The sequence below is a fragment of the Bradyrhizobium sp. SEMIA genome, assembly GCF_014844175.1.
Taxonomy (GTDB): Bacteria; Pseudomonadota; Alphaproteobacteria; order Rhizobiales; family Xanthobacteraceae; genus Bradyrhizobium; species Bradyrhizobium arachidis.
Genome location: NZ_CP046601.1, coordinates 7,040,809 through 7,098,263, shown reverse-complemented (window position 1 = coordinate 7,098,263; position 57,455 = coordinate 7,040,809). Strand labels below are relative to the sequence as shown.

Below are 57,455 nucleotides of genomic sequence, written 5' to 3'. Positions count from 1 at the left end.
ACGCTCTCTTGTGCCGGCTTCAGCTGGCCGAGCAACTGGTCCAGCGCAGCAGCGCTGATGGCGGCCCCCTCGTGATCCTCGACTGCGATTTCGTCGTCGAGCGAGAGCGCACTGTAGCGCGATGCATCGCGGACACGATCGACCCATTTGTAGCGGGCAATAGCCGTAACCCAGGCGCCAAAGGGCTTCGACGGCGCGAAGGTGTGGCGCTTGGCATGAACGGCCAGAAGTACCTCCTGCCGCGCATCGTCGGCGGCCGGATATGGAAGCCGGCGCGCGTAGTAGGCACGAAGCCACAGATCCAGCTCGCGAAGCAATTGCTCATATGCGGCACCATCCCCTCCGCGCGCCGCAAGCATGAGCCGGCCCCATCGCTCTGAGCAATCGTTCCATCTCTGCCAGCGAGCCGTTTTCCCGCGATCGGGTCGCGGCGGAGCCTCATCCTCCCGGGATCGCGGACGCCGCAATTCGTCTCCGCCCGAGGATTGCGTAGCGATGGAGGACGTGATGTCGTCATCCGCGAGCGCTTTCATCGTCGAAGGCTCCTGTCGAGACACTCAAGCAGCGCACTTGGTTCGAACGGCTTCCTGAGAAGGCAGAATGCGCCGATCGATGCCGCCTCCGCGTCCAGCTGCCTGTGCGGAAGCGCGGTAATGAGAATCACCGGCGCTCTGACTTTCTGCTCATGGAGCTTGCGAACGAGGTTGAGCCCGCCCATTCCGGGCATGTGAACGTCGGCGATGATGCAGTCGAAGCTGGACCGATCAGCGTAGCTCAGCAGCGCTTCGGCTCTGTCAAACGGCTCGGAGCGATAGCCGATCGATCGCATCAGATCCACCAAAGACAGGCACAGGGCCTCGTCGTCATCGACGACTCCTACGAAAGGAACCTTCACCTGACTTACCCTCGCAAGGCGCAACCATCATCGAAACGCGATCGCAACGAGGTCGACCGGCGCGCAGGCCGCACGCCGTCCGACGAAGCGACCGCTGTCGTAACGCTCCATGCTTTTTCGCGAGAGTCGCATGTTCGGTCTCCCCAACTGAGGAAAGTCCAGTAGCTGCGCCAGGATCGGTTGCGCAGATGAGCCCGGAGCATGCGTTCGGCGGGTGTCCCCCACAATCTCACGATTGTGATGCACAAACCCATACTTTGGTATGGGTTTGCGGCGGCAACACGAGCCACCGGGACGCGCAGCAGCAAGACTGCCCTTCGTCTCACGACGTCATTCGCAGATGCCAGAACGCGAGCGAGGTCAGGCCATGCAGATGCCCGGTCGTCTGCGGCCGAACAGCGCAATTTTGAGAAACGCGCGATAACCCACGCATAGCGTGCCCTTCGAAGCTTGGCTACCGTTCGGATGACGACACACGTCGACGCCACTCTTGACGGCAATCTGCGACCTCCATGATGAGACGACATCGGATGGACCATCTCATAAAGAAACTGTCCGAACTCGATCTGGTCAGAGGCGATTTTGACTACCACGCCACGCGTGTGGCGATGATCGTCGTCTTCTTCGTCTTCAGCTGCCAGAAATGGTTCGACTACGAAGCGCATGCGTTGATTCCGTTCATCAGCCACGGGCCTCTGATCTTCTGGCTGTATCCGGCGTTTGGCGTGCGCGGGGCGGCTTACTTCCTGGGTTCCGCGGAATTGTTGTTTGGATTGCTTCTTCTGCTCGGTTTCTGGAGCCGAAGACTGGCGATCCTGGGATCACTGGGTTCATGCGCAACCTATGTCGCTACCGTGACGATCATTCCGTTTTTCCCCGATGCCTGGGCTGCGCCAGCCGGCGGCTTTCCCGCGGCCACGTTGCCGTTTCTCTTCCTCATGAAGGACGTGGTGCTGCTTGCGGCTTCGGTCTATCTGCTCAAGCAGGACATCCTCCGGGCAGCGGCCGAAGTGTCCCCGACCCTGAACGGGATTGTCCGACAGGAAGCGATGCGGTAGCGCCGGTTGGCGCTGCAAGAAGATCATCGTCGTCCTGCGTGACGGGCGATGAGCTGCTCGACCACATCGGCGAGGTGATCTGCGGCTGGGGACCAACTCCAAGGATGTCGTTTCCGGACCGCTTGATCAACGCAGCTTCGCAACCGGCCGCCACGGCGCCGAGCGTATCCCAGGCTTGGCAGGCGATCATGCAGAGCTGCGACGGACGGGCTCCCAGTTCATTCTCGACGTGAGCGTAGGTCTGCGGCGAGGGCTTATAGACCTTGACGCTATCCGCGCTGAACGACCTTTCGAAGAATTTCCCAATTCCACCGCTTTCGCGCTGGCGGGCCTGAACTTCAGCCAGGTTGTTTGTCACTCAGAGTTCCCGATCAAATTCAAATCTGCCTGTAACGCTTGTGGCAGCCTCCACGAATATTGGAAACCAGAGGAGCGACCAGCGTGAAGCTGGCAGGTTCGCTCTGATGGTTGCCGTTGTGGGTGACTTTTCCGGGGAGTAGGGTGATGAGGGGGCGATTGGACGCTTGGCGGGCCTTCACCACGAGGCGGCCGGCCGGCTCCGGAGTCCGGCAGATGAATGTGTCCTCGCCAATCCCCACGCACGGCGATGCCGGTCTCGAACTTCTGTGGGACGACGGGGAGCGCGTCTTTTGCCGCGAATTGCGCCGGGACGCCGATGGCAACGTCAGCAGTGTCCTGATCGTAAGGGCCGCTTCGGAGCATCCGCCGGCCGCGGTCCTCGACCGGCTCGCCCATGAATACGCCTTGCGCGACGAGCTCGATCGGACCTGGGCCGTACGGCCGCTGGACCTGATCCGCGACGGCGGTCGGACCTTGCTGATATTGGAAGATCCCGGCAGCGAGCCGCTCGAGCGGCAGCTAGGCACGCCGATGACGCTGGACCGCTTTTTGCGATTGGCTCTCGCCATCAGCACCACCGTCGACCAGCTCCATCGGCGAGGTCTGATCCACAAGGACGTGAAGCCCGCAAATCTCTTGGTGACCGGAGCGGACGAGATCAGGATCACTGGATTCGGCCTCGCAACTCGCCTGCCGCGCGAGCGACAACAGCTCGAACCACCAGAGACCATCGCGGGCACGCTGGCCTATATGGCGCCCGAGCAGACCGGCCGCATGAACCGGTCCATCGATTCCCGCAGCGATCTGTACGCAATCGGCGTGACGCTCTACCGGATGCTCACGGGCGCATTGCCGTTCACCGCGGCCAATCCGATGGAATGGGTACACAGCCATATTGCGAGACGGGCCATTCCGCCCGCCGAACGGCGCAGTGACGTGCCCGACGCCGTGTCGGCGATCATCATGAAGCTCCTCGCCAAGACCACCGAGGACCGCTACCAGACCGCAGCCGGCCTCAAGAGCGACCTCGCGCACTGCCTTGCTGAATGGCAGGCGCGAGGGCGGATCGACGGCTTCACGCCCGGCGAAGCGGACCGACCGGACCGCCTCATGATTCCCGAGCGGCTATACGGCAGGGAACACGAGATCGAGGCCTTGCTCGCCTCGTTCGACCGCGTCGCCCGGAGCGGAACGCCCGAGCTCGTCTTGATCTCGGGCTATGCCGGTATCGGCAAGTCCGCCGTTGTCCACGAATTGCACAGAGCCTTGGTCCCGCTTGGCGGCCTCTTCGCCTCGGGCAAGTTCGATCAGTACAAGCGCGACATCCCCTATGCGACACTCGCGCAGGCCTTTCAAAACATCGTCCGTCGTCTCCTTGCGAAGGACGAGGCCGAACTCGCAGCGTGGCGCGATACCATCTGCGAAGCATTGACGCCCAACAGCCAGCTGGTTGTCGATCTGGTGCCGGAATTGAAACTGGTCATCGGCCATCAACCGCCGGTCCCAGAGGCATCGCCGCAAGACGCCCGGCGACGATTCCAACTCGTCCTGCAGCGCTTCATCGGCGTCTTCGCGCGACCGGACCGGCCGCTTGTGCTCTTCCTCGACGATTTGCAGTGGCTGGACGCTGCGACGCTCGATCTGCTTGAAGAGCTGCTGACCCGATCGGACCTGCAACATGTCTTGCTGATCGGCGCCTATCGCAGCAATGAGATCGATGCCGACCATCCGCTGAGGCGCAAGCTCGCCGCAATTCACGATTCGGGCGCGCTCGTCCGGACACTCAGCCTGGCCTCCCTCAATGGCGCCGACGCCGAACATTTCATCGTGGATGCGCTTCGCTCCGAGACGGCGCGCGCCGCGCCATTGGCGCAGCTGGTTCATGAGAAGACTGGCGGCAATCCATTCTTCCTGATCCAGTTCCTGCACGCACTCTCGGAAGAAGGGTTGTTGGCCTTCGATCACGAGATGAGCCAATGGCAGTGGGACCTGGAGCGCATCCACGCCAAAGGCTATACCGAAAACGTCGTCGACTTGATGATCCGCAAGCTGAGCCGCCTGCCCGACGAAACGCGGATGGCCTTGCAGACGCTTGCATGCCTCGGCAGCAGCGCCGAGATCCCGACTCTGTCATTGATGCTGGGCAGGTCGGAACAGCAGGTCCAGCTGGATCTCATCGACGCGGTGCGTCTCGAGCTTGTCGAGCTTCAGGGCCGGCACTGCAGGTTCGTGCACGACCGGGTGCAAGAAGCCGCCTACGCACTTATTCCCGAGTCCGAGAGGCCTGCGTCGCACTTGCGAATCGGCCGGCTCCTGGTGGCACGCACGCCACCCGAGCAGCGCGAGACGGCGATCTTCGATATCGTCAACCAGCTCAACCGCGGCCTTCCCCTCGTCGGCTCTCCAGGCGACCGCGAGCAAATCGCCGAGCTCAACTTGATTGCTGGCCAGCGCGCCAAGGCATCCTCGGCCTACAGCTCGGCACTTGCCTATCTTGCCACCGGAAGCGGGCTCTTGAGCGCCGATTGCTGGGCGCGGCGGCACGAGCTTGCCTTCACGCTGGAAATGAATCGGGCCACATGCGAGTTCCTGACCGGCGAACCAGCCGTCGCGGACGATCGCCTGGCTGCACTGGCGACGCGCGCGGCCAATTCGCTCGAACAGGCCGCCGTCGCGTGCCTGCGCATGGATGTCTATACGACGCTCGGCCAGTCCAGCCGGGCCGTCGATGTTGGCCTGGGGTACCTGCGGCGGCTAGGCGTGCACTGGTCTCCCAACCCGACGGAAGCGCAGGCGCGCCGCGAGTATGATCTTATCTGGTCGGGCATTGGGGAGCGCAGCATCGAAGACCTCGTCAAGCTGCCATTGATGAGCGACCCGGCCTCTCTTGCGACCATGGATGTTCTGACCAAACTCCTGCCGCCTGCCCTCTTCACTGATATGAACCTCCTTTCCCTCACGATCTGCCGGGCCGTCAATCTCGGCCTCGAATGGGGTCACAGCGACGGGTCGTGCGTTGCTTATGTGCAGCTCGGAATGGTGGCCGGCCTGCAATTCGGCGACTACAAGTCCGGCTTTCGCTTCGGAGAACTCGGCTATGAATTGGTCGAGCAGCGCGGAATGTCTCGCTTCCAGGCTGCAACCTATCTGATATTTGGCGCACACGTCGTGCCGTGGACGAGACACTTCAGGGCCGCGCGCGATCTCCTTCGCCGCGCTTTCGAAAGTGCGCACAGGAGCGGCGATCTAACATATGCGGCCTACAGTTGCAGCAACCTGAATGGCAATTTGTTCCAGGCAGGCGATCCACTGGTCGAGGTTCTGAGCGAGGCCGAGACTGGCCTCGCCTTCGCCCGGAAGATGGGGTTCGGGTTCATCGAGGACATCATCGCCGCGCAACTTGGACTGTTCCGGACCCTGCGCGGGTTGACGCCGAGATTCGGCTCCTTCGACGAGGAGCAGTTCGACGAGCTTCGGATCGAAGAACACTTCGCCGCCAACCCGAATTTGTGGCGCGCGGAGTGCATTTACTGGATCCTCAAGCTTCGGGCGCGCTTCCTTGCTGGCGACCGCGCATCAGCGGTCGACATCCTGTCAAAGCTGCAGCGGCGACGATGGACCCCACTGACTCCCGCGGAGGCCGCTTCGTATCATTTCTATGCTGCGCTTTCTCTGGCTGCACTTCCGGAAACGATCGCCGCCGGCCACCGGCGCATCGACACCATAGCCGCGCATCACCGGCAACTCCGAACCTGGGCGGAGAATTGCCCTGACAATTTCGAGCATTGTGCGGCGCTGGTCGGTGCCGAAATCGCCCGGCTGGAGGGCCGCGACTCCGATGCGATGCGCCTCTACGAACACGCGGTTCGCTCCGCCCGCACAAACGGGCTCGCTGCGGAAGAGGGCCTCGCCTACGAGCTCGCTGCGAACTTCTATGCGGCTCGCGATTATGACGCGTTCGCCAATATATACCGTTGGAGCGCGCGCGACGCCTATGCCCGATGGGGAGCCGATGGCAAGGTACGGCAGATCGACGACGTGTATCCGCACCTTGCGGAGAACGCACCCGTCCTGACCGCGACCGATACGATCGGTGCACCGATCGGACATCTGGACCTCGTAGCGGCCCTGAAAGTCTCGGAGGCTGTTTCCGGAGAGATCGTCCTCGAGAAGCTGATCGACATTTTGATGCGCACGACCATCGAGCACGCCGGTGCTGAACGAGGACTGCTGATCTTGCAACGGGACGCGGAGCTGCGGATCCGCGCGGAAGCGTCGACCCGGGGAGTTCAGATCAATGTCGATCTGTGCGATCGACCGATTTCCCAGGTGGAGATCCCGGAGTCGCTCGTCCTGTACGCGGCCCGCACGCATGAGAGCGCTATTCTCGACGATGCTGCGGAAAGTGGAGCCTTCAGAGCGGATCGCTACATCCAGCTCAAGAGCGCCCGGTCGATTCTGGTCATTCCGCTCACGAAGCAAGGCAGCCTGGTCGCTCTGCTGTATCTCGAGAACAATCTTGCCAAGGCTGTATTTACGCCGGCAAGGGTCGCTCTTCTCAAATTTCTCGCGTCCGAGGCCGCGACGTCGCTCGACAATGCGCGTCTGTACCGGGAGCTTCAGGAGCGTGAGCAGCGTTACCGCGAGGCCCAGATGGAACTCGCCCACGCCAACCGTGTCGCGGTGATGGGCCAGCTGACGGCGTCGATCGCCCACGAGGTCAATCAGCCGAACACCGCGATTATCGCCAGCGCGCAGGCGGCATTGAGCTGGCTCGATCACCGCCCGCCGGCGCTGGAGCAGGCGCGCAGGGCACTGACGCGCACCATCGAGAACGGTATCCGCTCCAGTGAGGTCATTGGACGTATCCGCGACCTCATCAAAAAGTCACCGCCCAAGCGGGATTCCCTGGCGATCAACAACGTGATCGGTCACGTCATCGAGCTCACGCAGGCTGAAGCGGCGCGGAACGGTGTCTCGATCCAGATGGCCTTCGCCGATCGTCTGCCCAAGGTCATCGGCGATCGCGTTGAACTGCAGCAGGTGACACTCAACCTGATCCTGAACGCCATCGAAGCGATCAGCGGAACCACGGAGGGCAAGCGCGAGCTATTGATCCAGACCGCTAGAGCAGATGCCGACAGCATACTCGTATCGATCGCGGATTCAGGCCCGGGCTTGTCTGCAGAGGGTCACGCACGGCTGTTCGAACCCTTCTATACGACCAAGTCGGGCGGCCTGGGTGTCGGACTGTCGATATGCCATTCGATCATCGTTGCGCATGGCGGCAGACTATGGGCGGCTGCAAACGAACCGCGCGGAGCCGTATTTCAGTTCACCGTACCAATCGATGACGACTTTGCAGATGGCTGAGCCACGCTCCGACATCCGCGACCAGGCGGCGAAGATACATCATCCGTGGTTGAGCGGAATTGTCGATCAGATCGCATCGGAACAACCCTTGAAGATACCGGTCGGGGCTGGACTCGACCAGTCTGGTCCGAACGGAATGCGGCTCATGTCATGGCTCCGATCCCGGCGATTGTCGGGGACTGGTGTTGGGAGTACGTTCTCGAACGGGATAAGCAAACACCTATCCAGCGTTTTCAACCGAGTGGCCGGCTAGTTCCGGAGTCCGGCAGATGCACGTATCCTCGCGGATTCCCACCTACGGCGATGCCGGTCTCAACGCCTCTTGGGACGACGGCGAGCGCATCTTTTGCCGCGAACGGCGCCGGGGCGCCGACGGCAACGTCAAGAATGTCCTGATCGTTAGGGCCGCCGCGGAATACCCGCCTGCCGCGATCCTCGACCGGCTTGCCCATGAATACGCATTGCGCGACGAGCTCGATGGGACTTGCGCCGTACGGCCGCTGGAGCTGATCCGCGACGGCGGCCGAACCCTGCTGATATTGCAGGATCCCGGCGGCGAGCCGCTCGAGCAGCAACTGCTCGGCGCGCCGATGCCGCTGGACCGCACTTTGCGATTGGCTCTCGCCATGACCATCGCCGTCGACCAGCTCCATCGGCGGGGACTGATCCACAAGGATCTGAAGCCGGCAAATATTCTGGTGACTGGAGCGGACGAAGTCAGGATTACCGGCTTCGGCCTGGCATCTCGCTTGCCGCGCGAGCGACAACGGCTCGAACCGCCCGAGACCATCGCGGGCACGCTGGCCTACATGGCACCCGAGCAGACAGGCCGCATGAACCGGTCGGTCGATTCCCGCAGCGATCTGTATGCACTCGGCGTGACGTTCTACCGAATGCTCACTGGCGCACTGCCGTTCACCGCCGCCAATCCGATGGAATGGGTGCACAGCCATGTCGCGAGACGAGCCGTTCCGCCTGCCGAACGGGTCAATGGCGTTCCACGCGTCGTGTCGGCGATCATCATGAAGCTTCTCGCCAAGACGGCCGAGGATCGCTACCAGACCGCCGTCGGCCTCAAGAACGACCTCGAACGGTCAGTCGTCGAATGGGAAGCGCAGGGACGGATCGACGATTTCGTTCTGGCTCAAACCGATACATCCGACCGCCTGCTGATTCCCGAACGGCTATACGGTAGGGCACACGAGATCGAGGCGTTGCTTACCTCATACGATCGCGTCGCCCGGATCGGCACGCCCGAGTTGATCCTGGTGTCCGGCCCCTCGGGTATCGGCAAGTCTGCTCTCGTCGACGAAATGCACAAGGCCTTGATCCCCTTGGGAGGGTTCTTCGCGTCGGGCAAATTCGATCAGCACAGGCGCGATATGCCTTACGCGACCCTCGCGCATGCTCTTCAGGGCCTCATCCGGGGCCTTCTCGCCAAGAATGATGCCCAGCTGGCACCTTGGCGTCGCGCACTGCGCGACGCGCTGGGTCATCTCGGTCAACTGATGGTCGATCTCGTACCGGAGCTGCGGCTAGTGATCGGGGATCAACCGCCGGTCCCGGAGACCTCCCCGCAAGATGCACAACGGCGCTTCCAACTCGTCGTTCGACGCTTCGTTGCCATTTTCGCCAAACCTCACCAGCCCCTTGTGCTCTTCCTCGACGACCTGCAGTGGCTCGACGTAGCCACATTGGAACTGATAGAGGATCTTCTAAACAGATCCGACTTGCGGAATCTGCTTCTCGTCGCCGCGTATCGACCCAACGATGTCGACGCCAAACATCTGCTGGCACAATGGCTCCTGGAAATTCGCGCGTCCCGTAAACGCGTTCGAGAAGTCGACCTCGCCCCCCTCACTCGCGATGCGGTCTGGGAGTTCACCGCGGATGCACTTCGCTGCGAGCCTGCATACGCCATGCCGATGGCCGAGCTGGTATACGAGAAGACGGGAGGCAATCCGTTCTTTCTCACGCAGTTCCTGCAGGCGCTGGCCGAAGAAAAGCTACTGATCTTCGATCATGACAAAAGGCAATGGCACTGGGAACTCGAACGCATCAAGGACAAGAGCTACGCCGAAAACGTCGCAGATCTCATGGTCGGCAAGCTGAGCGGCTTGCGCGACAAGACACGTCAGGCCCTGCTCGAGCTCGCCTGTTTGGGCAGCAGCGCCGAGGTCGCAATGCTCTGCCTTGTGCACGGAGGATCGGAGCAGACGCTTCACGCGGATATGCGAGACGCGACGCGTCTCGAGCTGGTTCGACGCCTCAAGAACTCCTATGCGTTCGTGCACGATCGCGTGCAAGAGGCCGCTTATGCGCTTGAACCGGACCAGGACAGGCGAACGGCCTTGCACCTTCGGATCGGCATGGCCTTGGCGGCACAGCTCACGCCTGACGAGACCAACGAGCGCGTCTATATCGTTGCCAACCAACTCAACCGTGGCATCGCCGCTTTGGCAGGGGACGCCGAACGCAATCAGGTCATTGCCATCAATCTTGACGCGGGTCGGCGTGCGCGAAATGCAACGGCTTACCATGCGGCAACAACCTACCTTGAAACCGCCCGCGCGCTGCTCGGAGAGGAAGGACATCCGCGGTGCAGCCAGGACGCCTTCGCGATTGGCCTGCTGCACGCCGAATGCAAGTTTCTGCTTGGAGACTTGACCACATCCAAAGCGGAATTGGCGATCCTGTCACAGAGCCGATCGGACATTCAGGCAAGCGCTGCGGTCGCCAGACTTCAGGCGCAGTTGTACACCGCTGCGGGGCAGCTCGAGCCGGCGGTCGACGTCTGCCTTGCATTCTTGCACAAGGTCGGCATCGACTGGCTCCCTCATCCGGAGCGAAGCGAGGTGGATGAAGATCGGCGACGCCTGCGGAGTTTGGCCGAAAGGCTGTCCGACGGCGAGCTTCATGCTCTGCCGCCGATGACCGATCCAAATCATCGCGCAACGATGTGCGTCTTGGCCGATCTCCTCACACCTGCGTTTCTCACCGATCGCAACCTGTCCGACATCATGCTCGTAGAGGCCACTCGGCTGACGATCGAGCACGGGATCAGCCCCGAAGCGTGCTATCCGCTGACCGCGATATTCGGCGTGCTCGCGAGTAGCTCAACCGATGCCGAATTGGGATTCCGCCTGTCGCAATTTGGCGCAGCCCTTGCCGACAGGCACCCGCAATTGGGATTGAGCGGCCGTGCGCTCTTGGTATTCGGCCTCCACGTAACCCCGTGGATTCGCCCGATCCGGTCGGGAAGGCCATTCATTCAGCGGGCTCTCGCAATCTGTTTGACGACTGGAGAGCTGGCCTTCGCGGCGTACTCACATCGCGGACTGATATCGGTGGATCTCTTCTGCGGCGATTCGCTCATGGAAATCTGCTCGAGCGCCGAGCGGGCCTTGTCATTCGCAGAGGGGTTGGGTGTCCGACTGGCAGCGGAGGGTCTGGTCAGGCAAAGAGACCTGGCGCGGAGCCTTGCGGGGCGCGATGGCAATCATCGCTTCGAGAGCCCGGCGGCGCTTCAGCCTCCGGATGCGAGCGAGCCACTAAGCGCCTTCTTCCACTACGCGACGCAAATTCAGATCGAGGTCCTTGCAGGACGTGACGATGTCGCGATTGACCTCGCCACACGCGCCGAAGAGCTCTCCTGGTGCGCCCGCGCCTATTCGGACTTTGCCGAATACCGGTTCTACACGGCGCTCGCTCATGCCGGGGCTTGTCACGCATCACGACCCGAAGATCGCGAGCGACGCCTCAGCGATCTCCGCGAGCACCACCGCAAGCTCACAGTCTGGTCCAACCGCTGCCCAGCGAACTTCGCCGCCCGGCAGAAGCTCGTCACGGCGGAACTTGCGCGTGTCGAGGGTCGCGAACTCGAGGCGGAACAGCTGTACGAAGAATCGATTCGATTGGCGCAAGAATCCGGATTTGTGCAGATTGAGGCGATCGCCGCCGAGCACGCAGCACGGTTCTACGAGGTGCGCGGCATTCGAACGGTCGTTCTGTCCTACCTGATGAGAGCGCGCGATTGCTACGCGCGCTGGGGCGCCGAGGCGAAGGTGCAGCAGCTCGAGGAACTCTATCCGGGCCTGCGGGAGCGAGGATCCGCGCTCAACGCCGCAGGCACGATCGGAGCACCCGTCGAGCAGTTGGACCTCGCGACGGTTCTCAGGGTGTCGGAGGCCGTTTCAGGCGAGATCGTGCTGGAGAGGCTCACGGAAACCCTGCTTCGTTCAGCGATCGAGCACGCGGGTGCGGAACGCGGCGTACTGATTTTGCCGAGAGGTTCCGAGCTGAGAATTCGGGCGGAGGCGGTCACTGGTGGCGGTTCTGTCGCCCTCGATCTTGCCGATTCACCGATCTCCGCCGCCGAAGTGCCGATGTCGATCGTACTCTACACGGCTCGCACGCGAGAAAGCATCGTGCTCGACGATGCCTCGACGAGCGACGCATTCGGCGACGACGAATACATCAAGAATAAGTGTGTCCGATCAGCCTTATGCGTACCACTCATCAAGCAAGGCAGGGCGGTAGCATTTCTGTATCTCGAGAACAATCTCGCCTCGCGCGCATTCACCCCTGCCCGGATCGCGATCCTGAAGTTTCTCGCGTCCGAAGCTGCGACCTCGCTCGACAATGCCCGCCTGTATCGGGAGCTTCAGGAGCGAGAGTCGAGAATCCGCCGGCTCGTCGAATCCAACATCATCGGGATATTCATCTTCGATCACATCCCCGACATTCTCGATGCCAACGAGGCCTTCCTGAAGACCTTGGGATATGATCGCGACGATCTCGCCGCAGGCCGGCTGCACTGGGCAGATCTGACACCGCCCGAATGGCAGGAGCGTACCGATCGCGCCCGCGCCGAATTGAAGGCGACGCGGGTCGTCAAGCCGTTTGAGAAGGCATTCTTCCACAAGGACGGCAGCCGGGTGCCGGTGCTGACAGGCGGAGCCTTGTTCGATGACGAGCAAGAGCAAGGCGTCGCCTTCGTGCTGGATCTCAGCGAACGCAAGCGCGCGGAAACCGAGGCACGCGAAAACGAGCAACGTTATCGCGAGGCTCAGATGGAGCTGGCCCATGCCAATCGCGTTGCGGTGATGGGACAACTGACGGCGTCGATCGCCCACGAGGTCAATCAGCCGAACACTGCCGTCATCGCCAGCGCGCAGGCAGCATTGAGCTGGCTCGATCATCAACCGCCGGCGCTGGAGCAGACGCGCAGGGCGCTGACACGCGCCATCGAGAACGGCATCCGCTCAAGCGAGGTCATTGGGCGCATCCGCGATTTGATAAAGAAGTCACCGCCCAAACGGGATTCCCTGGCGATCAACAACGTGATCGGTCACGTCATTGAGCTCACGCAAACCGAAGCAGCGCGGAACGGCGTCTCGATCCGGACGGCATTCGCCGATCGTCTGCCCAAGGTCATCGGCGATCGCGTGGAGCTGCAGCAGGTGACGCTCAACCTTATCCTGAACGCCATCGAGGCGTTGAGTGGAACCATGGAGGGCAAGCGCGAACTGCTGATCCGGACCGCGCGAGCAGATGGGGAGAGCATACTGGTGTCGATCGCGGATTCGGGGCCGGGCCTGTCTGCGGAGGGCCTCGCGCGGCTGTTCGAACCGTTCTACACGACCAAGTCGGGAGGCCTGGGTGTCGGACTGTCGATATGCCGTTCGATCATCGTTGCGCACGGCGGCAGACTGTGGGTGACCGCAAACGAACCGCGGGGGGCGGTCTTCCAGTTCACCGTCCCGATCGATGACGGATTTCAGTTGGCTGAACCGTCTCGGCTGGCGACATCACGGCGCAGAAATGGCGGGATGACCTGTAACCCAAACCGGGCTGCGGACGAAATATAGCCATCGGATCGTGTCGGCGAAACCAATGGGCGGGAACAGGTCGGGCATCCGCTGACGATGCGCTAAGGGGAGAGATCAGTTGGGACTGTCCTGGCAACAAGGCCCGCTTTCAACGGGAGCAATCGGCCGCTTTCTCGTCCCCGAGTCGCTGCCCAAGCGACTATTGTACGTCGAACCGTTACGCCGCCGCATGCGCGTGCACTTCGGGGGACACTGGATTGCCGACAGCGAGAAGGTCCTCCTGCTGTTCGAACCGGGCCGTTATCCTGTGGCCTATTTCCCGGAGGCCGATGTTTCCCCACATGTGCTGGAACGCACCGAGCACATCACTCAACACGCCGACCTCGGGCCGACGTCCTGGTACAGCATTCGAGCCGACGAGCAACATATCGCGGCGCGAGGAGCCTGGCAGCATACCGACCTGCCCGCCCATGCGAGCGATTTGCACGGTCTGATCGCGTTCGCTTGGCGAGCCATGGATGCATTCTACGAGGAGGACGAACGCATCGTGGGTCACGCCGCCGATCCCTATCACCGCATCGACATCCGCCAGACCTCTCGTCACCTCGTGGTCAACCATCAGGGTCGGGTCATCGCCGATACGAAGCGGCCGCTGGTGCTTTACGAATCCGGCTTTGCACCCCGCTGGTACGTTCCACGTGCCGATATCGACGAGTCTGCCCTCACTCCGGTGAAGCTTCAGACCTTCTGTCCGTACAAGGGTCTCTGCAGCTATTACTCCATTGGAGATGCACGCCAGGCGGCTTGGTCCTACCCCGACGCCTATGACGAAGTCCGCCGCATCTCCAGTTTTGTGTCCTTCGAACCGGACATCGTAACCGTCCATCTCGATGGCACGCAGATGCGTCTCGAGCCCGGCCAGTCGGTGGTTCCACACGGCCCCGATCGCAATCTTGACGTCGCCGAGGTGGCCCCCGAGGCCGGTAGCTAGCCGGCGGAATCTGCGCCCCGCCGGTAAAAGCTCCGGCCCGTCGAAACGGAGCGGCATATGGCGCGTCTCCTATCGGTGAATGTCGGACTTCCGCGTGACCTCACGTGGAACAATCGAACAATACGTAGCGGGATCTGGAAAATCCCGTGCGCGGCCGCGGTCGGGTTGGCCGATTGAATCTGGACGGAGACGGTCAGGCCGACCGAGGTCACTCAACCCCGCGTGACCTGCTATCGCGTCGGCATCCGGACCAACGAGCCGAAGATGCCGGCGCTGCTGACGTCCAGCGGGCGGGCGGGGTTTTACTTCCGCGTTCTGAACGAAGGCGAGATCGGCGCCGGGGCAATAGCTGGGTGCTGCAGGAACGAGGCTACCGCAAGGCTTGAAGCGTATGGCGGCGTCCAGACATCGTCATGCCCGGCGGCGCGACCGCATTGCGCAAGAGGCCGCGGCGTCCGCATCGTCACTCGCAAGACCGTATCAACACCGGTCACGGCAGACCGGTCTCCTCCATCGACGCCTTTGAGACGAACGAGCATATCTCCGAGATTGCCCAGCATTCAGCCTTTCACGTCCGCGACTATTGTGGCCCGCAACGGAGCTGCTCATCCCGAGCCTCCATCAAGGGAGGGCCACCATGTCCCATCGCTCGAACCAGACACGCTCGATCCGTTCCGCTGTCGCGGGGTTTCTCATGATCGGCCTGCTGTCGCCCGCACATGCCACCGACCGAAGCACCTCTCTCGACGGCCTCCCCGACCTGCCGTCGCGGGTCGCGGAGCGTCTCGCCTCGGCCGAGCCGACGTCGCACCTGCCTTGGCTCGCTCCGGTCGGCCACCATCAACCGAGCCGGGCCGACGCGCCTCAATCGGATGCTCTGTCGGCCTTGGAGCGTGAGCAGCAGCAGCGCGATCGGATGCTGGATCGCAAGCTCATCATCTGCCGTGGATGCTGAGGTGGACCGGCCACCAAATGTTCGCCGGCCCAGGCATTCTCAACCCGATATCGCCTCTGCGTTCGCGAGCTCCAGCCCGTCAATCGTCACTGGAGCCTGCGCCGCCTTTCGCCATTGCGCGGGGGTGATGCCCATGTGGCTCTTGAAGGCCCGCTGGAACGCCGCCTCCGACTGATAGCCGACCGCTTCCGCGACCGCTCCGGTCGAGATCGACCCTTTTCTCAATTCATTCGTTGCCAGCGTCATGCGGATGTCGGTTAGCAGGTCGCTCGGCGAACGTCCGACCTTCTCCTGAAACTGACGGGCAAGTGTCGCACGCGACATGTTGGCGAGCTGCGCAAGCTCGGGCAGCGTCCATGCACGCGCAGGCTCGTTGAACATGGCCGCGACCACCGGCGCGAGGCGCGGGTGACCCGCGAGCGCGAGCAGCCCGCGCGGCGCGTCCCCGGTCTCGCTGGCGAGGCGAAGCACGAGCGCGAACATCGCCGTCGACAGCGCGTTCAGCATCGCGTGGCCACCGAGATGATCATCTGCCGTCTCGCCGCGCATCAGGGCAACGAGGCCCGCGAGCTGCGCGGCACTGTCCCGTTCGCCTGCCTGCGCGCCAGCGCGTACGATCAGGACCGGCGGCAGATAATTGCGCAACAGGCGGTCGTGCGGCGGCGCGATCGAAAAATGTCCGCACAACAAATCGAGCCGGGCGTCCGAGCCGGGATTTTCGCTGATCGTGAAGTTGAGTGACGCGCGGTTGTGAGCCTTCAGCGGCGCAGCGCCGCCGCCGTCGTGCATGACATGTCGTGGATTGCTCGGCAGCAGGAGAATGTCCCCGGTCTCCAGCCGCAGCGGCTTGCCGCCGGCCGGGTCTTCCAGGACGGCCGAGCCACCGACGACCGCGTGATAGGGAATCTCATTCGCCTCGCCCGGACCCTGCTCGATCCGCCAGGGCGCGCCATAGGAGCAGCGCAGGTCCAGACGACCGCGCACCGGCATCATCTCGAACAGGCGGCTCAGCCAATCCATCATCCCTCCTCCAAGTTGAGACGAACGAGCATATTTAAGAGTCTTTATAGCATTCAATATCTCATATCCGGACCATAGTGTCACCCCGCAATCGTTCGCCACCCGAACCAAGGAGTGCCACCATGTCCCGTCTTCCCGTCCGGAACCTCGAAGCTGATGCCGGCTCGTCCGGCCAGGTCTACGCCCAGATCAAGAAGGCCATCGGCAGTGTGCCGAACACCTTTGCGGCGCTCGCCGCCCATGGCCCGGCCGCGCTCAAAGCCATCCTCGCTGCAGACACCGTGCTCGCCTCCGGAGGCCTGACCAAGTCCGACAGGGAGATCATCAAGCTGGTGATCAGCGAGGCCGCCCGCTGTGACTATTGTGTCGCCGCCCACAGCCATCTTGGAAAGCTCGTCGGCCTGACACCGGAGGTGCTGAAGCAGATCCGCGACGGCCGGCCGACTGGCGATGCCCAGCGTGATGCGCTGGTCGCTTTCGTCGACAAGCTCGCGCGCACCAGCGGCACGGTCAGCGACAAGGATTACGCCGCGATCAAGGCTGCCGGGTACAGCGACGCACAGCTCGTCGACATCAGCCTCGCCTTCGCGACCACCGTGTTCACCAACGTCTTCAACCGCATCAACGACACCGAGATCGACTTCCCCGCCGTCGCGTGAAGCCACTGAGCGAGGTTTCAGATCTCAACCATGAAAGGATCACGACCATGACTACGCTTGCCGCAACTGCCGAAAACCCGATTGTCCGTGCGCTGAACGGCTCCGGCCTGCTCGCGGAAGACCTCGACTACCACGTCGTCCGCGCCTCGATGGTGATCATGTTCTTTTTCTTCGGCTATCAGAAGTGGTTTCCATATGAGTTCGAGCGGCTAGTCCCCTTCATCGGCAACGGGCCATTGATCTGGTGGCTCTATCCCGTGTTCGGGCACGCCGGCGCCAGCTATTTCCTCGGCGTCTCGGAATGGTCCTTCGGCGCACTGTTGCTCGCGGGCTTCTGGAGCCACCGACTCGGCGTGCTCGGAGCACTCGGCTCGACCGGCACCTTCATTGCGACCGTTACGATCATTCCCTTCATGCCGGAGGGTTGGGACGCCGCCGCGGGAGGCTTCCCGGCGATGACGGGTAACGTCCCCTTCCTGATGAAGGATGTCGTCCTGCTCGCGGTCTCCTTCTACCTGCTGCGGCAGGATCTGGTTCGCCTGATCCGGCATTAGGTGGCACTCTGCCGAGCGGCGACGCGTCGCCGGCGAGCTCTCGAGTTCGCCGGCGATTGCGCGTTCGCGCGGTCGACAAGCGCGGCTGTGCCGCCATGCCGGGCGCGGCAAACGATCAACAGCGACGGCAAATAACCAGCTTTCGATCAAGCTCCTGATCCTGCAATTTCAGCATCTCGTCCAGATCGGTAACCCGCCTATGAACCGCCATAGCACTTGCGGAATTGGGGTCGAACGACTGCCCATGCGGCTGAACGTGCACCTCCGGCAACGGCTTGACAGGATCCGAATACGCAGGTTGCCCGCCTTGCTTGGACGGATCGTCGTAGCTCGGCACGGCGTCCACATGATCCGAAGAACCTTGCATCATGCCCGAGGTACCTTGGTTGTGCCGCCGCGTAGACGCAATGGTCGGGCTCAGGATCAACATCACACTGAAGGCTGCAATCGCGGTCTGCCAGCACTTTGGCTTTCTAGTCATTCCCTACCTCTTCTCCCATTGCGGTCCATGCGCGCGCAACGCTTTGTCAATCGCAGTTAGTTCGCAGCCGCGCGGGCGGCCTGTACGATCACGTCGGCAACGATGTCCGGGTTGGAGACGGTGACGGCATGCGATGCATTCACCTCAACGACGTGCGATTTTGCACGATCGGCTTCGAACTTCTGTTCGGCCAGAGGAATGGCGAGATCCTGCAGGGTCCTGATTTGCCAACTCGGCTTGCTTGTCCATGCAGCGGATGTCAGCCTCTCGGTCAGGGCTGCCAGGTTCATAGGACGTTGAGTGGCGAGCATCATTGCAGCCTCGCCAGCTGGCACATCGGCAGCGACGTTGCTGTGGAACTTGTCGGCCTGATAAAGGAGATACGTGCCGCTGGTTCCGTCAGGGAGAGAGTAGGCAACCGCCTCGACGGACGTGGGGAATGTGCTGCCGGGAAACCGCTCGAGCAGATTGCTCGCAGCCTCCCCTGCCGCGGGCATCACTGCGGCTGCGTAGACGAGGCCTTTGACCTTTGGGTCCGTGCCGGCCTCGGTGATGACGGCGCCGCCGTAGGAATGGGCCGCCAGGATCACGGGGCCCTGGATCCTGTCCATCACGCTGCGCAGGTAGGCGGCGTCGACGGCCACGCCCAGCAACGGATTGGCAAAAGCGACGACTGGGTAACCGGCGCGCTGGAGCCGCTCGATCACCTTAGTCCAGATCGATGCGTCTTCGAAGGCTCCGTGCACAAGCACGATCGTGGGCGTGAGCGTTTCGGGATTCATCGTGAGTCCTTCTCATGAGAGTTACGCAGGAGGTAGGTTTGCTGACGTGTGCAAAGCCGTGCTGCCCAACGCCATCATCTGCCTCGTGAGCCGCAAGGGCCGGCCGCCATGGATTGTCCAGGATCGGAATGTCGGAAAAGAACGGCGCAATGCGAGATACCGCTAACTCCTCAGATGGTGCTGCCGGTACCACTTGTTGATCTCGCCGCTGGTCGTCACCCACACGTCCTTGTGGCTCGAGATGTAGGCGAGGGCCGCCGCCAGGTACTTCGTCCGAAACGCCTGCCCCGTGATAAAGGGATGCAAGGCAATGGGAAGAACCCTCGGGAGCCGCTCCCCCTCCTCGTAAAGGACGTCAAACTGGTCTCGTATGATCCGGCCGAAGTCTTCCGCGGACGCACCGAACGTCAGAACCGACGGAAGGTCGTTGCATTCGACGGAGTACGGCATTCCCAGAAGAGACCCCTTCTTCACTTTCATCTGAAAGGGCAGATCATCACACGTATAGTCGCACAGATACTCGATACCCCGCACAGCGAGCAGATCCGGCGTGGCGTGCGTCTCCGTCAAGAACGGGCTGAGCCAGCCCTTTGGCTTTTCGCCAGTGGCCGCCGCGATGACCGTGAGCGTGTCCTCGATCAGCGCAGCTTCCTCCTCCAACGAAAGGCCGTTGGCGATTTCGGAGTTATTTCGTCCGTGCCCCATGAAATCCCATTTGCGTTTCGCGCCTTCCTCAACGACCCGGGGATACTCGCGACAAACATCCGAGTTGAGACACACGCTTGCCGGCAAGCCATACTTGTCCAACGTCTCCATCAACCGCCAAATGCCCACGCGCTGCCCATAATCTCGCCAGCCGTAGTTGAGTGAGTCCGGCATGAATTGCGCGGTGTGCGGCACGATCGCCGGGCCAGGCCGGTCCTCCGGAAAATGCTCCAAATTGATGTAGATCGCGACCGCTATGCGTTCCTTTTTCGGAAAGGACACAAGCGGACGATCGACAATCGGCGTGAAGTCGTAACGTTTGGTCTGGGTCTGCATCAGTCGGTCATTCCTCGGTAAACTAGCTCGGCCATCAGTCTCGCGACGATGCCCGCAACCAGCTGGGCTGGACGTTGCTATCCGCCGTGCGTCGGTGAGGCGCCGGGGCTGCTTGCCTTGCCGGTTCAGCCGTGTTGCTGCGTGGCGTTCTGACGTGCGACGGAACCGGCGATGGCCTCGTGTATCATTCCGATGACCGGCCCCGGGGCCGTGATCGGCGATGCATGATCGACCTTCTCCGAGCGAACCTGCGCACCCATCCGACGCGCCAGGAACAGCTGGGTCGCCGGATTGATCATGCGATCCTCCTCGGCGACGAGGTACCATGACGGCTTCGCTTTCCATGCCGGTTTCGGAGCCTTTTCCTGGATGGCCGCGACGGCAATGGGACGCTGGATCGCCGCGAAGAGTGCGGCCTGTTCGGGCCGGGCATGCTGACACCAGGCAGCGCTGAACCGGTCGTCCGGCATCCAGAGGAGACCGTGACTGTCGGGGGTGAGTTTCGGCGCTTCCGGCGACGGCTTGTCGCGATAGAATACGTCGGCGACTGTTTCACCTTCGTCGGGGGAGAGAGCCGAAATGAATACCAGCGATCGAACCCTCTCGTTGGTGCATGCACCTATCACGGCGCCGGCATAGGCATGCGCGACGAGCACGAGCGGGCCATTGGTCCGCTCCAATGCCCGCTCGAGCGCCGTAACATCATCCGATAGCGACGAGAGCGGAATCGGTGCCGCCAACGTCTTCAGCCCTCCGGACTGCAGCGATGTGATGACGCGGCCCCAGCTCGAACCGTCGGCCCAGGCGCCGTGGACAAGAACGATGGTGACGTTCGCGGCCGCGGTTTCCGATCTTCCGGTGCCGGCCCGAACGACTTTCCTGCTCGCATGAGGATTGGCATCCGCCGGCGCAATTATGCCGAGCTCCGCTGCAGCGACTGTCATTGCCGCTACACCGAGGACGTACCGGCGATCATGGTTGATTTCCTCAGACATATCTCTTCCCTTGCTCTACCGGACAGCGCAATCGCGCTCCCGTCGACCCGGACCTTTCGCTATTCGGCGATCCAGCCGCTCTGGTTACAGGTGGCGGATCATTCCGACGGTCAATTCCCGGCCGCTCCCCTGCCGCGGCCTCATCGCGCCGGCCGGACGGCGTTTTGAGCATGAACGCGTCAGAGGCGCTAATCCTGCGAAAACGCGATTCCTCGGAGCTGCTAGCATGTGTCGCCGCGCCGTCATCGAAGGGGCATTTGGCAAGTACGCTGCGCCAGCCTTGAAGGACATCAGAGATGATCGAAGAGACAAAGATCGAGCGCCGGACCTTCGTCCAGGCGATGACCGCCGCATCCAGCGCCGCGCTGTCACTGGCGCTTCTGCCGCAGCGCGCTGCCGGTCAATTCCTCGACAAGACCACCTCGACCGCTTCCGATCACTTCGAGACAGCGGAGATCAAGACCGACGACAACACCATCTTCGTCAGGCGCTACGGGAGCGGATCCCCGCTGCTCATGGTCCATGGATTTCCTCGAACCAGCCTGATGTGGCGTCACGTGGCGCCGCATCTCGCTAGCAAGCACACGGTGATCTGCGTCGATCTTCGTGGCTATGGTCGCAGCGGTATTCCCGCTTCCGCGGAGGATCATTACCCCTATACGAAGCGCGAGATGGCGAAGGAGCTCGTCGCCGTGATGGACAAGCTCGGCTTTTCCAAATTCGACCTAGTCGGACACGATCGCGGCGGTCGCGTTTCCTATCGCCTCGCGCTCGATCATCCGGAGAAGGTGCAACGCCTCGCGGTATTTGACGTCTTGCCGATCTCGGAAGCATGGGGCCACGCCGATGCAAAGTTCGCCATGACCTACTGGCCTTGGAGTCTGCTCTCGCAGAAGGCCCCGCTTCCCGAGAAATACCTGAGCGGCGCGCCTGACGCGGTCTTCGAAAATCCATTCGGCCAAGGCTCGTTCGGCTCCGAAGTCAGGGCGGAATACACCGAAACGTATCGTGATCCGGCCCGGGTGCATGCCATCTGCGAAGAGTATCGCGCAGCAGCAACGCTGGATATCGAGCATGACAAGGCGGATCAGAAGGAAGGACGGCGCATCAAGTGCCCGATGCTGCATTTGTGGGCTTCCGGCGGCCCCCTCGATACATTCTACGGGCCGGATGGGGGCGCCTTGGGAATCTGGAGGAAGTGGGCCGACGACGTGCATGGCCAGGCGGTCAAGGGAGGTCACTTCTTCCCCGAGGAAAACCCCACCGACACGGCGGAGCTCCTGACCAGGTTCCTGTCGGCTTAGCGCACGCAATCCCTATTGACGGCCCGTTTCTCGTCCAGGTCGCCGCCGAGCACCGAGGGATCGCGAACGCATTTATCTGGCCTGCAATTTCTTCGGAGCGCTGGTCGACCCGACCATTCTAGGACGATTGTTCGATCCCTTTGGATGGACCGCATGCGTCGTCGGCGTAGCGTCAGTCCTGGCCGCGGCCGCTGCTTATCTCGATGCTGACAAGAATAAGTACGCTTGACTATCGCCAATCAAGATCTCCGTCTTTCGCAAATGTGCCCCAGATTCCGCTGTCCCACCCTCTACTGATGCGCGCTCGCTGGCAGGACAAGAGAACTTGCGCCACGGAGCCAGCTCAATTCGCGGCAGCAGCGCCGACCGCTAGCATCAGGTGTCTAAAATCGCGGAAGATCGTAGTTTGACGCAGAAAAATTGGAGGATTGGTAGCGGGGAAGGGACTCGAACTCCCGAGGCTGTCCGTTGGGCGAATTGCAGGACGGCGCCAATTGCGCACAAGTGCATCATTTCAACTGGGTGTCCGATTTGTTCGCCGTAACACGCTATTCTACGATGAGGGCGTAATAACAGACCTGCCCTGGTGGCTTCCGCGATATATGGCCGGGATGAAGCCACGAGATAAGCCAATATGGTCGATGTAATGCACGACGCCGTTTAGTTCGATTCTGGACCGAGCATAAGAAGCTCCATTTCCAATCGCGTCCAAAGAATTTGGCGGGAATAGAGTTGCTTACACAACGAACTCAGCAACCTTAAGTGCTGGCTGGGGCGGGAGGGATCGAACCTCCGAATGGCGGAATCAAAATCCGATTGATTATTCAACGATTCCAAATCACGTTTGGAAAAAACGGTCGAAAGGACCTGTAACAAATCCAATAGCTTAGATGCCGTTTCCAAATGAAAACACGCCCGCTGAGCTACGGCTTGAACGGTCGATGTGAGCGGCACGAGCCTCCCAGTCTAGAGCCCAAGCAGGTTCAAATCCTGGCGCAGCCACCGGCACCGCCGTCCGGTTCGGGTCGCGATCTGACTGAGGGCCCTCCCCGCGTCCCGAACGCAGTGAGTTGAGGGCCTCGCTTTCCGGGGATCTCGGGCTCGGTCCTCCCTGGAGCATTCCATCGGGCCGCACGGCCACTTCGGAGTAAGGCGAGCGGCAACCCGCGCAGCTCGCGGGGTTGCTGATGGAGGCCATCACCGCGCGAGACAGCAATCGCATTGAAACGACCCAAGCATATCGTTCCTCAGCTCCCATGCAGGACCAGGGCCAATCCGATGCTCGCCCGGCTGCTGCGGCAGATTGAGTGCCCGATTCATGGCGTGCGCATTGTCGGTCTGCCCGGACAGCGCTTTCGTGGCCAACTGTCTGAAGAAGTGAAGCCGGTCCGCGATGCCGGAGGACAAATCGACATTCAGGGAACGATGCAGGCGGTCGCATCGGTCATCGAGGGCTGGATCCGCGAATATCCCGATCAGTGGCTGTGGCTACACCGTCGCTGGAGGTAGCACTTGACTGACTGCGGTAGCCCTTAGTGGAGGTACATCCTCCAACTCGGCAATGCGGCGGTCAATCTCGCCGATCACGCGTTCCGAAAACGGCCCGAGGTGCATGTACAACGCCATCAGCATCACGATGTAACGCAGCGCGCCCGGATTGGTCTTGGCGACTTCGACAAAGGTCTTCCAGAACGGCTCGCGAACTTTCGGCAGAGCCCGCATGATCTTGTGTAGGCTGTCGATGCCGCCAAGCCTCTTGCGCACATCGCCATCCGGCAGATCGCGGCGCCGGTCGGATCGGTCGAGCATGGCTGCGAGACGGGACAGCCGTCCCGCATATGCCGCCGGACTGTAGACGTGCCCGAGCACTGCTTTGTAATCGGAAAGGATGTCACGAAGTGGACGCTTGGTATCGAAATTGCACCCGAGCGTGCACTGATCGCCCGCCTGCTCGACGTTCATAAGGTCATGGCCCTGGTGCAAGCGGCCTTCCATGGCCAACCGCCGTGTGAGCTGCGTGCCGGGCAGCGCATAAAGAAGCCCAACGATGGAGACTGGAATGCTCGCCTCCTCGATGAGGTCGGCCATCGCCTGTCCTATCGAGGCCTTTTCATTGTCGAACCCGACGATGAAACCAGCGGTGACGAACATGCCGTAGCCGTAAATCTTGTGAATGCACTCGGCGATGTTGCGCCTGGTGTTCTGCTTCTTCTTCATCTGCACCAGCGTCTCGGGATCCGGGCTCTCGATGCCGACGAAGATCGCGAAGAAGTTCGCATCCTTCATTGCCTGCAACAGCTCGCTGTCGTCCGCGATGTTGATCGAGGCTTCGGTTGAGAACTCGAATGGATAGTCGTGGTCTTCCAGCCAGGCTTTGAGCCGCGGCATCAAGGTGCGGAGGTTCTTCTTGTTGCCGATGAAATTATCGTCGACGAAATCGACATGCCCGCGATAACCGTGATCGTAGAGCGCCTGCAACTCTGCGAGAATCTGATCGTTGGTCTTGGTACGCGGCACGCGACCATACAGCTCGATAATATCGCAGAACTCGCAGGTGAACGGGCAGCCACGCGAATACTGCAAGCCGATGTATAGATAGTGATCGAAGTTGAGAAGATCGTAGCGAGGCATCGGACTCAGCGTGACATCTATCTTGAATTTCTCGGCGATGAACACGCCCTTGCGTTCGCCGCGTTCCCAGGCGGCGATGAACTGCTCGATGACATGCTCGGCCTCGCCGATCACCTGAAAATCCGCGTCCGCGTAAAGATGCGGGCTGGAGGAGACGTCCGGCCCACCGACACATACTGGCTTGCCGCGCAGGTGGGCGAGATCGATCAGGTAGATGGCGTCCGGCTGCTGGTTGAGCATACCGCCGATCATCACAAGATCGGCCCAATCGAGGTCCGCATCTGTCAACGCTTCAGTATTGCGGTTGACGAGTCGGATGTCCCAATGCTTCGGCAACATAGCGGCGACGGTGATCAGGCCGAGTGGCGCCGTGGGATACTTCGCGCCGACGAGTTCGCAGGCCTCCGCATAGTTCCAAAACGAATTCGGAACGAACTTCGGATAGATCATCAGGACGCGGCATGCGATTGTCATGCTGTTCCAGCCCGGGCGTTGATGGCACAATGCCCCGCTGTTTATCGGGGCTCAAGGCTTCGCTCGTCGATAAGGCGTTTGAGTACTAGTTGTGGAGGTGGGCACTACGGTTCAGTTCGCGCACCTCGGCGGTAGTGCATTGCGAATCAATCAGGCCGGACGCGAACATCGCGGACCGTAAGGCCGGCATCAGTATCCGCAGATACGCGTTCTATTTGGATTTTTTTGGGGCACGCTTTTTCGGTCCAGTTCCGGCATCGTCCCCACGGCAGGGCCAAGCATCCCTGAATGCTTCAATAGCGACGGTGATCCCCGGTTCATTCACTCGATCCGGATTGCTATCAAGATACTGCAGAAAAACCTTCGCACTTTGCAAAGGGCTGCCTTGCGCGGGGGGGCATGCACGGACGTCAGCGGGCAGATTTGGTGAAAAGAGCATCGCGGTTTCGATCATCCCCTCACATACGCCTGCGGACCGAGCTTCGTCCTGATTGCGAGGCGAATTCTTGACAAGCAGCTCGCAAGACTTTTGCGCGTCGGTTCCCTTATCGACAACCGTGGCATTGGCCTTCCCGATGATCGCTAGGATAAGGCCGGCAACAATCATATGGACCCGCATCCACGTCCCCCGAATACCGGCGCGATAGCTTGCAGGCATTGAGTATGCCGCAATAGAGTGGCCGCCCGCGCCGTTCCGGCGGCTCAGACGGCTTAGCTCAAAAAAAGCGCCTGATCCATCGCGCTCGAATACGAGCGACGTGAACTCAGCTCTTCCATTTCCACAAAGCTGAAAGAGCGCTTGTCGACTTGATAACGCGCAGCTTTCCGCGCCGTGACCGCCGCAAAGGCCGGCTACACCGCGATCATGATCGCGGATCGACATAGGCGGCGACAAGCGTGCTGATGGTAGAGATCTCGATTCAGCGCGATGTTCGCGACGCGCACTGGTCGATTGATGTTGATGCTCTGCCTCGACGCAGAACCATCGCCTAAGCAGTAGTCTTCGTCTGCGACGACAAGTTCTGCGAACCCTCCTCGACTACGCCAAGGAAGACTTCGACCTCGGAACGGTTTCCAACGAGAGCTTAGCAATGTCAAAGCGGAGGTGGACCTGCCTCGCAGCGCAGCGCGACGGGCGTTCCCATGATCTCCTCGGCCTATTCATCAACCAAGCGAGGCAGCCCAAGAATGTCGGTCGTACCGAACCGCATCCTCAAAGAACAAGCTCGCTTGAATGTCTTGAAGACCTCACACCCATCCTGGCGCGCGGAAAACTGGATGAACTCAATCCGAGGATTCTAGCCTCGACCGGGTTCAAGCTGCACCGTCTTTCGCCCCCCGTTCAGCTCTCTGAGTTTGTTGACGTATTCCTCAGGCTTTAGCAGATGAAACGGAGCGTTGAGGCCCATGAACGTCGCTATGCGGCCGATAAAGGCGGTGCAGTTTGCCGTCGCTGCATTCCAGAGCGGCGAAGTCTCCTGCTGGCGCTTGATATAAGCAAAGACCTTCTTGGCGTCCGCCTCAGACAAATAGACGCGATAGCTGGCCGTTAGATATTGCTCGTCAAGATCACCGTAGGTCGCACCCGTCTCAGAAGGGACAAACACGATGTGTCCCAGGATATAGGGCACCTCGTCGCCGGCCGGAGCCAGACCAGCGACCTCGACCTGCTTTTCGCCTGTCTTTCCGTACCAGACGAAGGCATGACCGTACGTTGCCGCCGTGCGGGCACGAAAATCAACGTAATAGGGACCCGTGGCAGCAGCTCTTCGAGCTGGCTTTACATCGGATATCGCCGGCGTAGCAGCAGCCATGGTCGCTGCATGCTTCGTCGCCGAACTGGGGAGAGCGTCCCGTTGCTGCTGGTCGGTACGCGCCACGAGTGGTTGCGCGCTACTGATCCCGGCCCCCAAGCCCACAAAGGCCGCGAGCATGGCGGCCTTTGCAAGAAGCGCTAGACCCGGATGTTTCCGAATCACTCCTGCCATCTTCGAATCCCCTTGGATCCAAGATCCGATGCCATAGGTAGTCTACTACCCCAAATGAACGCCGCTGGCGTCCGAATGGATAGTCAGATCAACCCTTGGTCACCAACGGAGCCGGGGCAGCGACCGGGTATTTGCCCACGGGGCTCTTACCCACGGGATACTTGCCGATCGGAGCTTTGCCAACCGGCGCCGCGGCGGCAACCGGCTGAGGCCGTGGCAGGTCCGCAGCAGCTGCGGTTCCCACGAAGGCCAACGAAGCGATTCCAAGTACAACGAATTTCAGCATCGGTTCTCACCATTTGTTCGGAAGCGAGTGGAATTCACCTGACACGCATAGAAATAACCTGACACTCGCCACAGCACTAACGAATAGACCGGGGAACGCGCGGTTCCGACAGCTTTTTCTACCGTATGTTGCGGAAATGGCACGCAAATTGAGGTGTGTCCGGTTCCAATTCACTCTCGTGGGCACAACAGACCCGCCGGAACCTACCTCAGAGTATCCACGGGAAGACCCGACCGGTCCGCGCCATATACTCGCGATAGCTGTCGCCAAACGTCTGCAACATCATTCGCTCTTCCCTTGCGACGCGGCCAAAGAACAAGATCCCGAAGCCGGCAATGCCTGCAAAACCGGCGATCCAATTCGGCAGCAGCAATGCCTGGGCGATAGCCCACAGCCAAAATGCCGAATACATCGGGTGTCGAACTCTCCGGTAAATCCCTTCCGTCACAAGTTCGTGGTTCTCCCGCACGTCGAGACTTATCGACCAATTCCGGCCGAGTGCACGATGTGTCAGGTGAAACACGCCTAAAGCCGCGATCGCAACGAAAGACCCCAGCCAAGCCAACCAGGGATAAAAGCTGTGATCTGCGAAACGAGGCATTCCTGTCGCTACGTAGACAAGCGGCACAAGTCCAAGTCCCGAAAGAGATATGAGCAGGAGCGCAGTTTCCAGGGGGCCGCGAGCGCTCCACACAACCCTCGCACGGCGGGAACGCCGCGCGTACTTATAGCGGATGAGGTACCAGCCGATCGCCAACGCAACGAAGATGACTTTTGAAATGGTGGGCGTCATTTAAATCAGGCTGCCGCGCCCGGACTCCCCAGCAGTTCGCTTTCCGACGCCGGCGCGCCCGCAACAAGGCCTCCGTCGTCAGCGATCATCGACACAGCGCCATCCGGGGCGAGCGTCTGGGATTTGGCTGAAATAGGTCCGCATGTGAGCATGAAGTAGTCGTACGATGTTCGCCTGTCATTACCACTGACGAACTGGCAGTGCACGCGGAAGAAATTGAAGCGGATGCGTTGATACACGTCGTCGTTAAGCATTCGACTAATCTTCACGACCCTGACGGTCGCCTCGTTTTCTGTCGACAAGCCCATTTCGGCCATTGGCCGGCATTTGTAAAAATTCAACACGTCGGTGAGGGCCTGATAGTCGCCCCAGAAGATCGCGCGGGAATTGGCGACGCGCTCCACCGTCCTGCGAAAGCGTACTGCCTTCGGGTGCAGCCCGATCTTGAGTATGGATGATCCAACGCTCAAGAATGTGACGGGACTCTTTTTCCGACCGAGCGCAGGGTCCAGCTTCAAGGCGCGATCAAGTAGATCAACCGCTAGTACGGCGCCAAGGCTGTGCCCTACGACCAAAATTTCGTCTGCGGCGGAGTTGCTCGCCGCAACCACGAGCTCGGCGGCCAACCTGTCCAGCCTTTGCTCTATTTCCGAATTACCGAATCGAATGTACTCGCAAGAGAAAATCCAATCGTCGAACAAGGCGCCCAGGTGTAGCCAGTGCCACGGGCCCGCCAAAACGGCTACGATTCCGCAGAGGCCGCCACCGGCAGCGATAGGAATGGATCCGGTGACCTTGAATGCAACCACGCCAATCAAGAAGGCGGCCGCGATGAGCAATCCGAACGTGACAAATGGATAGAGAAAGAACAGTGCGTAGCGCCAGTTGGTCAGCAAGTACCGCCAAAGAGTGCCGGCCAAAACGAAATCCAGAAACGCAAGAATCCCGACGGAAATGCGTGAGCCAATGCTTCGGCGCCCGAAGGTCTCAATTACGTCGTGCCATCGGACCACACGGTAATCGGTTTCGACGAGCCAATCGGGGCCAGTTGTCGTCACATTCCATCGTATCTGGTCGGCGGTATCATGCGAACCGTCAACGGCCGCGTTCACCGACCAGGTACGTTGGAACCTGGATATTTCGCGCACAAAGCGTCGTTGCGCGCTGGCATGCGACGTGATTGGATCATAACCGCCGATATGGAATACCAACCGTTTCGCTACAGGCTTGCCGGACATTGTCTTATTCCCGGACTCATGCGTGCTGCTCGCTCCCCACGCGTCAATCGACCTGCAATCAAAACCAGACGTTTGAAGCCAAGGGTTGTCAAGAGAGAATCGACCAGTTATTGGGGAACATGGGTCGATTTGTTCTGCCATGCGTAAGCCGAACCGCTCGAACAATAGCGTCGATCGGTGCTGCCGTGATTATCGGTTTGTCCCGCACAGCGCCCTCTCAAGCGCAGGACGAGGCATCATCTGGCGAGAGATGCCTTGCTGCAAATTTGGATGTTTCGCTGGGCGCACAATTGCCCCGCACGGCGGCGCGTTTGAGATCTGGTGAGCCGCTAAAGATTGTCGCGATCGGATCATCGTCGACGGTGGGGCTCTGGGTACTTCGGTCTGCGGCCACATATCCGCAGGTGATGCGCCGAGAACTCTCGAGGCTTAGATCCAACGCAACGATCGAGGTCATCAACAGCGGTCGAGTCGGCGATACGATTCCGAACAACATCGCGCGGTTCGAGCGTGACGTTTTCGCGCACACTCCTGATCTCGTTATCTGGCAATTAGGCACTAATGACGTCGCCTGGGGTGGCCGGCCGGATCAAGGGCTCAAAAGAAGCGTTCTTGAAGGGGTAAGGGCACTTAAGGCGGGGTCTGCCGATGTCGTGTTGATGGATCTGCAATATGCGCCACAGGTGCTCGCTTCCGCTAGCTACTCAACGATGGAGGGCATCATCGCCGATGTCGCGAAGCAGGAACGGGTCGGGCTGTTCTCTCGTTTTGCGCTGATGCGAAACTCGATCAACGCCGGAGTTGCGCAGAGCGCGCTCGTAACGTGGGACGGATTGCACAACACCGCCGATGGTTATGATTGCATTGGACGAGCCCTTGCCCGAGCCATCTCAACGAGTGCGCGTTGAGAGGCCCTAGCTTCGAAGGCTGTGGGTTCACATGAGTTTGGGCACCGGCCGTGACAGCGATGCCGAGCGTGCAGATGCCCATTAACGCGAACAAAGACCAACTATCTTCGACAATCACCGCATCTCGCGCAGCGGTGATAGCAACTCGCGCCGACGCTGTCAGGAGGTGCGCTCATGCACCATTATGCCAGCCAACTTGTTGACCTGTTACTGGTGCTTATTGCCGCGTGGATGGTGCCGGCCACCATCTTTATTATCTACGCCTATTTCGCTCGCCTTAAGAATCCGGTCAGCGAATCGGTCTTTGGACGTGTGGCCATCGTTTCCTTGTTCATCATAACCACGTCGATTTGGCTCCCGATAATTGTGGCCGCCATAGTCCTATCACTGATCGGTCATTTGTGGTTCCGCTTCAGGGGACAACTACGCAAATAGCTAGATATTGAAAAAGATGGAGTCGAATTAGAGCGGCCCACCAGAAAGCTAAAAAAGGGAAGCGAAGTAATGTCCGCGTTTCTCCTTGCTCTGACGATAGCTACCATCAATTTTATCACGGTCGCCACGGCTGCAGAATGGCGACCGCAGTTTCTCTCCGCGTGCCGAAACGGTTGCGGGCAGCAAGGCGGCTTTTCGACGGACGCTTGCTTGCAGATTTGCATCTGCATGGCTTCAGAATTGGAAACGAAGTTTAGTACCGAGACTCTAGGCTCCATTGATCCCCCGAGTGCTGAGCAACTACACCAAACTAACGAAATCAGAATGCTTTGCGTCCGGCGAGTACTAGGACGTTAGAGCTGTTGCTATTGGCTCGAAGTCGTTTGTGGGCTTCAACTCTGACTTGGCCTCTAGGGCAGTCCGTCCGAGTGTCGTGGACTTACATATGCCGCGCGATGCTGATGTGATGTCATTCGGGGGCGCCAACCTAGCTTTGAGGCGGTAGCTAAAGCGCAAGCCGCACGGATGGAGTTGACAGTCGGCGCAGCGCGCAAGGCCACACACAAAATGCGCACAAGAGGCAAAAAATCGCGTTGGCAAGGCGCTCGCAATTAATACCGCATCTCGTGCCTCGGCGAAGGAAGAAACGAAAGCGGCACAGAATTTCCAAATGACGGGACAAACGAATTTCCAAATGCCCTCAAAAAGCACACGAGGACAAAGTCTTTTCGAATTCATGTAGTTAGGGTGGCTGGGGCGGGAGGGATCGAACCTCCGAATGGCGGAATCAAAATCCGCTGCCTTACCGCTTGGCTACGCCCCAACTGGCGACCGGGACGGGCGGAAGCACGGGCTACCGCAGATTCCCTTCGGTCGCAGCCGGTCTATAGGGAGCGGCGCGGCATTTCAACCGCCTGGAGGGGCAAAATACCGGGGGTCCGGGGGCGGCCGCGCCACACTCTATTATGGGGCATGATCAGGGATCTGGCGGCGGCCTGCTCCGCCCCCCGCCTCCCGCCCATTGAGACCCCAGCCGTTTCATGGGAATACGGCGCCAAATGATGTCCACGGGAGTGAGCCATGACCTACCGCGCGCCGATCTCTGACATGCTGCTGTCGCTCAACCATGGCGCCGGCCTGAAGGCCGCCGTGGAAGCCGGCCATTACGGCGATTTCGACGCCGACATCGCCGCGGCCGTGCTGGAGGAAGCCGGCAAGTTCGCGACCGACGTGCTGGCGCCGCTGAACAAGGTCGGCGACGAGCACGGCATCAAGCTTAGTGACGGCAAGGTCACGACCGCGCCGGGCTGGCCGGACGCCTACAAGCGCTGGACCGATGGCGGCTGGAACGCTGTCTCGGGTCCGGAAGGTTTCGGCGGCCAGGGCCTGCCGCTCGCGATCAACGCCGCCTGCACCGAGATCTGGAGCGCCTCCAACGTCGCCTTCGGCCTCTGCCCGCTGCTGACGGCCTCCGCGATCGAGGCGCTGGAAGCGCATGGCAGCGACGAGCTGAAGACAATCTATCTTGAGAAGCTCGTCACCGGCGAATGGACCGGCACGATGCAGCTCACCGAGCCGCAGGCCGGCTCCGACGTCGGCGCGCTGCGCACCCGCGCGGAGAAGCAGGCCGACGGCACCTATCGCATCAAGGGGACGAAGATCTTCATCACCTATGGCGAGCACGACATGACCGACAACATCGTGCATTTCGTGCTGGCGCGCCTGCCCGACGCGCCCGCCGGCACCAAGGGGATCTCGCTGTTCCTGGTGCCGAAGTTCATGGTCAACGAAGACGGCTCGCTCGGCGCACGCAACGACATCTTCGCCAGCGGCGTCGAGCACAAGCTCGGCATGCATGCTTCGCCGACCTGCACCATGACGATGGGCGACCATAGCGGCGCGATCGGCTTTCTGATCGGCGAAGAGAACCAGGGCATGCGCTGCATGTTCACGATGATGAACCAGGCTCGCCTCGGCGTCGGCCTCGAGGGCGTCGGCGTTGCCGACCGCGCCTATCAGCAGGCCCTCGCCTATGCCCAGGAGCGCAAGCAGGGCCGCGCCGTCGGCAAGAAAGGCGACGGCTCGGACCCGATCTTCGTGCATCCCGACGTCAAGCGCATGCTGATGCGGATGCGGGCGCAGACCGCGGCCGCGCGCACCATCTGCTATGCGACCGCCGTCGCGCTCGACGTCTCCATTCGCGCCAGGGATCCCAAGGTCCGTGCCGAAGCTGCCGCGCGCGCGGCGCTGCTGACGCCGATGGCAAAGGGCTATTCCACCGACATCGGCAACGAGGTCGCCTATCTCGGCGTGCAGGTGCATGGCGGCATGGGCTTCATCGAGGAGACTGGCGCGGCGCAGCACTATCGCGATGCACGCATCACCGCGATCTATGAGGGCACCAACGGCATCCAGGCGATCGATCTCGTCACGCGAAAACTCGCGGCCAATGGCGGCGCAGCGGTGTGGGCGCTGCTCGACGAGCTTGCGGCGACCGTCAAGCAGGTGGAGGCCTCCAACGATCCCGCTTTCGGCACCACGGGCGTAAAATTGCGCGAGGCGCTGGAGGCCTTGACGCGCACCAGCAAATGGCTGCTGGAGCGCGTGACCTCCGCCCCGAACGAGGCGCTCGCCGGCGCAACGCCGTATCTCCAGCAGTTCGGCTCCACGCTCGGCGGCTGCATGCTCGCCTCCGAAGCGCTTGCCGCGAAGGCCGACGGCCTTGGCGATGCGCCGCGCTACGTCTCGCTCGCGCGCTTCTTCGCCGAGAACATCGCGGTGCAGGCCGGCGCGCTCGAGCGCACCGTGACGGAGAGCGCGGACTCGGTCGCAGCGGCGGATGCGGTGTTGTTGTAGGCGAAGTTCCGCTCTGACAGCGATGTAGCGGGAAGCATCTCCTCCTCCCCGCTGTCATTCCCCGCGAAGGCGGGGAATCCAGTACGCCGCGGCCTCTCGAAAAACGACTTGGGTCTCGGAATACTGGATCGCCCCGATCAAGTCGGGCGATGACATCGAATGTGCGGCACGCGTGTGCCACGAGCATGCAGCGGCCCCGGATTGCGCTTCGCTCCATCCGGGCTACGAAGCCACGACCTTCACGCGTCTTCCCGGCCGCCACAGCACGACACCCGCGGCCACCAGGTCCAGCATGACGCACATCGCGAACGCCGTGGTGTAATCGCCGGTAAAACTGCGCACGAGGCCGACGATGCCGGGGCCGAAGGCGCTGACGATGCCGCTGATCGAAGTGCCCAATCCCATCGCGGCGGCGAAGGCGGTAGAGCCGATCTCGCGCTGGATGATCAGCGGCGGGAACGTGATCATGTTGCCGATCGAGAAGCCGTAGACGGCGCAGCACACCAGCAGCACCGTCGGGCTGGTGGTCTGCAGGAGCACGAACAGCGCGGCGGCCTGGCTCGTCATCGACGCCGCGCAGGCAAGCCTGGGATCGAGCCGGTCGACGAACAGGCCGAGCGACAGGCGGCCGACCACCGCCATCGCCGCCATGACGGTGACCGCAAGGCCTGCGGCGTGACGGCCGATCAGCGGCTCGAGGAACGTCACCTGGTGGATGATGAATCCCATCTGTGCGAGAAGCGCGATCGCGATCGGCAGCACCATGGTCCAGAACGCCGCGTTGGCGAGCAGCGTCCTGCGCGAATGCGCCGGCACGGCCACACCACCGGCGTCCGCGTTTGCGCCGGAGCTCGGCGACATCCCTGAGGGCCAGCCGATGAAGCTCACGACCACCGGCAGCACCAGCCCCACCATCACGATCGTTGCTGTCAGCATCGCCGGACGGAAGCCGATGCTGCCCGTCAGCGACAGCAGCAGCGGCACGAGGATGATGCCGCCGCAAGTTGCGCCGTTGAACGCGAGGCTGAGCGCGAGCCCGCGGCGGCGCTCGAACCAGGCGTTCAGCACCGTCGCGATCACCACGGTGCCCATCCCGGTCCAGCCGACCGCCATCAGCGCATAGGCGAGATAGAGCTGCCACGGCGTCTGCATCAGCGCCAGCAGCGCGGTCGAAGCGCCGAGCGCCGACAGGCCGCAAAGGATCAGCGCACGCAACCCGATGCGGGCGAGCAGATCGTCGGTGAAGATGACGAGGACGGAGGTCAGCAGGAACGAGAAGGTGCTGGCGGCGGAGACCAGCGTGCCGGGCCAGCCATGGGCGCGCTGCAGCTCGGCAAGATAGACGCCCTGGCCGTAGAGGCCGAAGCCGAACATGAAGAAAGCCATCAGGAAGCAGGCCAGCACCACGCGCCAGCCGCGATAACGCAGCGAGGATTCGTCAGCCTTCGTTGCGGCAATCATCGGTCGAGCGCTCGGCCAAGATGAACGGCATGCGCAACCCTGCCCCACAACCAACGGTTTTTCAAATGAAACATTGTAGCCAATTGTTGCAATGCGCAACGGCTCATGCGACACGATGAGATGAGCGCCATGCGCAGAGACCTCACAGGGTCGTTCCCGAAAAGGTCGAGCTGCCGCATTGGCACGCCTGCAAGATCATGTAGGCTGAGCGTTGCGAGACTCGCCAGCAGCGTCGCGGCGGGTGCAGGGGGTTGTTATGGCGAATGGCAATATCGTCGTCACCGAAGAGCGCGGAACCCGCGTGATCACCCTGCGTCGCCCCGGCAAGAAGAACGCGATCACGCAGGACATGTACCGGGAGATGAGCCACGCGATCGATACGGCGCAGAACAATCCCGACATCCGCTGCATGATCATCACCGGCGGCTCCGGCGTGTTCACCGCCGGCGACGACATCGACGACTTCCTGAAGGCCGACGCCGCGCGACCGGAGACGCTGTCGAACGGCGCAAAATTTCTCTATTCGCTCGCGCTGAACGTCAAGCCGATCATCGCGGCGGTCGACGGCGCCTCGATCGGCATGGGCACGGTGATGCTGTTCCATTGCGATTACGTGCTGGCCTCCACTGCCGCGACCTTCTCGGCGCCCTACATCAATCTAGGCCTCGTGCCGGTCGGCGCGGCCAGCCTGTTGATGCCGCACACGATGGGCTATCAGCGCGCCTTTGCCATGCTGGTCATGGGCCGGACCTTCACCGCCGAGCAGGCCGAAGCCGCAGGCTTCGTCAACACCGTGGTCTCGCCGGGACATACCGAGGTCGAGGCCCGCAAGGTGGCGCGCGAGATCTGCAAGCTGCCGGCCGAGGCGGTCGCGACCTCGCGCCGATTGCTGCGCGCCGCGCCGGAAGAGCTCACCCGCCGCATCGACCAGGAAGCCCATCTGTTCGGCGAGCGGCTGAAGTCGGACGAAGCCGTCGCCGCGTTCAACGCGTTCGCGAACAGGAAGAAGCGGTGAGGCCCGTCATTCCGGGGCGCGCGTAGCGCGAGCCCGGAATCCATCGGGCGACAGCGTCGGTGGATCAATGGATTCTCAGGTGCGCAATTGCGCACCGTAGCTCGCGACTTCGTCGCGCCCCGGAATGACAGCGAGAACTTTCGTGAAATATTCGCGCTGAACGACTAGTCTGGTTCCATGCGATACCGATCCATCCTTGCCGCACTCGCGCTCATCTCCGCCCTGCCCGCCTCTGCGCAAACCGCCGCGCCGGTCGAGCTGCGCGTTCTCGCGATCAACGATTTTCACGGCAATCTGCGGCCGCCGCCGGGCGGCATCCGCATTGGCGATCCCGAGGACAAGAGCAAGAAGGTGATGGTCGCCGCTGGCGGGGCCGAGTACATGGCGACGCTGGTCAAGCAGCTGCGCGAGGGACACAAGAACACGATCTTCGTCGCCGCCGGCGATCTGATCGGGGCGAGCCCGTTCCTGTCGGCGATGTTTCACGACGAGCCTTCGGTGGAAGCGCTCTCGATGATGGGGCTGGCGATCACATCGGTCGGCAATCACGAGTTCGACGAGGGCAAGACGGAGCTCTTGCGGATGCAGAACGGCGGCTGCCATTCGCTCGACGGCTGCCAGGGGCCGCATCCGTTCACCGGCGCCAAATTCCATTATCTCGCGGCGTCCACCGTGGAGACCGCGACCGGCAAGAGCGTGCTGCCGCCTTACGAGATCCGCGAGTTCGACGGCATCCCCGTCGCCTTCATCGGCCTCACCTTGAAGGAGACCGCAGGCATCGTCTCGCCGTCAGGCATTGCCGGGCTCGAATTCCGCGACGAGGCCGAGACGGTGAACGCGCTGGTGCCGCAACTGAAGGCGCGCGGTGTCGAGGCGATCGTGGTGCTGATCCATCAGGGAGGCGAGCCCTCGGGCGACTACAATGAATGCCCTGCGATCACGGGCCCGATCGTCGACATCGTCAAGAAATTCGACCGCGCCGTCGACGTCGTCGTCAGCGGCCACACCCACCGCGCCTATGTCTGCGACATCGACGGCCGGCTCGTCACCAGCGGCGATAAATACGGCACGCTGGTCACCGCGATCGACCTCAAGCTAGATCCCGCAACGCGCGACATCGTCGGCGCGAGAGCCGACAACGTCATCGTCGCCAATGCCTCACTGGCGAAAGACCCCGAGCAGACCGCGCTGATCGAGGCCTATGACAAGCTCGCAGCTCCCATCGCCAATCGCCCGGCCGGCTCGGTGACGCAGACGCTATCGCGCGTACCGAACGAGGCCGGCGAGAGCGCGCTCGGCGACGTCATCGCCGACGCGCAGCTTGCCGCAACGAAAGACGCCAAGGACGGCAGCGCTGTCATCGCGCTCACCAATCCCGGCGGCATCCGCACCGATATCGTGCCAAAGGAGAACGGCGCGATCACCTTCGGCGACGTGTTCTCCAGCCAGCCGTTCCGCAACCGTCTCGTCACGATGACGCTGACGGGGAGCCAGCTCAAGGACATGCTGGAGCAGCAATGGCTCGATCCGAAGCGGCCGCGGATCCTGCAAGTGTCGAACGGATTCAGCTACACCTGGGATGCGTCAAGACCGTTCGGCGAGCGCGTCAGCCTCGAGACGATGACGCTCAACGGCAGGCCGATCGAAGCCGGCAGCGGCTACCGCGTCACCCTCAACGATTACCTCGCCGTCGGCGGCGATGGCTTTACCGTCGCCAAGCAGGGCACCTCGCCGCAATATGGCGGCTATGACGCGGACGCGCTGTTCGCCTTCTTCCGGGCGCACGGGCCGATCGGTCCGCTGCCACCGACCCGCATCCTGCGGGTGAATTGATCCGGATCAAGCGGACTGGCCCACAGTTTGCCATTCCGCAGGGAACACCTAGATTGGGATTTGCATTGCGTTTTGGCGCCGGATGCGTCAACGACGTCGAGAGCCCGTATTCTGTGAGGCCGACCTGATGAGCACGCTTCTCCTCTCCCACAAGGCCTGCCTCGACCACGTCACGCCGCCGGGACATCCTGAACGGCCCGACCGCCTGCGGGCGGTGGAGGAAGCGCTGTCGCATGAGCGCTTCCAGTTCCTGGTGCGCGACCAGGCGCCGGAGGGCGATCTCGATCTCGTCACGCTCTGCCACAACGAGCATTACGTCACCGAGCTGCGCCACATCGCGCCGACCAGCGGCCAGGTCTATATCGACGGCGACACCTCGATGTCCCCCGGCACGTGGGAAGCGGTGATGCGCGGCGTCGGCGGCGCGGTGGCGGCGACTGAAGCTGTCATGAATGGCGAGCACCGCAACGCCTTCGTCGCGGTGCGCCCGCCCGGCCACCACGCCGAGATCGGCAAGCCGATGGGCTTCTGCTTCTTCGACAATGTCGCGATCGCCGCGCGCCATGCGCAGCGCAAATACGGCATCAAGCGCGCCGCCATCGTCGATTTCGACGTGCATCACGGCAACGGCACGCAGGACATCTTCTGGTCGGACCCGACCGTGATGTACTGCTCGACGCACCAGATGCCGCTGTTTCCGGGCACCGGCGCCAAGGGCGAGCGCGGCGATCACGACACCATCGTCAATGCACCGCTCGCGTCCGAGGACGGCGGGCCCGAATTCCGTTCCGCGTTCGAGAGCCTGATCCTGCCGCGGCTGGAAAAATTCAGCCCCGAGCTGCTGATCATCTCCGCCGGCTTCGATGCGCATTACCGCGATCCGCTGGCGTCGCTGAATCTGCGCGCCGAGGACTACACCTGGGTCACGCGTAAGCTGATGGACCTTGCCGACAAGTCCGCCGGCGGGCGCGTTGTCTCCGTGCTCGAAGGCGGCTATGACCTGCAAGGATTGAAAGAATCTGTTACGGCGCATGTCGGCGCCCTGATGGGCGCCTGACGACGCCCGCCACATTAAGCCCGCAAAACCCGCCTCCACTCCAGGGAAAGCGAATAGGTCGATCGGAAACGGATATGGCCGAAAATACCCAAGTCGACGTCTCCAGGCTCACCTTCGAGCGCGCGATCGAGGAACTCGAAACGATCGTGAAGCGGCTCGAGGACGGCAAGGTGCCGCTCGAGGAATCCGTGACGATCTACGAACGTGGCGAAGCCCTGAAGCGCCGCTGCGAGGACCTGCTGCGCCAGGCCGAGGCCCGCGTCGACAAGATCACCACCGATGCCAGCGGTCAGGCCACCGGCACCGCGCCGCTCGACGTGCAGTAAGGCCGACACGCCCAATTCCATTCTGACCGGCGCCGCCTGCATGGAAGGCTTCATGCGGAAGTTCCGTCCGTATTTTCCGTGGGGGTGGTTCCGCGGACGTTCCGGCTGCGGAACCGGCGAAGGCCAATGCCTTGGCCGGCCGGAACCAGGGAGCGGGCAAAAAGCACATATTTTCACCGAAAAGCACTGCGAACGAAGCAGGCGGGTAGGAACCGCCGGTCCCTGCCCAAGGTTAACCAATCTGGCCCGCCGGTTGCAGCTGCATGGCCGTAATCGGCGGGGCGGGTTGGCTTTGGCCCAAGCTTTGGTGTAAAGCTGCGCGGAGTGTGGCTTTTTGCAAGCCTTGCGTGGGCACTGATTACCGACGACAAGCGCTTCAAACTGCTGGTGAATTGGCTGGGACGGACGAAGCCGATCTAAGTGACAGGGATCACAGAGACTGAACCGGAGCGCACCTAAGCTCACCTAAGCTTGAAGACGGGGCCGTGCCCCAGGCAGGTGGCTCCGACGGTTTTAGGATTCGCGCTGCGCCGATATTGTGCAAACCCATCGCGCACCGGAACGACCTTCCGGCGCTGACAAATTGGAAATCGCCGTGAACGCATACAGTAAGACGCCGCTTCTCGACACCATCCGGACCCCGGACGACCTGCGCAAGCTCAAGATCGAGCAGGTTCGCCAAGTCGCTGACGAGCTGCGGCAGGAGACCATCGATGCCGTCTCGGTGACCGGCGGTCACTTCGGCGCGGGCCTCGGCGTGGTCGAGCTCACCACCGCGATCCATTACGTCTTCGACACGCCGCGCGACCGGCTGATCTGGGACGTCGGCCATCAGGCCTATCCGCACAAGATCCTCACCGGCCGCCGCGACCGCATCCGCACGCTGCGCACCGGCGGCGGCCTCTCCGGCTTCACCAAGCGCAGCGAGAGCGATTACGATCCGTTCGGCGCCGCGCATTCCTCGACCTCGATCTCGGCCGGTCTCGGCATGGCGGTCGCGCGTGACCTCTCCGGCGGCAAGAACAACGTTATTGCAGTGATCGGTGACGGTGCGATGTCGGCGGGCATGGCCTATGAGGCCATGAACAACGCCGGCGCCATGAACTCGCGCCTGATCGTCATCCTCAACGACAACGACATGTCGATCGCGCCGCCGGTCGGCGCCATGAGCGCCTATCTGTCGCGCCTCTACTCCGGCAAGACCTATCGCACGCTGCGCGATGCGGCCAAGCAGATCAACAAGCGCCTGCCCAAGATCATCGCCAACCGCGCCAACCGCGTCGAGGAATATTCCCGCGGCTTCATGATGGACGGCGGTACGCTGTTCGAGGAGCTCGGCTTCTATTACGTCGGCCCGATCGACGGCCATAACCTCGACCATCTGCTGCCCGTGCTGAAGAACGTGCGCGACATGGAGACCGGCCCGATCCTGGTCCACGTCGTCACGCAGAAGGGCAAGGGCTACGGCCCGGCGGAAGCCTCCGCCGACAAGTACCACGCCGTCGTCAAGTTCGACGTCGCGACCGGAACGCAAGCCAAGGCCAAGCCGAATGCGCCGGCCTACCAGAACGTGTTCGGCCAGAGCCTCGTCAAGGAAGCCCAGAAGGACGACAAGATCGTCGCCATCACCGCGGCAATGCCGTCCGGCACCGGCGTCGACATCTTCAACAAGGCGTTCCCGGACCGCACTTTCGACGTCGGCATCGCCGAGCAGCATGCGGTGACCTTCGCCGCCGGTCTTGCGACCGAAGGCTACAAGCCGTTCTGCGCGATCTACTCGACCTTCCTGCAGCGCGGCTACGATCAGATCGTGCATGACGTCGCGATCCAGAACCTGCCCGTGCGCTTCGCCATCGACCGCGCCGGCCTCGTCGGCGCTGACGGTGCGACCCATGCCGGCTCGTTCGACAACGCCTATCTCGGCTGTCTGCCCAACATGGTGATCATGGCGGCGGCGGACGAAGCCGAGCTCGTGCACATGGTGGCGACCCAGGTCGCGATCGACGACCGTCCGAGCTCGCTGCGCTACCCGCGCGGCGAAGGCCGCGGCATCGAGATGCCCGACGTCGGCGTTCCCCTCGAGATTGGCAAGGGCCGCATGATCCGCCAGGGCAGCAAGATCGCCCTGCTCTCCTTCGGCACCCGTCTCGCCGAATGCGAGAAAGCGGCCGACGAGCTCGCCGCCCTTGGCCTCTCCACCTCGATTGCGGACGCGCGCTTCATGAAGCCGCTCGACACCGATCTGGTGCTCAAGCTCGCCCGCGACCACGAGATCCTGATCACGATCGAGGAAGGCTCGGTCGGCGGCTTTGGCTCGCATGTCGCACAGTTCCTGACCGACCAGGGTGTGCTCGACGGCGGCATGGTCAAGTTCCGCACGATGGTGCTGCCTGACGTGTTCCAGGACCACGACACGCCGGCCGCGATGTACGCCCGCGCCGGTCTCGACGCCAAGGGCATCGTCGCCAAGGTGTTCGAGGCGCTCGGCAAGGACGTGAAGACCGAGACGGTCAAGCTCGCCTAACGGCGAGCTTCGACCATCGGCGAAGAAGCGCGACTCTCATGAAAATCTATCTGGCAGGACCCGACGTGTTCCTGCCGGATGCGGTTGAGATCGGCCGGCAGAAAGCCGCGATCTGCGCCGCGCACGGGCTCACCGGCCTCTATCCCCTCGACAACACGATCGACCTCGCCTCGCCCGACGCCTCCCGGCAGATCTTCTGCGCCAACGAGGCGATGATGGACGAGGCCGATGCCATCATCGCCAACCTCACGCCGTTCCGCGGCGCCGGCGCCGATCCCGGCACTGTCTACGAGCTCGGCTACATGGCCGGCCGCCGCAAATTCTGTCTGGCCTATTCCAACGATCCCGCCACCTATGCCGACCGTCTCGGCCGCTTCGCTGACGTCACCTCCGCGGACGGACGGCTGGTCGATGCGCAGGGGCTGACGGTCGAGGACTTTGGCCTCGTCGACAACCTCATGATGATCCATGCGCTGGAGCTGCACGGCTGCCCCTTGGTGACGCCAGCGCAGATGCCGATCGACGTCTGGCACGATCTGGCTGCGTTCGAGACTTGCGCCCGGATGGCGGCCGCGCGAATGATCGCTACATAAGCGACAAGCCCAGTCCTGGAGAGTCGATTGTCCCCTGCCCGCAAGCGTGCGGATGTTCTGCTGGTCGAGCGCGGCCTGTTTGAGAGCCGGGCGCGGGCGCGCGCGGCCATCGAGGCCGGGCTCGTCACGGCCGACGACAAGCAGGTTTCAAAACCGTCGGAGACGATCGCCGAGGACGCCGTGATCCAAGCCGAGCCTGCGCACCCCTACGTCTCGCGCGGCGGCGTCAAGCTCGCCGACGCGCTGGAGCGCTACCCGATCGACATCGAGGACCATGTCTGCCTCGACGTCGGCGCCTCCACCGGCGGCTTCACCGAGGTGCTGCTGGCAAACGGCGCGAGCCTCGTCTTTGCCGTCGATGTCGGCACCAGCCAGCTGCATCCCTCGCTGCGCGGCCATCCCAAGATCGTGTCGATGGAGGAAACCGATATTCGCAGCTATGACGGCAAGCGGCTGCCGGCGCGGCCCGATGTCGTCGTGATCGACGTCAGTTTCATCTCGCTGAAAACCGTGCTGCCCGTGGCGCTGTCGCTGGCGGCCGCGCCGATGAGCCTGCTGGCATTGATCAAGCCGCAGTTCGAGGCCGACCGGAAGCACAACAAGAAGGGCATCATCCGCGACACCGCCGTGCATCAGGAGATCTGCGACGACATCGCGGCGTTTGCGGCTTCGCTCGGCTGCACCGACATCGAAATATTCCCCTCCCCGATCGCGGGCGGCGACGGCAATATCGAATTCTTCCTGGGCGCGCGCCGTGGTTGAGCGCCTGAGGATCGATCACGTCGGCCATCGCGGCGATGGCGTCTGCCTCGACGCCGGCGAAGCGATCTATGTGCCCTACACGCTTGGCGGCGAGACCGTCGAGGTCGATCACGTCGCCGGCCACCATCCCGATCGCCGCAAGCTGCTGGCAGTGGACGTCGCCAGCTCCGAACGCATCGGACCATTCTGCCCGCATTTCGGCATCTGCGGCGGCTGCGCCATCCAGCACTGGGCCGCAGAGCCCTATCACGCCTGGAAGCGCGGCATCGTGGTCGAGACGCTGGCACAGGCGGGCATCGTCTGCGAGGTGGCGCCACTGGTCGATGCCCATGGCGCCGGCCGCCGGCGCGTCACGCTTCATGGAAGATTTGGCACACATGACGTGCTCAAGGTCGGTTTCTCGGCGGCGAGCTCGCACGACGTCATCCCGATCCATCGCTGCCCGATCCTCGATCCCGGCCTCGAAGGTGCACTCGACGCCGCCTGGGCGCTGGCCGAGCCGCTGACGTCGAAAATGCCGGTGACGAAACCGCTCGACATCCAGATCACCGCGACCGTCAACGGCCTCGATGTCGACGTGCGCGGCTCCGGTCCGCTGCCGACACCGATCGTCACCATGCTGTCGCGCGTCGCCGAGCAGCATCGCCTGGCGCGGCTGACGCGGCATGGCGAGCTGGTGCTGCAACGACTGGCACCGATCGTGAAGATGGGCCGCACTGAGGTGACGCTGCCGCCGGGCTCCTTCTTGCAAGCCACCGTCGCGGGCGAAGAGACGCTGGCCGCGCTCGTAGCCGAGCGCGTCGGCAAAGCCAAGGAGGTGCTCGACCTCTTCTGCGGCGTCGGCCCGTTTGCGTTGAGGCTCGCTGAGAAGGCGCGCGTCACCGCCTTTGACAACGACGCCGGCGCGATCGCCGCACTCGCGAAAGCCGCGCGCACGCCCGGCCTGAAGCCGATCAGGTGCGAGCCGCGCGACCTGTTCCGCCGCCCGCTGGTGCCGCAAGAGCTGCGCGACTTCGACGCCGTGGTGTTCGATCCCCCGCGTCAGGGCGCGCAGGCGCAGGCCTTGAAGCTCGCCGCGAGCGAGGTGCCTGTGGTGATCGCCGTGTCCTGCAACACCGCGACCTTCGCCCGCGATGCGCGGCTCTTGATCGATGGTGGTTACAAGATCGAGAACGTGGTGCCGGTGGACCAATTCCGCCACACGCCGCATGTGGAGCTTGTCGCGAGGTTCACGCGGTAGTCTTTTTGTTTGAGCATGACATTTCGGGAAACCGCTGCACACTTTCCCGGGTCATGCTCTAGCGCCGCAGCCCGCTCAACGCCGGCGACTCGCCAGGCAACATGTTCGATCGGATATCGCTGTCCATGCGGCTCGAATCCTGCTGGACGACACCGGCGCCGAACGACAGGCTGAGGTTGGAGGTCGGCTTGAACTCGACGCCCGCGAACGCGCTGTAGCCGGGCGACGCACCGGAGGTGAGCGGCGCCAGCGAGCTGCCGATGCCGTCGCCGTATTTCAGCGAGTTGAAACCGGCAAAGAACGTGACCGGCATGCCGCCCGCGGTCTTGGTGTTGTAGCCAAACTGCGTGCTGTCGTAGGACAGCGCGCTGAAATTGCCGGCCGGGACGGACTGGCTGAGGCCGCTCAAGCCCAGATTGCCGCGCGCGCTTCCGACAAAGAAACCGGGACGAAAATCATAGCCCCCGTTGGCATCGCCCGCATTGAAGCTCGGAAAATTGCCGTAAGCGTCGGCGCTCTGCACGGCGCTGCCGCCGAAACCGAAGGGCCCGCCCGGAATCCAATATTGTAGCGGGGCGGCCTGCGCATGGGCCGGCGCATCGCCGAGGCAGAGCACCGCGAAGAGAGTTGCAAGAGCGCAGGAACGAGCGAAGCTGGGCATTCAGGTGACCGTCAGAAACCTCGCAGATTATATGCCCAGGATCGTGCAAATGCCAGCGACGCAATACCCGCGGTTACGCGGTCCAGTTCCGGCCATCACCTTTTCCTGACGCCGTGAACCTCGCCTCTGACGGGCGGACCCATTTACAGGGCATGCAGCGCGCTCCCGACAGTGGATGTGCGCGGACCCTTGAAATGTCCGCCATCGCATGGAGGCTATCATGGACGTCGATACCGACAGGTTGAATGCCTTTATGGGCAAGATGATCACCGAGGTCGGGGCGGCGATGAACGCATCGCTGGTCCTGCTGGGCGACAAGCTCGGCCTTTACCGCGCCCTCGCCGCCAAAGGACCGATGAACTCCGCCGAGCTGGCGAGCGCCACCGGAACGACGGAGCGTTATGTCCGCGAATGGCTCTCGAGCCAGGCGGCGTCCGGCTACGTCGAATATGATTCAGCATCCGGAAAATTCTCGATGCTGCCGGAGCAGGCTATGGCGCTTGCCGACCCGGACAGCCCGGTATTCCTCGGCGCCGTCGGCAACGTCATTGCCGCGGCGTTTCTCGACGAGCCGAAGATCACGGATGCGTTCAAGTCCGGCAAGGGCGTCGGCTGGAACCGGCGCAGCGAGTGCCTGTTCTGCGGCACCGCCCGCTTCTTCCGCACCGGCTACATGCATCATCTGGTGCAGGAATGGCTGCCTGCGCTGGATGGCGTCGTGGACAAGCTGAAGCGCGGTGCCAAGGTCGCCGATGTCGGCTGCGGTCACGGCGTCTCGACGCGGCTGATGGCGGAAGCCTTCCCCAATTCGCGCTTCTACGGCTTCGACTATCACGAAGGCTCGATCGAAGCGGCGCGAAAGGCTGCAGCCGAAGCAAAGCTCGGCGATCGCGTCAGCTTCGCGGTGCACTCGGCCAAGACCTATCCGGCCGAGGGCTACGATCTCGTCTGCTTCTTCGACTGCCTGCACGACATGGGCGATCCCGTCGGCGCCATCAGCCACGTGCGGCAGACCATGGCCAAGGACGGCACCTGCATGCTGGTCGAACCGTTCGCGGGCGACCGCCTCGAAGACAATCTCAACCCGGTCGGGCGCGTCTACTACGCAGCGTCCACCATGATCTGCACGCCGGCCTCGCTCGATCAGGAGGTGGGCCTGGCGCTCGGCGCCCAAGCCGGCGAGGCAAGGCTGCGCAAGGTCGCGAGCGAAGGCGGCCTGTCGCGCTTCCGCCGCGCCGCCGAGACGCCGTTCAACCTGATCCTGGAGGCACGGATCTGACCGCGCGCGAGCGCCGCGGCCGACGATGTCAGGCCGCGTCGCCGACGCCCATCCCGAACGTGATCTGGTTGCCGTCGGCATCGACGACGTCGAAATCGCGCATGCCGTAGTCGCGATCCTCCGGCCGGTTGAGCAGTCTGGCCCCGCGCCCCGAGACTTCGGCATAGATCCGATCGACGTCGCGAACGAAAACGCAGAGACCGCCATGTCCGGGCAGCCGTTTCGTTGCGGCCGCCGCGAGCAGATGCAGGCCGACCTCGTCCCGGCAGAGGCAGGCATAGGACGGGGGTTGGCCATATTCGAAGGTGACCTCGAAGCCGAGCACGTCGCGGTAATAGGCAAGGCTGGCAGCGATGTCTGAGACGACGAAGACGGTGGCTGAGCCCGCCATCATCTGGTGTTCGTCGGTCATCGATCCCTCTCCATCGCAAGCAATCTCCTGCGCGCAGTGTAGCATGCGCGCCCGAGGCCTTGCACGGGCCAGGCTGCAACGTAAGCTGGCGATCGAACAAGGCGGCATGAGTCCGCCGGCATGGGAGGATGACGATGAAATATTCCGGCCTGGCGCTGGTTGCGCTGCTCGCCATGACGATCTCCGGCGCGGGCCGCGCAGCCGAGCCGACCCGCTTCACGCCGCTGAAAGCGGACGAGCTCACGCCGCCGCAGAAGGAATGGGCCGATGCGATCGCGGTGCCGCCGCGCAACGCCAAGTTCACCAACCCGCCCTACCGCGCCTATATCCGCAACCCCGAGCTGGCGCCAAAGCTTTCGGCGATGTCGGACTACCTGCGCTGGAATTCGTCGCTGCCGGCGCGCCTCAGCGAATTCGCCATCCTGATCACGGCACGGCAATGGACCGCCCAGTACGAATGGTTTGCGCATTATCCGCTGGCGATGAAAGCCGGCCTCGATCCGCAGGTCGCCAAGGACCTCGCCAACGGCATGCGGCCGCAGACGATGAAGGACGACGAGGCCGCGCTCTATGATCTCGCGATGGCGCTCTACCGCGACAAGAAGGTGTCCGACGCGGTCTATCGCGCCGCCCAGCAGAAATTCGGCGAGCGCGGCATCATGGATATCATCGGCCTGATCGGCTATTACGACCTGGTCTCGATGACGCTGATCACGATGCAGGCGGAAGCGCCGAACGACAGCGTCCCGCCGCTGCCGCCGCTGGCTGCGAAGTAGTTGCGCCGCGCAGGCCCCGACGACTCTATCACCGTCACCCTGAGGTGGCCGCTTCTTTCAGCGGCCCTCGAAGGGCGACGGCCCGGCTGGTAGCCGCGCGGAAGGATCGGGGCCGTGCATCCTTCGAGGCTCCCGGCGCGATGCGTTGCATCGCGCCACTCGCACCTCAGGATGACGGATTGGATAGAGTCGTCGTTGCGGAGGAACCAACGCAATCCGCAGGCTAACAGCCGTAATCGGCTAGGCCGTCTTGTCCACCGAGGACGAGCCGTCAGCCGGCGGATATTTCGTCACCGGGACCATGAAGGACTTGGTGCCGACTTGGTAGATGATCTTGCCGTTCTTGCCGTCGTCGGTCGCGATCTGCGACTGGCCGAACATGATGACGTTCTTGTAGAGGTAGCCGGTGCCTTGGCGGGTGATGCCGTCGGTGGTGACGCTGACCGTGGCTTCCTGGCCGTTGATGGCGAGGACGCGAAAGCTTGCGCTCTTGCCATTGTCGGCCGAATAGCCGCCCCAGCTTCCCATGAGATTGTTGTCGGAACCGGGAGGCGCCTGCTTCGCGAGAGTGGCGGTCGCCTGGCCGCCGCCGGCGGAGAACACCAGCGCGAGATTCTTGCCATCCTTGGTGCCGACAGTGACGTTGCCGTAGGTGATGGTCGCACCATTGACCTCGCCGAAACCGCGCTCTGTATGCCCATTATGGGTATACTCGATCTGGGCTCGGGCTCCCCGGATGTTCACGACCTTGAAGCCGACTTCCTGATTGTTGCCCGCCCAATTGCCTTTCCAGTCACCGACCAGGTTGCTCTGGTGATACATCCGCTCGTTGGCGGGCGAGATCTGGTTGGTGCTAGACGAGATGACGGCCATTGGATTGCTCGGCGGACGATCCTGACAAAGACGCTTTCGTTCGCATGTCGGCGCACAGTATCAGGACATGATCCTGAAACAGCTGGAAACAATCGGATTAGGACCACGCGCTGGTTAACGAGCCGTTAAGTTCAACCCCGGCGCGAGTGAGGCAAACGGTCCCGTTCGACAGGTCGCGCGCGTCTCAGCGGCCCCAGCGGTCGGACCAGATCTTCTCGCCGATCATGCAATTGACCCGCGGCTCCTTGTCCTTGTCGGCAACGGGAATCACGGGGCGCTCCGGCGTGCGGCCCGCAACCTCCATCAGGAGTTTCGTGCGGATCGCTTCCTTGAACTTCTCGCGATCCTTGATCGAGATCACGAAGGAGCCGGGACCGCCGATGACGCAGTCCTCGTAGTAGTAATCGAGATTGTCGATATCCATCGTCGAGTAGGACGGCTCCTTGACCATGATCGGCAGGCCGTTGATGACGATGCCCTTCTCGAGCGCGGCGTCGCGCGCCACGGTCACGGGGCCGCCATTGTTGTTGGGACCGTCGCCCGAGATGTCGATCACGCGACGCAGGCCGCGATAGGGGTCCTCCTCGAACAGCGGCATCGCGAAATTGATCGCGCCGGAGATCGAGGTGCGCGAGGCGCGCCGGATCGGCGTCTTCATGATCTCGGCCGCGACCGCATCCGCGGTCTCCGGTCCGTCGACCAGCCGCCAGGGGATGATGACCTTCTGGTCGCTGGAGGCGGCCCATTCGAAATAGGTCACCGCGATCCGGCCGTTCGGACCGAGCTTCAGTGCCTGGAGGAATTCCTTCGACTGGATCGCCTGCGCATAACCTTCGCGCTGCACCGCAAGCTCGTCCATGTCCATGGAGTAGGAGACGTCGACCGCCAGGATCAGCTCGACGTCGACCGTCTGTGCATCCTTGTCGGCTGCCAGCCGTTGCGGCTGATGTCTGGACGGCTCAAATTTGGGTCCCGGTGCCGCGATTCCCGCGACCTCCCCTCCGGCGAACATGCCGGCCACCAGCACAGCCCCGATCGAGAACAGCAAGCGCATCGCAGTCTCCCGTCGTATGACGCGATGGTGACATGCATTCGTCTTTGCGCAAAGCGCGAAGATCGCTTGCGCTTCACATTCGAGTTAGGAATTTCGCGCTTTGCGCAAAGCCGCCGCCGTGTTGCCGCGCTTGCGTCATCGGAACGCGTGCCTAGTCAAAGCACAGTCATTCCGGGGCTCGCGAAGCGAGAACTCCGGCGCGCCCCTTGCGCGCCTGGGAATCTCGAGATTCCAGGTTCGATGCTGCGCATCGCCCCGGAATGACGGTGTTAGTGGAGCTACTCCCCCCGCCCACTTGTCCGGCGCGATTTCCATGCTAGGCTGGACGCACAGATGGGGATGGAGTCCCCCGACAACCGCCCGGCGGCTCAGTACCTGGACCGTAATGGGCTGATGACTCTTGCTTGAGGTGGGGCAATCATTGAGCCTCCGCCTTTGGCGGGAGCATGGACAAACCCGCCGATGGCGGGTTTTTTGTTGCCTGAAGCCGGACGAAGGAGAAGGCGTGACGACGACACCGAATGCTGCGCGCAGCGCGTTGCCCAGGGGGATCTGGGTGCTCGGCTTCGTCTCGATGCTGATGGACGTCTCCTCCGAGATGATCCACGCGCTGCTGCCGGTCTATCTCGTCACCGTGCTCGGTGCCTCCACGCTCACAGTCGGCTTCATCGAGGGCGTCGCGGAGGCGACCGCCTCGATCACCAAGATCTTTTCGGGCGCGCTATCCGACTGGCTCGGCCGCCGCAAGCTGCTCGCGGCCCTCGGCTATGGGCTGGCCGCGATGACGAAACCGCTATTTCCGCTCGCCCCCAGCGTCGGATGGCTGGTCGCGGCGCGCTTCATCGACCGGGTCGGCAAGGGCATTCGCGGTGCGCCGCGGGATGCGCTGATCGCCGACATCGCGCCTGCGGGCCTGCGCGGCGCAAGCTTCGGCCTGCGGCAGTCGCTCGACACCATCGGCGCCTTCGTCGGGCCGCTCGCGGCGATCGGCCTGATGTGGTGGACCGCGGACAATTTTAGCCTCGTGTTCTGGATGGCCGTGCTGCCGGCCTTCCTGTCCTTCGGACTGATCGCGTTCGCGGTCCACGAGCCGGAGCCGGACCCGGGCCGGGAGCCCGCGACGAATCCGCTGAACCTCGCGGCAATGCGGCAACTCGGATCGGTGTACTGGCGCGTCGTGGCGGTCGGCGTGGTGTTCACGCTGGCGCGCTTCAGCGAGGCCTTCCTGATCCTGCGCGCGCAGAACATCGGGCTCAATGCGATGTGGTTGCCCGCGGTGCTGGTGCTGATGAACATCACCTACGCGCTGTCGGCCTATCCGGCCGGTGTGCTCTCCGACCGGATCAACCGGACCGGCCTGCTCGCGCTCGGTCTCATTTTTCTCGCCGGCGCCGATCTCGCGCTCGCGCTGCTGCCGAGCCTTGCGGGCCTCGCGCTCGGCGTCGTGCTGTGGGGGCTGCATATGGGACTGACGCAAGGCCTGCTCTCGGCCCAGGTCGCCGACGCTGCGCCGTCGAGCCTGCGCGGCACTGCCTTCGGCTATTTCAACCTGTTCACGGGGCTTGCCCTGCTGGCCGCAAGCGTGATCGCCGGCGCGCTGTGGGACGCCTATGGCCCGGCGGGCACGTTCCTCGCCGGACTCGGCTTCGCGCTGGTGGCGCTCGTGGGGCTGCTCACTGTGGGCAACGGCCTCGTCGCGGAGGACAAGTGATGCTGAGCGGGGTGATCGCGATCGTGATCGGCAGCGTGCTCGGCGGCTGCGCGCGCTATTTCGTCTCCGGCGCGATCGCCCGGCGGCTGAGCGAGACGTTTCCGTGGGGCACCATGACCATCAACGTCACCGGCGCCTTCCTGATCGGCATTTTTGGCGCGCTGGCGACGCACCCCGGCTCGATCTTCGCGGCGCCCAATCCCTGGCTGTTCGCGGTGACCGGCTTCCTCGGCTGCTACACCACGGTGTCCTCGTTCAGCCTGCAGACGCTGACGCTCGCGCGCAACGGCGAGCCGATGCACGCGCTCGGCAACGTGGTGTTCTCGGTCGGGCTGTGCCTCGCCGCCGTCAGTTGCGGCTTCCTCCTTGCGGACAGTCTTGGAGGCTAGACGCGGATGAAATCCCCCTCCTCCGCCGAGCGCTGGCGCACTGCAATGCTCTATGCCTGGGTAGCCGCCGGCAGCATCATTGGCGGGCTGACGCGCTACCTGGTTGGGCTCGCGCTCGATACCGGGCCCGGCTTCCCCACCGCGACGCTGTTCATCAATGCCACAGGCTCGCTGATCATCGGCTTCTATGCGGCGCTGACCGGCCCTGATGGCCGCGTGCTGGCGCGGCCCGAGCATCGGCAGTTCGTCATGACCGGCTTCTGCGGCGGCTACACCACCTTCTCCACCTTCAGCCTGGAAACCTTCCGCCTGTTCCATGGCGGCATGAAGTATACGGCGCTGGCCTATATCGCCGCGTCGGTCGTCTGCTGGCTGGTGTCGGTTTGGCTCGGCCATATGATGGCGAGCCGCTATAATCGCTTGAAAAGGAGCTGACCATGCAGATTCCCAATCAGGCTGTTTCGCTCCGTATCTTCATCGGCGAGAGCGACCATTATGATGGCAAGCCGCTTTATGAAGCGATCGTGACCACGGCGCGCGAGCGGCACCTTGCCGGCGCCACCGTGCTGCGCGGCCCGATGGGGTTCGGCAAGTCGAGCCGGCTGCACACCTCGAAGATCCTGCGGCTGTCGGAGGACCTGCCGCTCCTGATCGAGATCGTCGACAGTGAGGACAACATCAATGCATTCCTGCCCATCCTGGATGGCATGATGTCGAGCGGCCTGATCACCTTGGAGAAGGTGCAGGTCCTGCAATATGGTGCGAAGGCCGCGAGCTGATCGCTCCGGCTGGAACCCGAGCCCGGCCTGTCCGGGGAGGCGGAATGAACGACACCGTTACCAAGCCGAAAACCAGAACCAAGACCAAGGTCGAGCGGCCGAAGCTGCACAAGGTCATCCTGATCAACGACGACTACACGCCGCGCGAATTCGTCACCATGGTGCTGAAGGCCGAATTCCGCATGACAGAGGATCAGGCCTACAAGGTGATGATCACCGCCCACAAGCTCGGCGCCTGCGTGGTCGCCGTGTTCACCAAGGACGTCGCCGAGACCAAGGCGACGCGTGCCACCGACGCCGGCCGCGCCAAGGGCTATCCGCTGCTGTTCACCACGGAGCCGGAGGAATAAGGCGCCGCCTGGCCCCGTTCGCCTCAATTTTATCGATCCGTGTGACCGCGGGTTTAATCTCCTGTGTCACGACGATGCGATGTCAGTCGCACTTCGCAAACAGCTCGAGCTCAAGCCGGCACGCCACGAGACCTCATTCGGCCCGTTCAAGCTGCTACATGCACTTCCATGGCTGATCCTCGCGGCGGCGATGCGCGTGATCGCGTTCGGCGGCGGCGCCGTAGCGCTGCCCGCGATCATCGTTGCCGACATCTCGGTGCTGCTCGCCTTCTTCGCGACAGCGCAACAATCGATCGAGGCGGCCGGCGGCCAGTCCTCGCTCGGCGAATTGACCTTCGGGGAGCAACTCAGTCTCTCTTTCTCGATTCTGTGGCGGATCGCGCTCGTGATGATCGTCGCGGCGCTCGGCAGCGCAGCAGCCGGCTATGGGGCCGCCCTTCATCTGATGGCAGGCCTCGATGGCATGGCGTTCGACCAGTTCACGCATCCCGGACGCTTCTGGAGCGCCTGGATCGCCGCACTCGTGCTGCTCATGATCGTCCGCGCCGAGCGCGACGACGGCAAAATCGCAATATTTCCCGCGATCGGTGAATTCGCGCGGCGCGGGCTGTGGCTCGGCGCTGCGGTGATCGTGCTCGGCCTTGTCAACGTCGCGCTGGCCTACGGACAGGAAGCGGTGCGGAGCGCGATCTGGAATTTCTGGCAGACCTCGTCGGCGACCCAGTTCACCAAGAACCTGATCTATTTCTGCTTCATCTTCAGCTTCGCCATGCTGCGGCTGTGGATCACCTTGACGATCCTGACGCTTGGGCTGAAGCAATCATATGTTCGCGCTGATTAGCGCCGCTGCGTATCCGCACGCTCACGCCATCACCACCGGCGTCTCCTCGCCGAGACGCGCTGCGCTTTCGAAAATCCGACTTTGCAATCCGGCCAGAGATCGCCGACAATGCCGCAAAACCGGCGCAGGCCGGTCAATAAGCAGGGCGGGAAACGACGGAAGTGGGCATATCAAGAAGAAGCTTCGTGACAAGAGGCCGACTGGTTCTGACGCTGGCGGCGATCACCTTCCTCGCTAGCAGCATGGCGCAAGCGGCCGAACGGGTCCGCATCGGGCTGTTGAAGCTCTCCTCGGCCGCCCCGCTGTTCCTCGCCAAGGAGCGCGGCTATTTCGAGCAAGAAGGGATCGAGGCCGATCTAAAGTTCTTCGACGCCGCCGTGCCGATCGCGGTGGCCAGCGTCTCCGGCGATATCGATATCGGTTTCACCGGCTTCACGGCCGCTTTCTACAACCTCGCGGGCAAGGGCGGACTGAAGGTGATTGCCGGCACGGCGCGCGAGGCACCCGGCTTCCAGAATACGGCTTACGTCGCCTCCAAGCGCGCGTACGATTCGGGCCTGAAGGCGCTGAAGGACTTGCCCGGCCATTCCGTCGGCATCACGCAAGTCGGCTCGACTTTCCATTATTCGCTCGGCCAGATCGCCGACAGGCTGAAATTCGAAGTGACATCCGTCCGCGTCGTTCCGCTCCAATCGTTGCCGAATGTCGCCGCTGCCATCAAGGGCGGCCAGCTCGACGCGGCGCTTACCGCCACGACCACGATCAGCCCGGTGGTCGCCTCCGGCGACGCGATCATTCTCGGCTTCGTCGGCGACGAGACGCCCTGGATGCTCGGCTGCGTGGTGGCTTCGACGGCGACGATCGAGAAGAACCGCAAGCTGGTCGAGAAGGTGCTGGCCGCCTATCGCCGCGGCGCCGACGACTATGCGCGCGTGCTGTTGAAACGCGATGCGGACGGCAAGTTCGTCCGCAGCGAGGAAGGTGACGCGATGCTCACGATCATCTCCAAATACACAGAGCAGAAGGTCGAGCAGCTCCGCATCGGGCTCTCGGTCGTCGATCCCGCGCTCGACAGCGCCGACATCGCCCGTCAGATTGCCTGGTTCAAGCGCCAGAAGATGATCGAACCCGATATCGACGCCGAGAAGATCATCGACAAATCCTTCGTCCCGGACCGGCCGACGGCGCCGAAATGACTGATGGCAACGACAACAAGAACACGGAGCGCCCCATGAGCACGAGCGAAGTCACCGCGGGCACCAAAATCGTCCGGCGTGCCGCAAACCAGAAGCCGTCGCGGGTGGTCGCAGACATCTGCGTGGTCGGCTCCGGTGCGGCCGGCATGTCTGCGGCGATCGAGGGCGCGCGCGCCGGACGCAAGGTGGTGCTGGTCGATAGCCTGCCCGCGCTCGGCGGCCAGGCGGTCAACTCCATCATCGGCACATTCTGCGGCCTGTTCTCGAACGGCAGCGACGGCTACCAGTTCACCCACGGTATCGCCGACGATCTGCTGGGCGACCTCGGTGCGCAGGAGAACGCACTGTTCTACCGCCGCGGGCCGCACACCACCGTCGTCTATTACGACGAGGTCGCGCTCGGACGCTGGGTCGAGAAGGCGATGCTTGCGGCCGGCGTGACGGTGATCGTCGGCGCCGTCATGCGCAACGTCCACGTCGCCGGCCGGCGCGTGACCGGGATCGATCTCTCCACCCGCTACGGCGACGTCGAGGTCGAGGCAAACGGCTTCGTCGACGCCTCCGGCGACGCCGCGCTGGTGTGGCAGGCGGGTTTTGCCTGCCGCGAGCCGGACGACGGCCCGATCTACGGCACGCAAATGCTGATCGTGGAGAATATCGACGAGAGCAAGGTGCCGAGCCGAGAGGAATTGCCGGCGCGCATGCGAGAGAAGGCCGGCGACTACGGCCTGTTGCGGCGCGAGGGCCTGTCCTTCGTCATTCCCGGGCGCGGCGTTGCCGCCATGAACATGACCCATGTCGAAACGCCGCTGGAGCCGCTGGAGGCGAGCCGCAAGGGCATCGAAGGCAAGGACCAGGCCGACCGCGCCTTCGCTTTCCTCAGGAACGAATTCCCCGCCTGCTTCGGCAAGGCGCGCATCCGCGCGTATGGCTTTCCCGGGATCCGCCAGACGCGCTGGATCGTCGGCCGCCAGCAATTGTCGGTCGATGACGTCCGCGCCGGCACCAAATTCGAAGACGCGATCGGCCGTACGGCGTGGCCGATCGAACTGCACGACCACGGCTCCGGCCATCACTGGCACGTCTTCGACAAGGACCACGTCCACTATGTGCCGTTCGGCAGCCTGGCGCCGCAGGAAGCCGACAACATCGTCGCGGCCGGCCGCTGCATCGATGCCGACAAGGCCGCACTCTCCAGCGTTCGGGTGATGGGCCCCTGCATGGCGATGGGCGCCGCCGCGGCGCACGCGCTCGACCTCGCCGGCAGCGGCAGCGTGCATCAGATCGACATCGATGCATTGCAATGGCGCGTGCGCGACAATCTGGAGCGGACGGACTGAGGCGCGCAGCAGCCAAGAGTGGTGACTGTCGCTCTCTGCTCAGCCGACCGGCGCGATCGTCGGTCTGAACGCCCTCAGCAACGTCCATTAAAGCGCGATGGGATTTGGATGAATCGTCATCGCGCTTTAGGTTGTTGTTTACGCATGATCTTTCTGGAAAACCGCTTCGCACTTTTCCGGATCATGCTTTAGGCGCCTGCCAGCGTGTCGCGCACGTTGACACGCTCACCGTCCGGCTTGCTGACATAGAGATGGCTCTCCAATACGGATTGCATGTTCTCAAACATCGAATAGAGATCGTCGCAATAGACGGACGGATTGTCGTAGCCGTTTTTCTTGGAGAAGCGATGCGGAAGATAGCCTCCCCCGCAGGCGTTCATGAACTTGCATTGGCGACACTTCGCACAAAGATTGATTGAGGCATCGCGGGCGGCTTTCCAGCGCGGCTCATTCCTGACCTCATCGATCGCGTGATCGAAGATGTTGAAGCCGGTGCTGGTGAAGCCGTCGCCTGCGATCCGCAGCACATCGTGGGCCTCCACGGTGCCGTCGGTCATCACGGTGCAAAGCTCGACGGGCTTGTGGCCTACGCCCTCGGTCGGTGAATCGTTGCCAAGCAGGGCGGTGATCATGTCCGAGATGATGCGGATATCGGTCGTCGGCGTCGAGCGATTTGCCTCCAGCCACAGGTCGAACAGCCCCTTGTAGAAAGCGGCAATGGATGGCGGACTCTCATCCACCGTCGCATCGGGAATCATTATGTCGTAGTTGGAGATTCCGCAGGCGGCGAAAAAATCGGCGTATTGCTGCGGCGCGTAAGCGGGATTGCAGACGGCCAGCGCAATGACGCCGATGTTGCGCGACACCAGCATGCGAACGGCACGTTCCACGGCGGCATGGGTGCCCGTCCCCTGAAACGTCCTGCGATGAAGGTCGTGAATATGTGCCGGTCCGTCCACGCTGATCGCAACCGAAATGTTGCGGGCCTCGAAGCAGGCCAGCCATTCATCATCGATCAACACACCATTGGTCGTGACCGCGATCGGTATGCCGCATCCGGTCCGCGATGAAATCG

General features: G+C 62.6%; 50 protein-coding genes, 1 tRNA gene, 2 pseudogenes and 1 riboswitch (2 of these 54 only partly in view). Of the genes and pseudogenes, 32 read left to right on the top strand and 21 right to left on the bottom strand.

Features of this window, described 5'->3' with window-relative positions; genetic code table 11:
- Both FOM02_RS34405 and FOM02_RS34400 read right to left on the bottom strand, forming a co-directional pair.
- Positions 1 to 533, bottom strand: partial view of a sigma-70 family RNA polymerase sigma factor gene (locus FOM02_RS34405; RefSeq protein ID WP_084334214.1) — the 5' portion only. Its footprint begins 127 nt before the window's first position; only the first 533 of its 660 coding nucleotides appear in the window; the start codon lies at positions 531 to 533; its stop codon lies beyond the left edge, outside the window.
- Positions 530 to 895 (bottom strand): response regulator transcription factor, encoded by a 366-nt coding sequence (locus FOM02_RS34400; RefSeq protein ID WP_027558338.1) that lies wholly within the window; start codon positions 893 to 895, stop codon positions 530 to 532. Before FOM02_RS34400 ends, FOM02_RS34405 begins: the two co-directional genes overlap by 4 nt.
- Before the next feature lie 530 nt (positions 896 to 1,425).
- On the opposite strand from FOM02_RS34400, the gene FOM02_RS34395 reads away from it, so the two are divergent.
- Positions 1,426 to 1,953 (top strand): YkgB family protein, encoded by a 528-nt coding sequence (locus tag FOM02_RS34395; RefSeq protein WP_027558337.1) that lies wholly within the window; start codon positions 1,426 to 1,428, stop codon positions 1,951 to 1,953.
- On the opposite strand, the gene FOM02_RS47325 is transcribed toward FOM02_RS34395, so the two are convergent.
- Positions 1,874 to 2,311: an HAD family hydrolase gene (locus FOM02_RS47325; RefSeq protein WP_416207730.1), complete on the bottom strand. Its 438-nt coding sequence runs from the start codon at positions 2,309 to 2,311 to the stop codon at positions 1,874 to 1,876. The genes FOM02_RS34395 and FOM02_RS47325 overlap by 80 nt on opposite strands.
- 215 nt (positions 2,312 to 2,526) lie before the next feature.
- On the opposite strand from FOM02_RS47325, the gene FOM02_RS34390 reads away from it, so the two are divergent.
- The 5 genes and pseudogenes from FOM02_RS34390 to FOM02_RS34370 all read left to right on the top strand — a co-directional run bounded on the left by FOM02_RS34390 (position 2,527) and on the right by FOM02_RS34370 (position 15,463).
- Positions 2,527 to 7,686 (top strand): AAA family ATPase, encoded by a 5,160-nt coding sequence (locus FOM02_RS34390; protein WP_265440651.1) that lies wholly within the window; start codon positions 2,527 to 2,529, stop codon positions 7,684 to 7,686.
- A gap of 269 nt (positions 7,687 to 7,955) precedes the next feature.
- Positions 7,956 to 13,556 carry an AAA family ATPase gene (locus tag FOM02_RS34385; RefSeq protein ID WP_063617167.1) on the top strand — a complete coding sequence of 1,867 codons (5,601 nt, stop codon included), beginning with the start codon at positions 7,956 to 7,958 and terminating at the stop codon, positions 13,554 to 13,556.
- A gap of 79 nt (positions 13,557 to 13,635) precedes the next feature.
- On the top strand, positions 13,636 to 14,508 hold the full coding sequence (locus FOM02_RS34380; protein ID WP_027558335.1) for a DUF427 domain-containing protein: 873 nt from the start codon (positions 13,636 to 13,638) through the stop codon (positions 14,506 to 14,508).
- A gap of 57 nt (positions 14,509 to 14,565) precedes the next feature.
- Positions 14,566 to 14,850, top strand: a pseudogene (locus FOM02_RS34375) (MOSC domain-containing protein); the annotation flags it as partial.
- A gap of 295 nt (positions 14,851 to 15,145) precedes the next feature.
- Positions 15,146 to 15,463 (top strand): hypothetical protein, encoded by a 318-nt coding sequence (locus FOM02_RS34370; RefSeq protein WP_036055654.1) that lies wholly within the window; start codon positions 15,146 to 15,148, stop codon positions 15,461 to 15,463.
- A 39-nt stretch (positions 15,464 to 15,502) separates the two neighbouring features.
- On the opposite strand, the gene FOM02_RS34365 is transcribed toward FOM02_RS34370, so the two are convergent.
- On the bottom strand, positions 15,503 to 16,483 hold the full coding sequence (locus FOM02_RS34365; RefSeq protein WP_051378512.1) for an AraC family transcriptional regulator: 981 nt from the start codon (positions 16,481 to 16,483) through the stop codon (positions 15,503 to 15,505).
- 122 nt (positions 16,484 to 16,605) lie between these two features.
- Here FOM02_RS34365 and FOM02_RS34360 point away from each other — a divergent pair, with 122 nt between their 5' ends.
- On the top strand, positions 16,606 to 17,142 hold the full coding sequence (locus FOM02_RS34360; RefSeq protein WP_027558334.1) for a carboxymuconolactone decarboxylase family protein: 537 nt from the start codon (positions 16,606 to 16,608) through the stop codon (positions 17,140 to 17,142).
- Between the two features lie 47 nt (positions 17,143 to 17,189).
- Positions 17,190 to 17,696, top strand: a complete 507-nt coding sequence (locus tag FOM02_RS34355) for a YkgB family protein (protein ID WP_027558333.1) — start codon at positions 17,190 to 17,192, stop codon at positions 17,694 to 17,696.
- 115 nt (positions 17,697 to 17,811) lie between these two features.
- Here the strand turns inward: FOM02_RS34355 and FOM02_RS34350 are convergent, their stop codons facing one another.
- The 4 genes from FOM02_RS34350 to FOM02_RS34335 form a co-directional block, all read right to left on the bottom strand.
- On the bottom strand, positions 17,812 to 18,177 hold the full coding sequence (locus FOM02_RS34350; RefSeq protein ID WP_141262954.1) for a hypothetical protein: 366 nt from the start codon (positions 18,175 to 18,177) through the stop codon (positions 17,812 to 17,814).
- Between the two features lie 56 nt (positions 18,178 to 18,233).
- Positions 18,234 to 18,959 (bottom strand): alpha/beta fold hydrolase, encoded by a 726-nt coding sequence (locus tag FOM02_RS34345; RefSeq protein ID WP_027558332.1) that lies wholly within the window; start codon positions 18,957 to 18,959, stop codon positions 18,234 to 18,236.
- 162 nt (positions 18,960 to 19,121) lie between these two features.
- Positions 19,122 to 20,000, bottom strand: a complete 879-nt coding sequence (locus FOM02_RS34340; protein ID WP_035730057.1) for a polysaccharide deacetylase family protein — start codon at positions 19,998 to 20,000, stop codon at positions 19,122 to 19,124.
- Between the two features lie 125 nt (positions 20,001 to 20,125).
- Entirely contained in the window at positions 20,126 to 20,824 is a 699-nt protein-coding gene (locus FOM02_RS34335; RefSeq protein ID WP_027558331.1) for an alpha/beta fold hydrolase, read from the bottom strand.
- Between FOM02_RS34335 and FOM02_RS34330 the strand changes: the two genes are divergently transcribed.
- The 3 genes and pseudogenes from FOM02_RS34330 to FOM02_RS34320 form a co-directional block, all read left to right on the top strand.
- A complete protein-coding gene (locus FOM02_RS34330; protein ID WP_265442298.1) occupies positions 20,810 to 21,163 on the top strand; it encodes a hypothetical protein in 354 nt (117 codons plus the stop codon). The two genes, FOM02_RS34335 and FOM02_RS34330, sit on opposite strands and share 15 nt — an antisense overlap.
- Positions 21,164 to 21,291: 128 nt before the next feature.
- A complete protein-coding gene (locus FOM02_RS34325) occupies positions 21,292 to 22,299 on the top strand; it encodes an alpha/beta fold hydrolase (RefSeq protein ID WP_084334210.1) in 1,008 nt (335 codons plus the stop codon).
- A gap of 1,260 nt (positions 22,300 to 23,559) precedes the next feature.
- Positions 23,560 to 23,808: pseudogene (locus FOM02_RS34320) on the top strand (lipid A biosynthesis lauroyl acyltransferase); the annotation flags it as partial.
- Here the strand turns inward: FOM02_RS34320 and FOM02_RS34315 are convergent.
- The 6 genes from FOM02_RS34315 to FOM02_RS34290 form a co-directional block, all read right to left on the bottom strand.
- The gene (locus FOM02_RS34315; RefSeq protein WP_028146363.1) at positions 23,788 to 25,404 is read right to left on the bottom strand and encodes a B12-binding domain-containing radical SAM protein; all 1,617 of its coding nucleotides are present in this window, start codon (positions 25,402 to 25,404) and stop codon (positions 23,788 to 23,790) included. The pseudogene FOM02_RS34320 and the gene FOM02_RS34315 sit on opposite strands and share 21 nt — an antisense overlap.
- A 211-nt stretch (positions 25,405 to 25,615) precedes the next feature.
- Positions 25,616 to 26,287: a Rap1a/Tai family immunity protein gene (locus FOM02_RS34310; protein WP_141262951.1), complete on the bottom strand. Its 672-nt coding sequence runs from the start codon at positions 26,285 to 26,287 to the stop codon at positions 25,616 to 25,618.
- A 415-nt stretch (positions 26,288 to 26,702) separates the two neighbouring features.
- Positions 26,703 to 27,392, bottom strand: a complete 690-nt coding sequence (locus FOM02_RS34305) for a hypothetical protein (RefSeq protein WP_051378027.1) — start codon at positions 27,390 to 27,392, stop codon at positions 26,703 to 26,705.
- Positions 27,393 to 27,480: 88 nt separating this feature from the next.
- Positions 27,481 to 27,678 (bottom strand): hypothetical protein, encoded by a 198-nt coding sequence (locus tag FOM02_RS34300; RefSeq protein WP_084334208.1) that lies wholly within the window; start codon positions 27,676 to 27,678, stop codon positions 27,481 to 27,483.
- A 208-nt stretch (positions 27,679 to 27,886) separates the two neighbouring features.
- Entirely contained in the window at positions 27,887 to 28,471 is a 585-nt protein-coding gene (locus FOM02_RS34295) for a protein-S-isoprenylcysteine O-methyltransferase (protein ID WP_027558326.1), read from the bottom strand.
- Positions 28,472 to 28,476: 5 nt separating this feature from the next.
- Positions 28,477 to 29,709: a hypothetical protein gene (locus tag FOM02_RS34290; RefSeq protein ID WP_028146364.1), complete on the bottom strand. Its 1,233-nt coding sequence runs from the start codon at positions 29,707 to 29,709 to the stop codon at positions 28,477 to 28,479.
- 185 nt (positions 29,710 to 29,894) lie between these two features.
- Between FOM02_RS34290 and FOM02_RS34285 the strand changes: the two genes are divergently transcribed.
- Positions 29,895 to 30,617, top strand: coding sequence for an SGNH/GDSL hydrolase family protein (locus tag FOM02_RS34285; protein WP_231164297.1), 723 nt, complete (start codon positions 29,895 to 29,897; stop codon positions 30,615 to 30,617).
- A 174-nt stretch (positions 30,618 to 30,791) separates the two neighbouring features.
- A complete protein-coding gene (locus FOM02_RS34280) occupies positions 30,792 to 31,052 on the top strand; it encodes a hypothetical protein (RefSeq protein WP_027558323.1) in 261 nt (86 codons plus the stop codon).
- Between the two features lie 748 nt (positions 31,053 to 31,800).
- On the opposite strand, the gene FOM02_RS34275 is transcribed toward FOM02_RS34280, so the two are convergent.
- Positions 31,801 to 31,875: transfer RNA gene (locus FOM02_RS34275), tRNA-Gln, on the bottom strand.
- Between the two features lie 257 nt (positions 31,876 to 32,132).
- Here FOM02_RS34275 and FOM02_RS34270 point away from each other — a divergent pair.
- Positions 32,133 to 33,908, top strand: a complete 1,776-nt coding sequence (locus FOM02_RS34270; protein WP_027558322.1) for an acyl-CoA dehydrogenase — start codon at positions 32,133 to 32,135, stop codon at positions 33,906 to 33,908.
- A gap of 222 nt (positions 33,909 to 34,130) precedes the next feature.
- Here the strand turns inward: FOM02_RS34270 and FOM02_RS34265 are convergent, their stop codons facing one another.
- Positions 34,131 to 35,369: an MFS transporter gene (locus FOM02_RS34265; RefSeq protein WP_027558321.1), complete on the bottom strand. Its 1,239-nt coding sequence runs from the start codon at positions 35,367 to 35,369 to the stop codon at positions 34,131 to 34,133.
- Between the two features lie 256 nt (positions 35,370 to 35,625).
- Between FOM02_RS34265 and FOM02_RS34260 the strand changes: the two genes are divergently transcribed.
- From FOM02_RS34260 to FOM02_RS34225, 8 genes are all read left to right on the top strand, one after another.
- Positions 35,626 to 36,384 (top strand): enoyl-CoA hydratase-related protein, encoded by a 759-nt coding sequence (locus FOM02_RS34260; RefSeq protein ID WP_027558320.1) that lies wholly within the window; start codon positions 35,626 to 35,628, stop codon positions 36,382 to 36,384.
- Positions 36,385 to 36,561: 177 nt separating this feature from the next.
- Positions 36,562 to 38,217 (top strand): bifunctional metallophosphatase/5'-nucleotidase, encoded by a 1,656-nt coding sequence (locus FOM02_RS34255; protein ID WP_027558319.1) that lies wholly within the window; start codon positions 36,562 to 36,564, stop codon positions 38,215 to 38,217.
- A gap of 127 nt (positions 38,218 to 38,344) precedes the next feature.
- Positions 38,345 to 39,274 carry a histone deacetylase family protein gene (locus tag FOM02_RS34250; protein ID WP_027558318.1) on the top strand — a complete coding sequence of 310 codons (930 nt, stop codon included), beginning with the start codon at positions 38,345 to 38,347 and terminating at the stop codon, positions 39,272 to 39,274.
- A 74-nt stretch (positions 39,275 to 39,348) separates the two neighbouring features.
- A complete protein-coding gene (locus FOM02_RS34245) occupies positions 39,349 to 39,600 on the top strand; it encodes an exodeoxyribonuclease VII small subunit (protein ID WP_027558317.1) in 252 nt (83 codons plus the stop codon).
- Positions 39,601 to 40,195: 595 nt separating this feature from the next.
- Positions 40,196 to 42,124 (top strand): 1-deoxy-D-xylulose-5-phosphate synthase, encoded by a 1,929-nt coding sequence (dxs, locus tag FOM02_RS34240; RefSeq protein ID WP_027558316.1) that lies wholly within the window; start codon positions 40,196 to 40,198, stop codon positions 42,122 to 42,124.
- A gap of 38 nt (positions 42,125 to 42,162) precedes the next feature.
- The gene (locus tag FOM02_RS34235) at positions 42,163 to 42,717 is read left to right on the top strand and encodes a nucleoside 2-deoxyribosyltransferase (protein ID WP_027558315.1); all 555 of its coding nucleotides are present in this window, start codon (positions 42,163 to 42,165) and stop codon (positions 42,715 to 42,717) included.
- Between the two features lie 27 nt (positions 42,718 to 42,744).
- The gene (locus tag FOM02_RS34230; protein WP_027558314.1) at positions 42,745 to 43,479 is read left to right on the top strand and encodes a TlyA family RNA methyltransferase; all 735 of its coding nucleotides are present in this window, start codon (positions 42,745 to 42,747) and stop codon (positions 43,477 to 43,479) included.
- A complete protein-coding gene (locus tag FOM02_RS34225; protein WP_027558313.1) occupies positions 43,472 to 44,719 on the top strand; it encodes a class I SAM-dependent RNA methyltransferase in 1,248 nt (415 codons plus the stop codon). The genes FOM02_RS34230 and FOM02_RS34225 overlap by 8 nt, the downstream gene beginning before the upstream one ends.
- Positions 44,720 to 44,777: 58 nt before the next feature.
- On the opposite strand, the gene FOM02_RS34220 is transcribed toward FOM02_RS34225, so the two are convergent.
- The gene (locus FOM02_RS34220; protein WP_027558312.1) at positions 44,778 to 45,380 is read right to left on the bottom strand and encodes a hypothetical protein; all 603 of its coding nucleotides are present in this window, start codon (positions 45,378 to 45,380) and stop codon (positions 44,778 to 44,780) included.
- Positions 45,381 to 45,600: 220 nt separating this feature from the next.
- On the opposite strand from FOM02_RS34220, the gene FOM02_RS34215 reads away from it, so the two are divergent.
- On the top strand, positions 45,601 to 46,659 hold the full coding sequence (locus FOM02_RS34215) for a class I SAM-dependent methyltransferase (RefSeq protein WP_027558311.1): 1,059 nt from the start codon (positions 45,601 to 45,603) through the stop codon (positions 46,657 to 46,659).
- 28 nt (positions 46,660 to 46,687) lie between these two features.
- Here FOM02_RS34215 and FOM02_RS34210 read toward each other — a convergent pair whose 3' ends face one another.
- Positions 46,688 to 47,071: a bleomycin resistance protein gene (locus FOM02_RS34210; protein WP_027558310.1), complete on the bottom strand. Its 384-nt coding sequence runs from the start codon at positions 47,069 to 47,071 to the stop codon at positions 46,688 to 46,690.
- A gap of 134 nt (positions 47,072 to 47,205) precedes the next feature.
- On the opposite strand from FOM02_RS34210, the gene FOM02_RS34205 reads away from it, so the two are divergent.
- Complete coding sequence (locus tag FOM02_RS34205) at positions 47,206 to 47,847, top strand: carboxymuconolactone decarboxylase family protein (protein WP_231164296.1); 642 nt, start codon at positions 47,206 to 47,208, stop codon at positions 47,845 to 47,847.
- Between the two features lie 240 nt (positions 47,848 to 48,087).
- Here FOM02_RS34205 and FOM02_RS34200 read toward each other — a convergent pair whose 3' ends face one another.
- Together FOM02_RS34200 and FOM02_RS34195 are read right to left on the bottom strand one after the other, a co-directional pair.
- The gene (locus tag FOM02_RS34200; protein WP_027558308.1) at positions 48,088 to 48,720 is read right to left on the bottom strand and encodes a hypothetical protein; all 633 of its coding nucleotides are present in this window, start codon (positions 48,718 to 48,720) and stop codon (positions 48,088 to 48,090) included.
- Positions 48,721 to 48,904: 184 nt separating this feature from the next.
- Positions 48,905 to 49,774 carry a DUF1194 domain-containing protein gene (locus tag FOM02_RS34195; protein ID WP_027558307.1) on the bottom strand — a complete coding sequence of 290 codons (870 nt, stop codon included), beginning with the start codon at positions 49,772 to 49,774 and terminating at the stop codon, positions 48,905 to 48,907.
- Between the two features lie 326 nt (positions 49,775 to 50,100).
- A riboswitch (Fluoride riboswitch) is annotated at positions 50,101 to 50,184 on the top strand.
- 95 nt (positions 50,185 to 50,279) lie between these two features.
- On the opposite strand from FOM02_RS34195, the gene FOM02_RS34190 reads away from it, so the two are divergent.
- The 8 genes from FOM02_RS34190 (at position 50,280) to FOM02_RS34155 (ending at position 56,380) form a co-directional block, all read left to right on the top strand.
- Positions 50,280 to 51,485 (top strand): MFS transporter, encoded by a 1,206-nt coding sequence (locus tag FOM02_RS34190; RefSeq protein WP_027558306.1) that lies wholly within the window; start codon positions 50,280 to 50,282, stop codon positions 51,483 to 51,485.
- Entirely contained in the window at positions 51,485 to 51,874 is a 390-nt protein-coding gene (gene crcB / locus FOM02_RS34185; RefSeq protein ID WP_027558305.1) for a fluoride efflux transporter CrcB, read from the top strand. Before FOM02_RS34190 ends, crcB (FOM02_RS34185) begins: the two co-directional genes overlap by 1 nt.
- 6 nt (positions 51,875 to 51,880) lie before the next feature.
- Positions 51,881 to 52,309 (top strand): fluoride efflux transporter CrcB, encoded by a 429-nt coding sequence (gene crcB, locus FOM02_RS34180; RefSeq protein ID WP_027558304.1) that lies wholly within the window; start codon positions 51,881 to 51,883, stop codon positions 52,307 to 52,309.
- Between the two features lie 2 nt (positions 52,310 to 52,311).
- Positions 52,312 to 52,653, top strand: a complete 342-nt coding sequence (locus FOM02_RS34175; protein ID WP_027558303.1) for a DUF190 domain-containing protein — start codon at positions 52,312 to 52,314, stop codon at positions 52,651 to 52,653.
- A 44-nt stretch (positions 52,654 to 52,697) separates the two neighbouring features.
- Complete coding sequence (gene clpS, locus FOM02_RS34170) at positions 52,698 to 53,003, top strand: ATP-dependent Clp protease adapter ClpS (RefSeq protein WP_025034645.1); 306 nt, start codon at positions 52,698 to 52,700, stop codon at positions 53,001 to 53,003.
- 79 nt (positions 53,004 to 53,082) lie between these two features.
- A complete protein-coding gene (locus FOM02_RS34165) occupies positions 53,083 to 53,844 on the top strand; it encodes a hypothetical protein (RefSeq protein WP_027558302.1) in 762 nt (253 codons plus the stop codon).
- 185 nt (positions 53,845 to 54,029) lie between these two features.
- On the top strand, positions 54,030 to 55,040 hold the full coding sequence (locus FOM02_RS34160) for an ABC transporter substrate-binding protein (protein ID WP_027558301.1): 1,011 nt from the start codon (positions 54,030 to 54,032) through the stop codon (positions 55,038 to 55,040).
- A gap of 35 nt (positions 55,041 to 55,075) precedes the next feature.
- Positions 55,076 to 56,380, top strand: coding sequence for an FAD-dependent oxidoreductase (locus tag FOM02_RS34155; protein ID WP_027558300.1), 1,305 nt, complete (start codon positions 55,076 to 55,078; stop codon positions 56,378 to 56,380).
- Between the two features lie 188 nt (positions 56,381 to 56,568).
- Here the strand turns inward: FOM02_RS34155 and FOM02_RS34150 are convergent, their stop codons facing one another.
- A protein-coding gene (locus tag FOM02_RS34150) for a radical SAM protein (RefSeq protein ID WP_231164295.1) crosses the window boundary here: on the bottom strand, positions 56,569 to 57,455 show its 3' portion. It continues 241 nt past the right edge of the window; the window shows 887 of its 1,128 coding nt (coding positions 242–1,128); its start codon lies beyond the right edge, outside the window; the stop codon is at positions 56,569 to 56,571.

Excerpts from the sequence above, each read along its gene's own strand:
- crcB (WP_027558305.1), top strand. The coding sequence starts at position 51,485 with ATGCTGAGCGGGGTGATCGCGATCGTGATCGGCAGCGTGCTCGGCGGC.
- FOM02_RS34235 (WP_027558315.1), top strand. The coding sequence starts at position 42,163 with ATGAAAATCTATCTGGCAGGACCCGACGTGTTCCTGCCGGATGCGGTT.
- FOM02_RS34195 (WP_027558307.1), bottom strand. The coding sequence starts at position 49,774 with ATGCGCTTGCTGTTCTCGATCGGGGCTGTGCTGGTGGCCGGCATGTTC.
- FOM02_RS34175 (WP_027558303.1), top strand. The coding sequence starts at position 52,312 with ATGCAGATTCCCAATCAGGCTGTTTCGCTCCGTATCTTCATCGGCGAG.
- FOM02_RS34250 (WP_027558318.1), top strand. The coding sequence starts at position 38,345 with ATGAGCACGCTTCTCCTCTCCCACAAGGCCTGCCTCGACCACGTCACG.
- crcB (WP_027558304.1), top strand. The coding sequence starts at position 51,881 with ATGAAATCCCCCTCCTCCGCCGAGCGCTGGCGCACTGCAATGCTCTAT.
- FOM02_RS34295 (WP_027558326.1), bottom strand. The coding sequence starts at position 28,471 with ATGACGCCCACCATTTCAAAAGTCATCTTCGTTGCGTTGGCGATCGGC.
- FOM02_RS34215 (WP_027558311.1), top strand. The coding sequence starts at position 45,601 with ATGGACGTCGATACCGACAGGTTGAATGCCTTTATGGGCAAGATGATC.
- FOM02_RS34300 (WP_084334208.1), bottom strand. The coding sequence starts at position 27,678 with ATGCTGAAATTCGTTGTACTTGGAATCGCTTCGTTGGCCTTCGTGGGA.
- FOM02_RS34245 (WP_027558317.1), top strand. The coding sequence starts at position 39,349 with ATGGCCGAAAATACCCAAGTCGACGTCTCCAGGCTCACCTTCGAGCGC.
- FOM02_RS34270 (WP_027558322.1), top strand. The coding sequence starts at position 32,133 with ATGACCTACCGCGCGCCGATCTCTGACATGCTGCTGTCGCTCAACCAT.
- FOM02_RS34390 (WP_265440651.1), top strand. The coding sequence starts at position 2,527 with ATGAATGTGTCCTCGCCAATCCCCACGCACGGCGATGCCGGTCTCGAA.
- FOM02_RS34325 (WP_084334210.1), top strand. The coding sequence starts at position 21,292 with ATGATCGAAGAGACAAAGATCGAGCGCCGGACCTTCGTCCAGGCGATG.
- FOM02_RS34365 (WP_051378512.1), bottom strand. The coding sequence starts at position 16,483 with ATGGATTGGCTGAGCCGCCTGTTCGAGATGATGCCGGTGCGCGGTCGT.
- FOM02_RS34165 (WP_027558302.1), top strand. The coding sequence starts at position 53,083 with ATGTCAGTCGCACTTCGCAAACAGCTCGAGCTCAAGCCGGCACGCCAC.
- FOM02_RS34355 (WP_027558333.1), top strand. The coding sequence starts at position 17,190 with ATGACTACGCTTGCCGCAACTGCCGAAAACCCGATTGTCCGTGCGCTG.
- FOM02_RS34265 (WP_027558321.1), bottom strand. The coding sequence starts at position 35,369 with ATGATTGCCGCAACGAAGGCTGACGAATCCTCGCTGCGTTATCGCGGC.
- FOM02_RS34200 (WP_027558308.1), bottom strand. The coding sequence starts at position 48,720 with ATGGCCGTCATCTCGTCTAGCACCAACCAGATCTCGCCCGCCAACGAG.
- FOM02_RS34210 (WP_027558310.1), bottom strand. The coding sequence starts at position 47,071 with ATGACCGACGAACACCAGATGATGGCGGGCTCAGCCACCGTCTTCGTC.
- FOM02_RS34385 (WP_063617167.1), top strand. The coding sequence starts at position 7,956 with ATGCACGTATCCTCGCGGATTCCCACCTACGGCGATGCCGGTCTCAAC.
- FOM02_RS34255 (WP_027558319.1), top strand. The coding sequence starts at position 36,562 with ATGCGATACCGATCCATCCTTGCCGCACTCGCGCTCATCTCCGCCCTG.
- FOM02_RS34280 (WP_027558323.1), top strand. The coding sequence starts at position 30,792 with ATGCACCATTATGCCAGCCAACTTGTTGACCTGTTACTGGTGCTTATT.
- FOM02_RS34290 (WP_028146364.1), bottom strand. The coding sequence starts at position 29,709 with ATGTCCGGCAAGCCTGTAGCGAAACGGTTGGTATTCCATATCGGCGGT.
- FOM02_RS34345 (WP_027558332.1), bottom strand. The coding sequence starts at position 18,959 with ATGAATCCCGAAACGCTCACGCCCACGATCGTGCTTGTGCACGGAGCC.
- FOM02_RS34155 (WP_027558300.1), top strand. The coding sequence starts at position 55,076 with ATGAGCACGAGCGAAGTCACCGCGGGCACCAAAATCGTCCGGCGTGCC.
- FOM02_RS34220 (WP_027558312.1), bottom strand. The coding sequence starts at position 45,380 with ATGCCCAGCTTCGCTCGTTCCTGCGCTCTTGCAACTCTCTTCGCGGTG.
- FOM02_RS34260 (WP_027558320.1), top strand. The coding sequence starts at position 35,626 with ATGGCGAATGGCAATATCGTCGTCACCGAAGAGCGCGGAACCCGCGTG.
- FOM02_RS34315 (WP_028146363.1), bottom strand. The coding sequence starts at position 25,404 with ATGACAATCGCATGCCGCGTCCTGATGATCTATCCGAAGTTCGTTCCG.
- FOM02_RS34205 (WP_231164296.1), top strand. The coding sequence starts at position 47,206 with ATGAAATATTCCGGCCTGGCGCTGGTTGCGCTGCTCGCCATGACGATC.
- FOM02_RS34305 (WP_051378027.1), bottom strand. The coding sequence starts at position 27,392 with ATGGCAGGAGTGATTCGGAAACATCCGGGTCTAGCGCTTCTTGCAAAG.
- FOM02_RS34350 (WP_141262954.1), bottom strand. The coding sequence starts at position 18,177 with ATGACTAGAAAGCCAAAGTGCTGGCAGACCGCGATTGCAGCCTTCAGT.
- FOM02_RS34340 (WP_035730057.1), bottom strand. The coding sequence starts at position 20,000 with ATGCAGACCCAGACCAAACGTTACGACTTCACGCCGATTGTCGATCGT.
- FOM02_RS34395 (WP_027558337.1), top strand. The coding sequence starts at position 1,426 with ATGGACCATCTCATAAAGAAACTGTCCGAACTCGATCTGGTCAGAGGC.
- FOM02_RS34360 (WP_027558334.1), top strand. The coding sequence starts at position 16,606 with ATGTCCCGTCTTCCCGTCCGGAACCTCGAAGCTGATGCCGGCTCGTCC.
- clpS (WP_025034645.1), top strand. The coding sequence starts at position 52,698 with ATGAACGACACCGTTACCAAGCCGAAAACCAGAACCAAGACCAAGGTC.
- FOM02_RS34370 (WP_036055654.1), top strand. The coding sequence starts at position 15,146 with ATGTCCCATCGCTCGAACCAGACACGCTCGATCCGTTCCGCTGTCGCG.
- FOM02_RS34310 (WP_141262951.1), bottom strand. The coding sequence starts at position 26,287 with ATGTCGATCCGCGATCATGATCGCGGTGTAGCCGGCCTTTGCGGCGGT.